This is a genomic window from Methylocystis sp. WRRC1 (genome assembly GCF_020733155.1).
GTDB lineage: Bacteria > Pseudomonadota > Alphaproteobacteria > Rhizobiales > Beijerinckiaceae > Methylocystis.
Genome location: NZ_JAJFZJ010000001.1, coordinates 392,001 through 445,806, shown reverse-complemented (window position 1 = coordinate 445,806; position 53,806 = coordinate 392,001). Strand labels below are relative to the sequence as shown.

The 53,806-nt window shown below is 63.0% G+C and carries 59 protein-coding genes (2 of these 59 only partly in view); 35 read left to right on the top strand and 24 right to left on the bottom strand.

All coding sequences use genetic code 11. From position 1 onward, the window contains the following. A protein-coding gene (locus LG047_RS02265) for a hypothetical protein (protein WP_227965080.1) crosses the window boundary here: on the top strand, positions 1 to 870 show its 3' portion. 204 nt of this gene lie to the left of the window's left edge; 870 of the gene's 1,074 nt are visible here — the last part of the coding sequence; its start codon lies off the left edge, out of view; the stop codon is at positions 868 to 870. Positions 871 to 905: 35 nt separating this feature from the next. Here the strand turns inward: LG047_RS02265 and LG047_RS02260 are convergent, their stop codons facing one another. Beyond that, positions 906 to 1,205 (bottom strand): hypothetical protein, encoded by a 300-nt coding sequence (locus LG047_RS02260; protein ID WP_227965077.1) that lies wholly within the window; start codon positions 1,203 to 1,205, stop codon positions 906 to 908. Between the two features lie 213 nt (positions 1,206 to 1,418). Between LG047_RS02260 and LG047_RS02255 the strand changes: the two genes are divergently transcribed. Together LG047_RS02255 and LG047_RS02250 are read left to right on the top strand one after the other, a co-directional pair. Continuing rightward, positions 1,419 to 2,138, top strand: coding sequence for a DUF1013 domain-containing protein (locus LG047_RS02255; protein WP_036281812.1), 720 nt, complete (start codon positions 1,419 to 1,421; stop codon positions 2,136 to 2,138). Positions 2,139 to 2,245: 107 nt separating this feature from the next. Then, positions 2,246 to 3,904 (top strand): acyl-CoA synthetase, encoded by a 1,659-nt coding sequence (locus LG047_RS02250; protein ID WP_227965075.1) that lies wholly within the window; start codon positions 2,246 to 2,248, stop codon positions 3,902 to 3,904. A 128-nt stretch (positions 3,905 to 4,032) separates the two neighbouring features. On the opposite strand, the gene LG047_RS02245 is transcribed toward LG047_RS02250, so the two are convergent. Together LG047_RS02245 and LG047_RS02240 are read right to left on the bottom strand one after the other, a co-directional pair. Next, on the bottom strand, positions 4,033 to 4,200 hold the full coding sequence (locus LG047_RS02245) for a hypothetical protein (protein WP_192815579.1): 168 nt from the start codon (positions 4,198 to 4,200) through the stop codon (positions 4,033 to 4,035). Positions 4,201 to 4,256: 56 nt separating this feature from the next. Further along, positions 4,257 to 4,424, bottom strand: a complete 168-nt coding sequence (locus LG047_RS02240; protein ID WP_192815578.1) for a hypothetical protein — start codon at positions 4,422 to 4,424, stop codon at positions 4,257 to 4,259. 334 nt (positions 4,425 to 4,758) lie between these two features. On the opposite strand from LG047_RS02240, the gene LG047_RS02235 reads away from it, so the two are divergent. Both LG047_RS02235 and LG047_RS02230 read left to right on the top strand, forming a co-directional pair. Then, positions 4,759 to 6,588: an ABC transporter transmembrane domain-containing protein gene (locus LG047_RS02235; protein WP_227965073.1), complete on the top strand. Its 1,830-nt coding sequence runs from the start codon at positions 4,759 to 4,761 to the stop codon at positions 6,586 to 6,588. Between the two features lie 70 nt (positions 6,589 to 6,658). Then, positions 6,659 to 7,099, top strand: coding sequence for a nuclear transport factor 2 family protein (locus LG047_RS02230; RefSeq protein WP_227965071.1), 441 nt, complete (start codon positions 6,659 to 6,661; stop codon positions 7,097 to 7,099). Here LG047_RS02230 and LG047_RS02225 read toward each other — a convergent pair. After that, on the bottom strand, positions 7,089 to 9,047 hold the full coding sequence (locus LG047_RS02225) for a pilus assembly protein TadG-related protein (RefSeq protein ID WP_227965069.1): 1,959 nt from the start codon (positions 9,045 to 9,047) through the stop codon (positions 7,089 to 7,091). The genes LG047_RS02230 and LG047_RS02225 overlap by 11 nt on opposite strands. A gap of 314 nt (positions 9,048 to 9,361) precedes the next feature. Between LG047_RS02225 and guaB the strand changes: the two genes are divergently transcribed. Beyond that, positions 9,362 to 10,849, top strand: coding sequence for an IMP dehydrogenase (gene guaB, locus LG047_RS02220; protein WP_036281801.1), 1,488 nt, complete (start codon positions 9,362 to 9,364; stop codon positions 10,847 to 10,849). A 233-nt stretch (positions 10,850 to 11,082) separates the two neighbouring features. On the opposite strand, the gene LG047_RS02215 is transcribed toward guaB, so the two are convergent. The 4 genes from LG047_RS02215 to LG047_RS02200 form a co-directional block, all read right to left on the bottom strand. Further along, the gene (locus tag LG047_RS02215; RefSeq protein ID WP_227965067.1) at positions 11,083 to 12,180 is read right to left on the bottom strand and encodes a helix-turn-helix transcriptional regulator; all 1,098 of its coding nucleotides are present in this window, start codon (positions 12,178 to 12,180) and stop codon (positions 11,083 to 11,085) included. A gap of 135 nt (positions 12,181 to 12,315) precedes the next feature. Beyond that, positions 12,316 to 12,714: a cytochrome C gene (locus LG047_RS02210; RefSeq protein WP_227965065.1), complete on the bottom strand. Its 399-nt coding sequence runs from the start codon at positions 12,712 to 12,714 to the stop codon at positions 12,316 to 12,318. Between the two features lie 14 nt (positions 12,715 to 12,728). After that, on the bottom strand, positions 12,729 to 13,808 hold the full coding sequence (locus LG047_RS02205; RefSeq protein WP_227965063.1) for a metallophosphoesterase: 1,080 nt from the start codon (positions 13,806 to 13,808) through the stop codon (positions 12,729 to 12,731). Positions 13,809 to 13,836: 28 nt separating this feature from the next. Then, the gene (locus tag LG047_RS02200) at positions 13,837 to 14,985 is read right to left on the bottom strand and encodes a cytochrome-c peroxidase (RefSeq protein WP_227965060.1); all 1,149 of its coding nucleotides are present in this window, start codon (positions 14,983 to 14,985) and stop codon (positions 13,837 to 13,839) included. Positions 14,986 to 15,386: 401 nt separating this feature from the next. On the opposite strand from LG047_RS02200, the gene LG047_RS02195 reads away from it, so the two are divergent. The 8 genes from LG047_RS02195 (at position 15,387) to LG047_RS02160 (ending at position 24,890) form a co-directional block, all read left to right on the top strand. Next, positions 15,387 to 16,424: a cytochrome-c peroxidase gene (locus LG047_RS02195; protein WP_227965058.1), complete on the top strand. Its 1,038-nt coding sequence runs from the start codon at positions 15,387 to 15,389 to the stop codon at positions 16,422 to 16,424. Between the two features lie 946 nt (positions 16,425 to 17,370). Beyond that, positions 17,371 to 18,141: a bacterial ammonia monooxygenase, subunit AmoC gene (amoC, locus tag LG047_RS02190; protein WP_084678888.1), complete on the top strand. Its 771-nt coding sequence runs from the start codon at positions 17,371 to 17,373 to the stop codon at positions 18,139 to 18,141. A gap of 291 nt (positions 18,142 to 18,432) precedes the next feature. Beyond that, a complete protein-coding gene (amoA, locus tag LG047_RS02185) occupies positions 18,433 to 19,191 on the top strand; it encodes a bacterial ammonia monooxygenase, subunit AmoA (protein ID WP_036281738.1) in 759 nt (252 codons plus the stop codon). Between the two features lie 165 nt (positions 19,192 to 19,356). After that, positions 19,357 to 20,619 (top strand): bacterial ammonia monooxygenase, subunit AmoB, encoded by a 1,263-nt coding sequence (gene amoB, locus LG047_RS02180; protein WP_036287217.1) that lies wholly within the window; start codon positions 19,357 to 19,359, stop codon positions 20,617 to 20,619. Between the two features lie 434 nt (positions 20,620 to 21,053). Then, on the top strand, positions 21,054 to 21,674 hold the full coding sequence (locus LG047_RS02175; protein WP_227965056.1) for a hypothetical protein: 621 nt from the start codon (positions 21,054 to 21,056) through the stop codon (positions 21,672 to 21,674). Between the two features lie 85 nt (positions 21,675 to 21,759). Beyond that, positions 21,760 to 22,155, top strand: a complete 396-nt coding sequence (locus LG047_RS02170) for a copper resistance CopC family protein (protein WP_227965055.1) — start codon at positions 21,760 to 21,762, stop codon at positions 22,153 to 22,155. 130 nt (positions 22,156 to 22,285) lie between these two features. After that, positions 22,286 to 24,211 (top strand): c-type cytochrome, encoded by a 1,926-nt coding sequence (locus LG047_RS02165; protein ID WP_227965053.1) that lies wholly within the window; start codon positions 22,286 to 22,288, stop codon positions 24,209 to 24,211. Positions 24,212 to 24,281: 70 nt separating this feature from the next. Next, entirely contained in the window at positions 24,282 to 24,890 is a 609-nt protein-coding gene (locus tag LG047_RS02160; RefSeq protein ID WP_227965051.1) for a copper chaperone PCu(A)C, read from the top strand. A 136-nt stretch (positions 24,891 to 25,026) separates the two neighbouring features. On the opposite strand, the gene LG047_RS02155 is transcribed toward LG047_RS02160, so the two are convergent. Both LG047_RS02155 and LG047_RS02150 read right to left on the bottom strand, forming a co-directional pair. Further along, complete coding sequence (locus LG047_RS02155) at positions 25,027 to 25,254, bottom strand: hypothetical protein (RefSeq protein ID WP_036281729.1); 228 nt, start codon at positions 25,252 to 25,254, stop codon at positions 25,027 to 25,029. Between the two features lie 261 nt (positions 25,255 to 25,515). Then, entirely contained in the window at positions 25,516 to 26,475 is a 960-nt protein-coding gene (locus tag LG047_RS02150) for a phosphatase PAP2 family protein (RefSeq protein ID WP_227965049.1), read from the bottom strand. A gap of 213 nt (positions 26,476 to 26,688) precedes the next feature. Here LG047_RS02150 and LG047_RS02145 point away from each other — a divergent pair, with 213 nt between their 5' ends. From LG047_RS02145 to LG047_RS02135, 3 genes are all read left to right on the top strand, one after another. Further along, positions 26,689 to 27,891 carry a pyridoxal phosphate-dependent aminotransferase gene (locus tag LG047_RS02145; RefSeq protein WP_036281722.1) on the top strand — a complete coding sequence of 401 codons (1,203 nt, stop codon included), beginning with the start codon at positions 26,689 to 26,691 and terminating at the stop codon, positions 27,889 to 27,891. Positions 27,892 to 28,086: 195 nt separating this feature from the next. Next, positions 28,087 to 28,635: an SRPBCC family protein gene (locus LG047_RS02140; RefSeq protein ID WP_227965048.1), complete on the top strand. Its 549-nt coding sequence runs from the start codon at positions 28,087 to 28,089 to the stop codon at positions 28,633 to 28,635. 33 nt (positions 28,636 to 28,668) lie between these two features. Then, entirely contained in the window at positions 28,669 to 28,875 is a 207-nt protein-coding gene (locus LG047_RS02135) for a hypothetical protein (RefSeq protein WP_227965046.1), read from the top strand. A 129-nt stretch (positions 28,876 to 29,004) separates the two neighbouring features. Here the strand turns inward: LG047_RS02135 and LG047_RS02130 are convergent, their stop codons facing one another. Both LG047_RS02130 and LG047_RS02125 read right to left on the bottom strand, forming a co-directional pair. Beyond that, positions 29,005 to 29,601, bottom strand: coding sequence for a superoxide dismutase (locus tag LG047_RS02130; protein ID WP_036281714.1), 597 nt, complete (start codon positions 29,599 to 29,601; stop codon positions 29,005 to 29,007). 170 nt (positions 29,602 to 29,771) lie between these two features. After that, positions 29,772 to 30,392 carry a hypothetical protein gene (locus LG047_RS02125; protein ID WP_227965044.1) on the bottom strand — a complete coding sequence of 207 codons (621 nt, stop codon included), beginning with the start codon at positions 30,390 to 30,392 and terminating at the stop codon, positions 29,772 to 29,774. Between the two features lie 413 nt (positions 30,393 to 30,805). Between LG047_RS02125 and LG047_RS02120 the strand changes: the two genes are divergently transcribed. Then, positions 30,806 to 31,291, top strand: coding sequence for a hypothetical protein (locus LG047_RS02120; protein WP_036281709.1), 486 nt, complete (start codon positions 30,806 to 30,808; stop codon positions 31,289 to 31,291). A 5-nt stretch (positions 31,292 to 31,296) separates the two neighbouring features. On the opposite strand, the gene LG047_RS02115 is transcribed toward LG047_RS02120, so the two are convergent. From LG047_RS02115 to LG047_RS02105, 3 genes are read right to left on the bottom strand one after another with little or no spacing between them, the layout of a single operon-like run. Next, the gene (locus LG047_RS02115; protein ID WP_227965042.1) at positions 31,297 to 32,238 is read right to left on the bottom strand and encodes a cyclic nucleotide-binding/CBS domain-containing protein; all 942 of its coding nucleotides are present in this window, start codon (positions 32,236 to 32,238) and stop codon (positions 31,297 to 31,299) included. Between the two features lie 22 nt (positions 32,239 to 32,260). Further along, entirely contained in the window at positions 32,261 to 33,106 is an 846-nt protein-coding gene (gene xth, locus LG047_RS02110) for an exodeoxyribonuclease III (RefSeq protein WP_036281704.1), read from the bottom strand. Beyond that, positions 33,066 to 34,115, bottom strand: coding sequence for a YcjF family protein (locus LG047_RS02105; protein WP_227965040.1), 1,050 nt, complete (start codon positions 34,113 to 34,115; stop codon positions 33,066 to 33,068). Before LG047_RS02105 ends, xth begins: the two co-directional genes overlap by 41 nt. A 262-nt stretch (positions 34,116 to 34,377) precedes the next feature. On the opposite strand from LG047_RS02105, the gene plsY reads away from it, so the two are divergent. Both plsY and dprA read left to right on the top strand, forming a co-directional pair. Next, entirely contained in the window at positions 34,378 to 34,971 is a 594-nt protein-coding gene (plsY, locus tag LG047_RS02100) for a glycerol-3-phosphate 1-O-acyltransferase PlsY (protein WP_227965038.1), read from the top strand. Next, entirely contained in the window at positions 34,968 to 36,242 is a 1,275-nt protein-coding gene (gene dprA, locus LG047_RS02095; protein WP_227965036.1) for a DNA-processing protein DprA, read from the top strand. The genes plsY and dprA overlap by 4 nt, the downstream gene beginning before the upstream one ends. A 3-nt stretch (positions 36,243 to 36,245) precedes the next feature. On the opposite strand, the gene LG047_RS02090 is transcribed toward dprA, so the two are convergent. Continuing rightward, complete coding sequence (locus tag LG047_RS02090; RefSeq protein WP_227965034.1) at positions 36,246 to 36,500, bottom strand: hypothetical protein; 255 nt, start codon at positions 36,498 to 36,500, stop codon at positions 36,246 to 36,248. A gap of 239 nt (positions 36,501 to 36,739) precedes the next feature. Here LG047_RS02090 and LG047_RS02085 point away from each other — a divergent pair, with 239 nt between their 5' ends. Continuing rightward, a complete protein-coding gene (locus LG047_RS02085; protein WP_144259497.1) occupies positions 36,740 to 36,979 on the top strand; it encodes a hypothetical protein in 240 nt (79 codons plus the stop codon). 56 nt (positions 36,980 to 37,035) lie between these two features. On the opposite strand, the gene ruvX is transcribed toward LG047_RS02085, so the two are convergent. Further along, complete coding sequence (ruvX, locus tag LG047_RS02080) at positions 37,036 to 37,509, bottom strand: Holliday junction resolvase RuvX (RefSeq protein ID WP_036281693.1); 474 nt, start codon at positions 37,507 to 37,509, stop codon at positions 37,036 to 37,038. 135 nt (positions 37,510 to 37,644) lie between these two features. Here ruvX and gatC point away from each other — a divergent pair, with 135 nt between their 5' ends. The 3 genes from gatC to LG047_RS02065 are packed head-to-tail and all read left to right on the top strand — an operon-like array spanning position 37,645 to position 39,847. Then, positions 37,645 to 37,932 carry an Asp-tRNA(Asn)/Glu-tRNA(Gln) amidotransferase subunit GatC gene (gene gatC / locus LG047_RS02075; protein ID WP_036281691.1) on the top strand — a complete coding sequence of 96 codons (288 nt, stop codon included), beginning with the start codon at positions 37,645 to 37,647 and terminating at the stop codon, positions 37,930 to 37,932. A 44-nt stretch (positions 37,933 to 37,976) separates the two neighbouring features. Next, a complete protein-coding gene (gene gatA, locus LG047_RS02070) occupies positions 37,977 to 39,467 on the top strand; it encodes an Asp-tRNA(Asn)/Glu-tRNA(Gln) amidotransferase subunit GatA (protein WP_227965032.1) in 1,491 nt (496 codons plus the stop codon). Further along, complete coding sequence (locus LG047_RS02065) at positions 39,467 to 39,847, top strand: chorismate mutase (RefSeq protein ID WP_227965025.1); 381 nt, start codon at positions 39,467 to 39,469, stop codon at positions 39,845 to 39,847. The genes gatA and LG047_RS02065 overlap by 1 nt, the downstream gene beginning before the upstream one ends. Here LG047_RS02065 and LG047_RS02060 read toward each other — a convergent pair. Further along, the gene (locus LG047_RS02060) at positions 39,817 to 40,119 is read right to left on the bottom strand and encodes a hypothetical protein (protein WP_227965023.1); all 303 of its coding nucleotides are present in this window, start codon (positions 40,117 to 40,119) and stop codon (positions 39,817 to 39,819) included. The two genes, LG047_RS02065 and LG047_RS02060, sit on opposite strands and share 31 nt — an antisense overlap. Positions 40,120 to 40,630: 511 nt before the next feature. Here LG047_RS02060 and gatB point away from each other — a divergent pair. Continuing rightward, positions 40,631 to 42,103: an Asp-tRNA(Asn)/Glu-tRNA(Gln) amidotransferase subunit GatB gene (gene gatB / locus LG047_RS02055; RefSeq protein WP_227965021.1), complete on the top strand. Its 1,473-nt coding sequence runs from the start codon at positions 40,631 to 40,633 to the stop codon at positions 42,101 to 42,103. A 658-nt stretch (positions 42,104 to 42,761) separates the two neighbouring features. Continuing rightward, positions 42,762 to 43,124: a hypothetical protein gene (locus LG047_RS02050; RefSeq protein WP_227965019.1), complete on the top strand. Its 363-nt coding sequence runs from the start codon at positions 42,762 to 42,764 to the stop codon at positions 43,122 to 43,124. Positions 43,125 to 43,258: 134 nt separating this feature from the next. Here LG047_RS02050 and LG047_RS02045 read toward each other — a convergent pair whose 3' ends face one another. Further along, entirely contained in the window at positions 43,259 to 43,654 is a 396-nt protein-coding gene (locus tag LG047_RS02045) for a hypothetical protein (RefSeq protein ID WP_227965017.1), read from the bottom strand. A 242-nt stretch (positions 43,655 to 43,896) separates the two neighbouring features. On the opposite strand from LG047_RS02045, the gene LG047_RS02040 reads away from it, so the two are divergent. The 4 genes from LG047_RS02040 (at position 43,897) to pyk (ending at position 47,329) form a co-directional block, all read left to right on the top strand. Then, complete coding sequence (locus tag LG047_RS02040; RefSeq protein ID WP_227965015.1) at positions 43,897 to 44,043, top strand: hypothetical protein; 147 nt, start codon at positions 43,897 to 43,899, stop codon at positions 44,041 to 44,043. A 196-nt stretch (positions 44,044 to 44,239) separates the two neighbouring features. Next, positions 44,240 to 45,262: a porphobilinogen synthase gene (hemB, locus tag LG047_RS02035; protein ID WP_036281677.1), complete on the top strand. Its 1,023-nt coding sequence runs from the start codon at positions 44,240 to 44,242 to the stop codon at positions 45,260 to 45,262. A 168-nt stretch (positions 45,263 to 45,430) separates the two neighbouring features. Then, positions 45,431 to 45,853, top strand: a complete 423-nt coding sequence (locus LG047_RS02030) for a DUF1036 domain-containing protein (RefSeq protein ID WP_036281675.1) — start codon at positions 45,431 to 45,433, stop codon at positions 45,851 to 45,853. A gap of 48 nt (positions 45,854 to 45,901) precedes the next feature. Further along, entirely contained in the window at positions 45,902 to 47,329 is a 1,428-nt protein-coding gene (gene pyk / locus LG047_RS02025) for a pyruvate kinase (RefSeq protein WP_227965003.1), read from the top strand. 53 nt (positions 47,330 to 47,382) lie between these two features. Here pyk and LG047_RS02020 read toward each other — a convergent pair whose 3' ends face one another. The 3 genes from LG047_RS02020 to LG047_RS02010 all read right to left on the bottom strand — a co-directional run bounded on the left by LG047_RS02020 (position 47,383) and on the right by LG047_RS02010 (position 49,058). Further along, positions 47,383 to 47,595, bottom strand: coding sequence for a cold-shock protein (locus LG047_RS02020; protein WP_227965001.1), 213 nt, complete (start codon positions 47,593 to 47,595; stop codon positions 47,383 to 47,385). 189 nt (positions 47,596 to 47,784) lie between these two features. Continuing rightward, positions 47,785 to 48,270 (bottom strand): GNAT family N-acetyltransferase, encoded by a 486-nt coding sequence (locus LG047_RS02015; protein ID WP_227964999.1) that lies wholly within the window; start codon positions 48,268 to 48,270, stop codon positions 47,785 to 47,787. Then, on the bottom strand, positions 48,267 to 49,058 hold the full coding sequence (locus tag LG047_RS02010; protein WP_036281669.1) for an inositol monophosphatase family protein: 792 nt from the start codon (positions 49,056 to 49,058) through the stop codon (positions 48,267 to 48,269). The genes LG047_RS02015 and LG047_RS02010 overlap by 4 nt, the downstream gene beginning before the upstream one ends. Positions 49,059 to 49,204: 146 nt before the next feature. Here LG047_RS02010 and LG047_RS02005 point away from each other — a divergent pair, with 146 nt between their 5' ends. Both LG047_RS02005 and LG047_RS02000 read left to right on the top strand, forming a co-directional pair. Then, positions 49,205 to 49,498: a hypothetical protein gene (locus LG047_RS02005; protein ID WP_227964997.1), complete on the top strand. Its 294-nt coding sequence runs from the start codon at positions 49,205 to 49,207 to the stop codon at positions 49,496 to 49,498. 400 nt (positions 49,499 to 49,898) lie between these two features. After that, positions 49,899 to 50,432, top strand: a complete 534-nt coding sequence (locus LG047_RS02000; protein WP_036281665.1) for a DUF1465 family protein — start codon at positions 49,899 to 49,901, stop codon at positions 50,430 to 50,432. 155 nt (positions 50,433 to 50,587) lie between these two features. Here LG047_RS02000 and rpmE read toward each other — a convergent pair whose 3' ends face one another. After that, positions 50,588 to 50,818 carry a 50S ribosomal protein L31 gene (gene rpmE, locus LG047_RS01995; protein ID WP_227964995.1) on the bottom strand — a complete coding sequence of 77 codons (231 nt, stop codon included), beginning with the start codon at positions 50,816 to 50,818 and terminating at the stop codon, positions 50,588 to 50,590. Between the two features lie 210 nt (positions 50,819 to 51,028). Here rpmE and LG047_RS01990 point away from each other — a divergent pair, with 210 nt between their 5' ends. Next, positions 51,029 to 52,075, top strand: coding sequence for a hypothetical protein (locus LG047_RS01990; RefSeq protein WP_227964988.1), 1,047 nt, complete (start codon positions 51,029 to 51,031; stop codon positions 52,073 to 52,075). Positions 52,076 to 52,165: 90 nt separating this feature from the next. Here the strand turns inward: LG047_RS01990 and cpdR are convergent, their stop codons facing one another. Continuing rightward, positions 52,166 to 52,540, bottom strand: a complete 375-nt coding sequence (cpdR, locus tag LG047_RS01985) for a cell cycle two-component system response regulator CpdR (protein ID WP_036281656.1) — start codon at positions 52,538 to 52,540, stop codon at positions 52,166 to 52,168. Positions 52,541 to 52,731: 191 nt separating this feature from the next. On the opposite strand from cpdR, the gene LG047_RS01980 reads away from it, so the two are divergent. Together LG047_RS01980 and hisN are read left to right on the top strand one after the other, a co-directional pair. Further along, positions 52,732 to 53,691 (top strand): N-formylglutamate amidohydrolase, encoded by a 960-nt coding sequence (locus LG047_RS01980; protein ID WP_370634970.1) that lies wholly within the window; start codon positions 52,732 to 52,734, stop codon positions 53,689 to 53,691. Positions 53,692 to 53,721: 30 nt separating this feature from the next. Next, positions 53,722 to 53,806, top strand: the 5' end (the start) of a protein-coding gene (hisN, locus tag LG047_RS01975) for a histidinol-phosphatase (RefSeq protein WP_227964986.1). It continues 719 nt past the right edge of the window; the window shows 85 of its 804 coding nt (coding positions 1-85); it begins with the start codon at positions 53,722 to 53,724; its stop codon lies beyond the right edge, outside the window.

Genomic DNA, 53,806 nt, shown 5'->3' with positions numbered 1-53,806 from the left:
TCGACCACGGCCTTCGGCCTGTGGGGTGACAAGGCGCTTCTGACGACGGCGGTGATCTACGCCGTTCTGTTCACGCTTGCGGGCGCCTATCTCTGGCGGCGCGATCTGCGCACCCCGGGCGGCTTGCTCGTCACCTGCGCGGTGGGCATGGCGCCGCTGGGGATCTTCGCGTTGCAGTCGTTATGGGGCCATAGCCCCGTGGACGACGGCCATTCCTACCGAGAGTTCTATGTCTGGATCAAATCCAGCTGGCTGCCGATGGAGCTGGGGACGATCGCGGCCGCGCTGCTTGCGCTGATCGCCTTTCCCTTCCCCTTCCTCGTGATGATCATCGCCTTCTGCCTGTGGTTCATGTCCATGGATCTCACGCCATGGTTGATGGGGATCACGGAGTTTTCCTGGGAGCAGCGCGCGACGGTCAGCATGTATTTCGGGCTGCTGGTTCTCGCCGTCGCCTGGCTCGTCGATCTGAAGCGGTGGAAGAACGGCGATTTCGCGTTCTGGCTGCATCTCTTCGGCTTGATGGCCTTCTGGGGCGGACTGACGGCGCAACACAGCGGCGACGAATTCGGAAAGGCGATGTATTGCGCAATCAATGTCGGGCTCGTCGTCCTGTCCCTGTTCCTGATGCGCCGCGTCTATGCGGTCTTCGGCGCGGTGGGCGTGACCATGTATCTCGGTCATCTGGCGTGGGACGTCTTCAAGGACTCGATCCTGTTTCCCTTTGCGCTCTCCGGCATCGGCGTATTGCTGATCGCCTTCGGCCTGCTGTTCCACAAATATGGCAAGGCGGTCAGCGACACGCTCGGCGAACTGATGCCGGCGCATCTTCGCTTCATGCGCCCCGTTCACGCGCGGGAGGAGAGGTGAGGGCGCGCGTGTGCGCCCTCACACGTCTTTCGCGGTTAACGCCGCTTAAAAGCAACATCGCAAGACGCTCTATTGGAGTTAGCGATGTCGTTTCGATTAGGACTTTCTGCGCTGATTGGAAAACAGAGGCCGGAATCCATTTCCGGGCCTTCCCGTTCCATTTCCGAAACAAGGGACAGCTTCGTCGCCGGCGCGGCGCGCGAAAAGACCCCGCCGACCGGCGTAGCCGCGATCTGGCGGCGGCGATCGAAGGAGAGGCCCGGCTCGGCTCTGTCGAAGCGGGGCTGAAGGTCGCGTCTGGCCAGCGCCCGGAACTTTTTGTCGGGGCGGCTCACGGGCCGCCTCTCCGGTTTTCCGGGCGGAACGGGCGTCAAGGCCCCGGCCGGGATGGCCCGGAATTTGAAGCAGTTTGATTGCGCTTTGGGCGGATGGAGCGTATATAGGCGAGTATCCCCATCATGGACGGTTCGCCCTCATGGGTCGCCGGCGCGAGAAAGCGCGGCGCCGGACGCTCCCTCCATGCCCGCGATCCAAGGAGATTTCGCAAGATGAGCAACGCCCCCTTGATGCCGAAGGCGACGGCTGTCTGGCTCGTCGAAAACACGTCGTTGACCTTCGACCAGATCGCCGACTTCTGCAAACTCCACCCGCTCGAGGTGAAGGGCATCGCCGACGGCGAGGTGGCGGCGGGCATTCGCGGCCACGATCCGATCACCTCGGGACAGTTGACCCGCGACGAGATCGCCAAGGGCGAGCGCGACCCGAACTATCATTTGCACCTCTCGGTTTCGAAGGTCGTCGTGCCGGAGGTCAAGAAAGCGCGCGGACCGCGCTACACGCCTCTCTCGCGTCGTCAGGACCGGCCGAACGCCATTCTCTGGCTGGTGCGCAACCATCCTGAGCTGAAGGACGCGCAGATCATGCGTCTCGTCGGCACAACAAAGGCGACGCTGAAAGCGATTCGCGAGCGCACGCACTGGAACTCCGCCGCGCTGACGCCGATGGATCCCGTGACGCTCGGCCTGTGCTCGCAAATCGACCTCGACTTCGAAGTCAATCGCGCAGCCAAGGACCGTCCGGCGGCGCTGGAGGAGCAGGGCCAGACGCTCATGCCCGCCAGCGTCACGACCAGCGGCGCCCGGGAGCCGGTCACGACCGAGGACGTCTTCGGCAAGCCGACGGCGCCGGCCCAGCCCGCGGAGGACGAGGACAATTTCGACGCCGACCGCGTGTTCGGTCGCCTGAAAGACATGGATTTCGGCGAGTAACACGAGAGGCGCGGGACGCCGGCGAACTTGCCCGGTTTGCAGGTTCGCCGGAATTTGCATGCGTCGCTCTTGCCGCTCGTCGCTCTGCGCATCCGGGAGCATTTTTCATGACCGCCTCCGCCTATGACCGCGATCTCGACCGCAACCCCGCCAATTTCCAGCCGCTCACGCCGCTGACTTTTCTGGCGCGCGCGGCGGCGGTGTTCCCCGAGCGGGTGGCGATCGTCCATGGCGATCTGCGGCGGACCTATCGCGACTTCTATGCGCGCAGCCGGCGCCTCGCCAGCGCGCTGGAGAAGGCCGGGATTGATCGGGGCGACACGGTGTCCGTGATGCTGGCCAATACGCCGGCGATGCTGGAATGCCACTATGGCGTGCCAATGACCGGGGCGGTGCTGAATACGCTCAACACCCGGCTCGACGCCGCGATACTCGCCTTCACGCTGGACCACGCCGAGGCCAGGGCGCTGATCGTCGACCGCGAATTCTCCGGCGTCATCCGCGAGGCGCTTGCGCTGGCAAAGACGAAACCCCTGATCATCGATTACCACGATCCGGTTTATACCGGGCCGGGCGAGAGGTTGGGCTCTATCGACTATGAGGATTTCATCCTCTCGGGCGATCCCAATTACGACTGGAAGCCGCCACGCGACGAGTGGGACGCCATTTCGCTCAATTACACCTCGGGCACGACCGGGGACCCCAAGGGCGTCGTCTATCATCATCGCGGCGCCTATCTGCTGGCGCTCGGCAATGTGCTCACCGGCAATATGGGCCAGCATCCGGTCTATCTGTGGACCCTGCCGATGTTCCACTGCAACGGCTGGTGCTTCCCCTGGTCGCTGTCTGTCGCCGCGGGCACGCATGTCTGTCTGCGGCAGGTCCGGGCGGGGCACATGTATGAGCTGATGGCGGAACATGGCGTCACGCATCTGTGTGGAGCGCCGATCGTGATGTCGACGCTCCTGGGCGCGAGCGAATCGGAAAAGAAGCCGCTGTCGGTGACCGCGCGATTCTTCACCGCCGCCGCGCCGCCGCCGCAGGCCGTGCTGGCCGCCATGAAGGCGGCGGGGTTCGAGGTCACGCATCTTTACGGCCTCACCGAAACCTACGGTCCCGCCGCGGTCAACGAGTGGCAGGAGGCTTGGGACGAACTCGATGACGCGGGGCAGGCGCAGATGAAGGCGCGCCAGGGCGTGCGCTATCAGGTTCTGGACGCGATCGACGTGATCGACCCCGAAACGATGCAACCGGTGCCGCGCGACGGCGCGACGATGGGCGAGGTGATGTTCCGCGGCAACATCGTCATGAAGGGCTATCTCAAGAACCCCTCCGCCTCCGAGAAGGCCTTCCACGGCGGCTGGTTCCATTCGGGCGATCTCGGCGTGATGCATCCGGACGGCTATATCCAGCTCAAGGACCGCTCCAAGGACATCATCATTTCCGGGGGCGAGAACATCTCTTCGATCGAGGTCGAGGACGTTCTCTTCAAGCACCCGAAGGTGAGCGCCGCCGCCGTCGTCGCCGCGCCGGATGACAAGTGGGGAGAGACGCCCTGCGCCTTCGTGGAGCTGAAGGCGGGCGCGGAGGCGACCGCCGACGAGCTGATCGCCTGGTCGCGCACCCATCTCGCGCATTTCAAATGCCCGCGTCACATCGTGTTCTGCGAGCTGCCGAAAACCTCGACCGGCAAGATCCGCAAATATGTGCTGCGCGAGCGCGCCCGCGAAATGTGGCCGGCGGGATCGTCCACGGCGTCGCTCTGAGGGCGAGCGCCCTGCGTCAAGACATTGTCTGAAAACAACACAGCCAGCAATCGCTTGCGCGAATGCTGGCTGCTGTCGACTGGCTTCGGGACCGGGCTTGACGCCCGGAAGCCGTCGGTTATCGTTTACTAGAAGAACAGGCCGAGGCAGCCGCCGGCGAGAGCGCCGACAACACCTGCCGCGATCGTGTTCTGCATGCCGCCGAGAGCGGCGGCAGCCAAGCCACCAAGGAGAACCGCGCCGACGCCAGCGAAGATGTAGGTATTTGTGGTGATTTCGAATTCTTTATCAGCCATAACCTTCACTCCTGTTTCGTTCGCAGAACCGCGCCAGATTGGCCGGGAAAGCTAGATTAGAAGAACAGGCCGAGGCAGCCGCCGGCGAGAGCGCCGACAACGCCAGCCGCGATGGTGTTCGGCAGGCCGCCGAGAGCGAAAGAGGCGAGACCGCCGAGAAGGACGGCGCCGACGCCAGCGAAGATGTAGGTGTTCGTCGTGATTTCGAATTCTTTATCAGCCATTTCTTTCACTCCTCTTTCGTTCCCGAAGCTGCGCCTTATCGTTTTTTCTGTGGCGCATTCTCCTTCGCCCCTCAGGGCCGCGTCATTTCGACGCAGGGGGACGTTACCACAAGTTTCGGCGCTGTCCAGCGCCGCGGTGAAATGGGTGCGACACCATGTCGCGCATCATAAGTTATTGTTAATAATTGTGCTTCTGTTGAGGAGCATCAATTTTCCGCCGGCCGTCATGAAAAATAATTTTTTCGGTCATCGATTTTTTTTGTCATAGGCGGGCGCAGGGCGGCGCCTGAAGCGGGGTCGTTTTCCCTCGCGGCGGGCGCTATACCGACGTCCCATGACCGAAATCAAAGAAGCCTCGCGCGCCGGCGTCGCATCCCCTTCCGCCGAATCGAAAAACCGGTTCCGCGCCACGCTTTCTCCCTTGCGGCCCCTGCTGCCTTACGCGCTGCGCTACAAGGCGACGATCGCTTTCGCTTTCGCGGCGCTGATCGTCGCGGCGGGGACGACGCTCACGCTGCCGCTGGCCGTGCGTGGCATGATCGACCACGGTTTTTCAGCGGACAGCGCGGGCGCGGTGAACGCCTATTTCGGCGCGATGATTGGCGTTGCGGCGGCGCTCGCCGCGGCTTCCGCCACCCGCTATTATTTCGTGATGACGCTCGGCGAGCGCGTCGTCGCGGACCTGCGCGCCGATCTCTTCAAGCATCTCACGTCGCTCGACGCAGCCTTCTACGACACCGCCAAGACCGGCGAGTTGCTGTCGCGACTGACGGCCGACACTACGTTGCTGAAATCGGCGTTCGGCTCTTCCGCATCCGTCGCGCTGCGCAATTTTTTCATGTTCATCGGCGCGGTTGTGATGATGGTCGCGACGAGCCCGAAGCTCGCGGGCCTCGCATTGGCGGCGATTCCCGTCATCGTCCTGCCGCTCATCGCCTCCGGCCGCGCCGTGCGCAGCCGCTCCCGCCATGCGCAGGACGCGCTGGCGCACGCCGCCGCCTACGCGGGCGAGAATCTTTCGGCCGTGCGCGCCATGCAGGCCAATGGCGCGCAGGCTTCCACCGTCGCGCGTTTCAGACACGCGGTCGAAACCGCCTATGACGCCGCGCAGGCGGCGACGCAGATGCGCGCCTTCGTCACGGCTGGCGCCATCCTCGTCGTCTTCGCCAGCATCGTCGCCGTGCTGTGGCTTGGCGCGCAGGATGTGCTGGCGGGCCGCATGAGTTCGGGCCTGCTGTCGCAATTCGTTCTCTATGCGGTGCTCGGCGCGAGTTCGCTCGGCGAACTGTCGCAGGTCTGGAGCGAGGTCACCGCCGCCGCCGGCGCCGCCGGCCGCATTGCGGAGATTCTCGCCGTGGCGCCGAAGATTGTCGCGCCGCCTGATCCTGCTCCTGCGCCGGCTCGCTGGCGGGGGCGCATCGTCTTCGACCATGTGCGCTTCGCCTATCCGACCGCGCCCGACAGAACGACGCTGAGCGATCTCTCGCTGACGGTCGCGCCGGGCGAACGCGTCGCCCTGGTGGGGCCTTCCGGCGCGGGTAAGTCCACGCTCTTTTTGCTGCTTCTGCGCTTCTACGACGTCGACGCCGGTTCGATCACGCTCGATGGCGTGGACCTTCGCGCGCTCGATCCGGCGGCTCTTCGCGCCGCCTTCGCGCTGGCGCCGCAGGACCCGGTGATTTTCGGGCTGACGGCCGCCGAAAACATCGCCTATGGCCGCGAGGGCGCCGCGCGCGAGGAGATTGTCGCGGCCGCGAAACGCGCGCAGGCGCACGACTTCATCGTGGCCTTGCCGCAAGGCTACGACACGATGCTTGGCGAGCGCGGGGTGACTCTCTCCGGCGGCCAGCGCCAGCGTCTTGCGATCGCGCGCGCCATTCTCGCCGACGCCCCCGTCCTGCTGCTCGACGAGGCAACATCCGCGCTAGACGCCGAGAACGAAGCCGCCGTGCAGGCTGCGCTGCACGACGTTATGTCGGGCCGCACGAGCATCGTGATCGCGCATCGTCTCGCGACTGTGCTGGAAGCCGATCGCATCGTCGTGCTCGACGATGGGCGCATCGTGGAGGAGGGCACGCATGCGAGCCTCAGCGCGGCCGGCGGACTCTATGCGCGTCTCGCGAAGCTGCAATTCGACACCGACCGCGCGAGCGCGCCCGTGTGAAGTCTTTTCCGCTTGCGTTGATTTCCAGACGCTTTAGCCTTCCGTTGTCATTTGCACGGGAGAGTTTTCAATGTCGCCCGAGGATCGCAACGTCGCAATTTTACGCAACGCATACCAGACATGGCATGACACGAAGGCCGGCAGCGTTGATTGCTGGCTCGGTTTCATCGCGGACGAACTGAATTTTGGCTCATTGGCGCAAGGCCGTCCCGACTCCCTCGCTTTCACCTGCACCCGCAACACCCGTGAGGGAGTCGCGAGCTACCTGTGTGAACTGACGCGCGACTGGGAAATGATCGACTATGTCGTCGACCATTATGTCGCGCAGGGCGACCGCGTCGTGGCGATCGGCCGGACGTCGTGGCGCAACAGGTCTACCGGCAAGGTCGCCGACTCGCCGAAATGCGACGTGTGGCGCTTCAACGCGGCGGGGCAGGCGATCGAGTTCTTCGAATATTACGACACGGCGGCGCTAATCGACGCGACGCGGCCGTCCCCCCTCAGCGCGTAAGGCGCAGGGGCGACGCCGCGGCGGACGACGCGATCTGCCCGAAAGCGCTGTTCAGCGCTGCCGAATCCGTTGCGAGGAAGGCGTATTCCGGCTTGCTCGCGCAATAGCTCAGCAGCGTGGCCGAGCGGGCCTGTTCGGTCGCGCTCAAAAAGCCATTGTGGTTGAACATTACCGTGTAGATCGAGATTCCCTTCGCCTTGGCGTTGTCGCAGGCTTTCTTGAGACGGTCGTCGAGAAAGGTCTGCAGGCCGGCGTAGGTCGTCACGCCATCGGCCACGGACAGTCGGCTCGCGCCCATATAACCGTAAGCGGAATAGTCGGAGATGTTGGCGCTGGCGGCGTTGCCGTTGTCGGCGAGGCCGTTGACGCCGTCCGTCATCAGCACGATCACTTTTTTCGTCTTCTTATCGGTATAGGCGGCGCCATCGGCATAGGGCTTTTGCGGCGAAAGGGTGCGCCATGCCCACATCAGTCCCTCGGAGATGACCGTGCCGCCGTTCAACCAGTAGTTCATTGAGTCGATCGCAGCGGTGACGGTCGACAGATTGTTGGTCAATCGCGTCAACGGCTCGGGACAGGAGGCGTTGGGGCCATATGTCTCGGGCGAGGTCTCGGAAATGATCGCCGCCCGCGTCGATCCGTCATACTTCAGGATGCTCTGGCCGTTGTTCCAGGGATTTGCGACCCAGTTCCACAAGATCGGGACCGTGAAGTCGGCGAGATAATTGTTGTGGAACCGTCCTGAGCCGGAAACATACGGCCCTGGAGCCGCATAGGCGCCCGTGCTCGGCAGGTAATCGGGTTCGTCGGGCCAGAAATAGGGAACGAACAGGGATGCTGGGTCCCCCGCGGCCGGCGGCGTCTCGGTGACGTCATAGTCGACGCCCGTGGTGTAGGAACGTCCGAAGGCCGCATTGGCGGCGGCGACCTCGACGGCGTTTGCGCGCGCCTCGACGCAGCCTTTCCAGCGCACGACATTGCCGCTGCTGTCGCGCAGGCGCTTGAAGAGCTCGTAATTGCTGACGACGCCGGGGTTCGTCACCCAGTCGCAGCCCGCCGTGCTCGACGATTTGGGCTGTATGCCGAATCCCATGGGGGCCGAGAACAGTCGCCACGTCACGTTGGACTTAAGCACTTGGAGCAGCAACGGCGGGACAGTGTTCGGCGTGACGTCGGCCGCGTAGGCGGAGCCGACGCCGAAGAGTTCCCTCGCGATGCGACGAAACGGATCGAGAAGCTGAATCAGGTCGCGGGCGTCGCCGGTCGTATCGCCGCTCGAGCCGCTGCCGGGCCCCGTGCCGCCGCCAGGTCCCCATGAGGGCGTGCAGTTCTTGTCATATCCTAGCCAGCCATACATGAACCAGTTGCCGGTCGCGGGAGCGACTGCGGCCGTGTCGACCTGGGTCAAATCCGTGAGACCCGGATTGACTGCGGCGACATATGGCACGACGCTGACTTTCACGTTCCCGCCGCTGCCGCTCATGACATTTTGCGCCAGAGTCTTTGCCGCCTGCTTGAGCGCCGGCATGTCGTCGCGCATGGAGCCAGTGTTGTCCAGCGCGAGGGCGATCTCGATCGGATTGGTCGAGCCGCCGACCACTCGGGCTTCGGAGGTGACGACGACGGGGATTGTGTCGAAACGCGCGACCTTCATGATGCTGGTCGCGATCGACGCCTGAATCTGAACCTGAAAGACGCCGGCCGAAGGCTCCGTTTCGATGATCGTCAGGCTGAGGTTCCGGGCCTTTGCGCCCAGGTTGGCGAGGACGGCGTTTTTGGCGATCTGTTCGCGTGCGAGTTGGGTCAGGGAGGTCCGTGCGCCAGCGGCGAGCGCGCCGGCGTCGGCGGCCTTCTGAAGGCTTGACCGCAGGAGGGTCGCGCGACCGTAATCTATCGCGGCTCCAGCCATGAAGGTGACGGGAATCATGGCGAGACCGAATGCGATCATCGCCGTTCCCGACCGGGATTTCCGAAAGATTTCTGCGCGCCTGACGAGGTCTCCAGCGAGCGAGCAGATCAATGAATTCATGACGAATGGCCCCGTTCGATTTGCGAAGGGTAATTTGCGCGCAACCCGTCAAGCTTGAGTAAAATCCCATGAGCTCAAAAAGCTAATGGGGATTAAGGCGGCCAGCTTCGCGCAGGCGAGGGGGTCCGGGGCGGGGCATTTGCCTTTACAAGGATTAATGCTATGAGCACCCGCCAACCCTACACGGCGACGCGCCGTCGCTTTTGCCGCTATTGCGAAAAGGAGTTGGCTCTATGGCCCGTACGCCCCTCACGTTGACCGAAGCGCTGACATTCGACGACGTGCTGCTGCGGCCGGGCCATTCGCGGGTGATGCCCTCGGGCGTCGACATCTCCACGCGACTGACCCGCGACATCACGCTCAATCTGCCGATCATCTCCGCCGCCATGGACACGGTGACGGAAGCGCGCCTCGCCATCGCCATGGCGCAGGCCGGCGGCATCGGCGTCATCCACCAGAATCTCTCGCCCGCGGCCCAGGCGGCGGAAGTGCGCAAGGTAAAGCGCTATGAGAGCGGCATGGTGGTGGATCCGATCACGATTTTCCCCGACGAGACGCTTGCCGACGCGCTGGCGCTGATGGCGGGACACGGCATTTCCGGAATCCCGGTCGTCGAGCGCGGGCCGAACAGCGCCAAGGGCAAGCTCGTCGGCATCCTCACCAACCGCGACGTGCGCTTCGCTCAGGACAAGAGCCAGCTGATCGCCGAGCTGATGACGAAGAAGCTCGTCACCGTGCGCGAGGGGGTGGGGCAGGCGGAGGCGCAGCGTCTGCTGCACGAGCACCGCATCGAAAAGCTGCTCGTCGTCGACGAGGACTTTCACTGCGTCGGCCTCGTCACCGTCAAGGACATCGAGAAGGCGACCCAGCACCCCAACGCGGCCAAGGACGCCGAGGGCCGCCTGCGCGTCGCCGCCGCCTCCACGGTTGGCGACCACGGCTTCGAGCGCGCGCTGCAACTCATCGACGCAGGTGTGGACTGCATCGTGGTCGACACCGCGCATGGCCATTCGCAGGCGGTGATCGATCAGGTCGCGCGCGTGAAGCGGGAAACCAACAAGGTCTCGATCATCGCCGGCAACATCGCGACCGCCGAGGCGGCCAAGGCGCTGATCGACGCCGGCGCGGACGCGATCAAGATCGGCATCGGCCCGGGTTCGATCTGCACCACGCGCATCGTGGCGGGCGTCGGCGTGCCGCAGCTGACAGCGATCATGGAGGCGTCGGAGGAAGCGCGCAAAGCGGGCGTGCCCGTTATCGGCGACGGCGGCGTGAAATATTCCGGCGACCTCGCCAAGGCGATTGCGGCGGGCGCGGATGTGGTGATGATCGGCTCGCTCTTCGCCGGAACGGAAGAATCGCCCGGCGACGTGTTCCTCTACCAGGGCCGCTCGTTCAAATCCTATCGCGGCATGGGCTCGGTCGGCGCGATGACGGCGGGTTCCGCGACGCGCTATTTCCAGGGCGATGTGAAGGATCAGCTGAAGCTCGTTCCCGAAGGCATCGAGGGGCAGGTGCCCTACCGCGGCCCGATTTCGCCGATCCTGTACCAGCTCGCCGGCGGTCTCCGCGCCGCCATGGGATATGTCGGCGCTCCGACGATCAAGGAGTTCCAGGAGCGCGCGCAATTCGTGCGCATCACAAATGCGGGCCTGCGCGAAAGCCACGTCCACGACGTCACCATCACCCGCGAGAGCCCGAACTATCCGACGGGCGTCTAACTAAAATGGGGGGCCTCGCGAAGGCCCCCCAAAATTTATGGAGAAAAGTGCTGGAAGCTAGAGAAGGATTAAAAGGTAGCCTGAAAAACGCGGTTTTGTATCGAACACCGGGGCTTTTGGCGTCCGCGGAAATTTCGTCCGCCGCCCGTTGTTCGATTGAAGAATTATGACGAAAGTAATTCTTAATCATCGTCCAAACGGATGACGCGGGCGGATTTCTCTGACGGGCCCCGTCAGGCGGGGAAACCTGCCCCCAGCGGCGAAAGCCCGCCGAGTAGCGAGACGACCTCCGCCTGACGGTTGCAGCCCGTCTTTTCCATTACGTTGCGCATGTGGGTGCGCACGGTGTTGCGCGAGACGGCGCCGTCCGCGGCGATCTCCTCCAGCGATTTTCCGACGACGAGGCTGCGCGCCACGCGCGCTTCCGCGGGCGTCAGGTCGAAGAGCGACTGCACCAGCTCGACCGGCGGCGCCTGCGGCGTTCCGACGGGCGTCATCACAACCACGGCGGCGCAGCCTACGAATATGTCGCGCGCCGCGCCGCGGATCGGCACGACATGGACGATCATGGGCGCGCGCTCTTCGGCGCCGCGTACCGGGAAGGAGCGCGTCGGGGCGCTCCGGTCGTCGTGGAGGGTCGTGATCGCGCCGGTCAGCAACTGGTCGGCTGCGTCGTCCCGCAGCGAGAAAGCGTCCTGCGCGCGCCAGCGCACATAGCCGCTCAGGCCTTCGATCAGCTGATTGGTGGCCAGAACCCGTCCGTTCTCTCCGATGACGAGCGCGGGCAGGCCGATGAGCGCGAGCGTCTCGCTGGCGACGCGGGCGCGCTCCAGTTGCATGCGCGCCGACATCAGCGCCCCGCGCGCGAGGTGGGGCCGCAATTCGTCGAGGCGTCTGACGAAGGCCGGCTCCACCGGGCCGCGGTCGAAATCGCGGTTCAGGCAGATGAAAAGGTCGTCGCCCGTCGGCAGTGACATCACCGTCGAAACGGTCCAGCCGAGGCCGCGCGGACGCAGGAATTGCTGGTAGGTCGGGTCCGTCTCCAGCTCTTGGGGGGTATAAATGTCGGATTCAACCATGAACCCGGCGTATCGAAGGCGCATCAGCCGGGCGCGCCGGTCCCGTCCGCGCTCGATCCACCCCTCCGTGGCGTAGGCCGCCATGTGCTCCCGAACGCAGTCCGAGGACGTCCAGTTGATCGCCTTCGGATTCGCGGCGAACAGCACGCCCCCTCGCGCGTCCGCCATTCGGGAGAGCTCGTCCATGACCCGCGGCCAGAGCTCTGGCGCAAAAGAACTTGCATAGATGCGGTCGACGAGATCCTGGTCCATCTATAACCCGGCAAAACTTGTAGGCTAGCAATTCAAGTCGACAAAGGTCGCTCAAAAAGACAGCCGGCGCAACAGTTTCGCTCGGGCTTGGCCGCAGCCGACGGGCGGTCCCAACTCCGAAGAGCGGGGGAAAGATCAGTGTTTGCCTGGCGTAAGCTTCACGCCACGCCGCTCGAAAGCGATGTAGGACAAGAGGGCGGTCATTTTCGGATCGTCGGCCGCAAGCGCCGCGCCCTGCAGCGGATTCTTGATGCACCAGTTCACCATTTCCCAAAGCTGCGCGACCTTCCCGAGCTGCTTCTGGAATTTCGGATAGGTCTCCGGATGCGTATTGGCGGCGTTGGGATGGCATTGGGCGCAGGCGACGCCATTCGTCCCCAGCGCGCCGCTCGTCCACAACTCGCGGCCTTTTTTGGCTACGGAGTCGAATTCGCCTTGCCAGCGCTCGACGTCGGCCTTGCTGAATTCATCCGCGAGAGCGGATTGCGCCATCAGGGAAAGGCCCAGGGCCAGGGCGATTGTGACACGAAGCATTTTGTTCTCCTCGGTCAGTAGTGGGTTTGCGCCGTCTTGCGGCGGCTCGGCTCCTGATAAGCCTTGTCCACCGGCTTTCCCTGCTTTCGGTCGAAGCCGACAACACGCTCCTGATTGTCCCAAAGCTGGTAACGCGCCGTGATCCGGCCGGAGTTGACGTCGATGAGCTGCCAGCCTGTCGCATCACGCTCGAAGAAGGGGTCGGCGCGGTTCATCGGAACGGTGAGCACGGGAACCTGCGCGCCGGCCTGCGCATAAGAATCGGGGTAGGGCCAGGGCCACGCCGTCGCCATCACCGAGTTGAAGGCGATATTGCCGATCTGGTTGTACTGAATCTGGTGCACATGTCCGTAGATCACGTTTACGCTCTTGAACGGTTGCAGCAGCGCCTGCACCTGCTCGGCGTCGTCTGTCCAGAAGTTCCAGCCTTTGTAGATTTTTTGTAGCGGCGAGTGCGAGAACACGATGAGAGGCGTGTCCTTCGAGACCTTGGCGAGATCATCCGCCAGCCATTTCCGCTGCTTCTCGCCGACCATGAAGGGCGAGCCGTTGGGATTGTCGAGGCCCGCCATCTCCTGCATGCGCCGCTCGGCGGTCGGCCAGCGATGAAATGTCCACTCGTCGGTGGTGAGGATCGAGTTCAGCACGACGAAATGCACGCCCTTGTGATCGAAGCTGTACCACTGCGGGCCGTAGAGTTTCGACCAGTATTCGCCGAGGTCGAGATAATAATCATGCTCACCCATCACCGCATGGAGCTTGCTCTTGAGATGTGAAAGCATCTCGGCGCCATGGTCGAGCTCCTCGCGCTTGCCGAGCTGCGCGAGATCGCCGCCGAACATCACGAAATCGGATTCGGGAATGATGAGATTGGCTTCGGCGACCGCACGCTTGAGGCCCATGTCCCAATTGCGCACGAAACTCGCGCCCTTGATCTGCTGGATGTGGGAATCGGAAATATAGGTGAAGGTGAAATCCTCGCGCGTTCCGCCGAAGGCAAGCCGAACCATGCTCAGCGGCAGCGTCGTTACGGTTCCCGCGAGCCCGGCAGCGCCCGCGGCCATGACGCTTCGCCTGGTGATGAGTTTCGACATTGTTTCCTCCGTCGCGGTTCGCGTCGCGTCATTTCGTCTGGGCGGCGACATAAGCGGGACTCGTCAACGTCTCCAGGAAGGCGACGAGATCGTCCATCTGCTCATTTGAGAGATTGAGCGGACGAATGCCGCCCGAGAGATAGGGGTTCACGGTCGGCGGATCGCCGGGGCTCATCCCTCCGTTGTTGTAATGGATGACGACGTCCTTGAGCGTCTTTAGGGAACCGTCGTGCATGTAAGGCGCAGTGACCGCGACATTGCGCAGGGTCGAGGTCTTGAAGCCGCCAATCTCGTCGAAGGAGTCGGTCACTGCGAAACGGCCGAGGTCCGACGTCTTCGGATCGCCGAGCACGGACCTGTCGACGTCGCCTCCCGCCGTCTTGGCCTTCAGAAATTCGGCGGCAAGTTTCGGGACATCCGCCTGTATGCGATTGATGCCGACCCCGATGTTGTGGAACCGGTTGTCGGTAAAGATCGCCTGCGTCTGTTCGATCACATGGCAGGAGACGCAGCGGCCCTGTCCGACGAAAACCTCGAATCCGCGTTTCGCCTGATCGCTGATCGCATTGGCGTCGCCGCCGAATCGCCATCTGTCGAAGGGCGAGTCGCCCGAAATGACCGTGCGCTCGAAACTGGCGATGGCCTTTTTCACGTGGTCCATCGTCACATCGTTTCCGGTCTTTCCGAACGCCTTACTGAAGGCTTCGACATAGGCCGGATCCTCGCGCACGATCTTGAGCACGGGCTCGTGGCTGGGCAGTCCCATCTCGACAGGATTGACCATCGGATGTTGTGACTGGTCTTCGAGGGACTGTGAGCGGCCATCCCAAAACTGCGTTGTGAAATAGGCGGCGTTGATCACCGTCGGCGCATTGCGCGTCCCGGTGAGTTTGTGATGACCCTCCGACACGCGCAGCGGACTGTCTGTGAAAGCTTTCTTGTCATTGTGACAGGTCGCGCAGCTCACAGTTCCGTCGATCGAAAAGCGCGCGTCGTGAAACAGCTTGTCACCCAATGCGATTTTTTCGGGCGTCTGGGGATTGTCAGCGGGAATCGGGACAGGGGGCAGACCCAGAGGTTCGGCGTCGGAACCAGAGACGCCGAGAAGGAATGTGAGCAAGAGAGCGGCGAGCGTCGCTTCGACGCGAATCCCCCTTGGATCCAGGCGCATGGTCATCGTTTCCTCCCGTCCCCGATGCGGCTCTTCACCACCCGTGGTTAACTTGGCGCTTGTTGACGTATGTAAAGGGGAGTCCATTCGCGCTTGTCGTATTTCCGTCGCGCGAATGCTGTCAGGCTCGAGACGAGCGAAGCGCCGGCCCGAGGTCAGGCGGCCCATGCTCCTCCCGGCGGGATAATTCAATTTCCGGTCGCAATCTCACCACGGCGCCTGATGGCGGGGACGAACTCATTCCGTAACAAGAGCGCCTCCATAAGGGGCTGGCGCGTTCCCGCGCTGCGCCGTGAGGGCTTTTTCGGCGCCCGGGGTTGTGGTAGCCGATGATCGAGCTTCAGGCGCCATGCGGCCGCCGGAGGCGATCGGGTTTGCGTGACGAAAAAACCAGGGAGTGAAATAAAATGTCTCGACTTCGGATCGCCTCAACGAGCGCGATGCTGCTTTTCCCGCTGATGGCTCAGGCCGGCGACCTTCGCGCCGACGCCAACGCGGTGTTCAAGACCGTCGATTCGGTCAATGTCTCTTCCATCGTGAAGAACAACGAGTTGACGCCTGCGAAGGCCGAACTCGGAAAGAAGCTCTTCTTCGAACCCCGCCTCTCGAAGAGCCAGGTCATCAGCTGCAACAGCTGTCACAACCTCGCCACGGGCGGCGTCGACGCGGGGCCGCTCTCGATCGGCCACGGTTGGGCGAAGGGCGGACGCCGCGCCCCGACCGTGCTCAACGCCGTGTTCAACATCGCGCAGTTCTGGGACGGCCGCGCCGTCGATCTCAAGGCGCAGGCGAAAGGCCCCGTGCAGGCGGACGTCGAGATGAACAACACCCCCGCCGCCGTCGAGGCGACGCTGCGCAGCATGCCCGCCTATGTCGCGGAGTTCCGCGCCGCCTTCCCGAATGACGCGAATCCGGTCAGCTTCGACAACATGGCCAACGCCATCGAGGCCTTCGAGGCCACGCTGACGACCCCCAACGCCAAATTCGACAAGTTCCTCAAGGGCGACGACAGCGCCATGAACGAGGTCGAGAAGAAGGGCCTGCGCCTGTTCATGGACAAGGGCTGCGCGGGTTGCCACAACGGCGTGAACGTCGGCGGCAACAGCTACCAGCCGTTCGGCGTCGCCCAGAAGCCGGGCCCGGAGGTTATCTCGCAGACCGACAAGGGCCGTTCGAAAATTACGGGCAACGCCGCCGACGACTTCGTCTTCCGCGTCGCGCCGCTGCGTAATGTTGCATTGCACGCGCCGTATTTCCACAGCGGCAGCGCCTGGACGCTGGAGGACGCCGTGGCGATCATGGCGAAGGACCAGCTCGGCCAGACGCTTTCGGCGGACGAAACCGGCGCCATCGTCGCTTTCCTCGGCACGCTGACCGGCGATCAGCCCAAGGTGCAGTATCCGATCCTGCCGGCGCGCACCAAGGACACGCCGCGTCCTCAATAACAGCCACGGGAGCGCGCACTTGCGGCGCGCTCTCTTCATTCCGTTCGCATTCAATCGACGCATCGCGGGCTCGTCGTGTCGGACGTCCCCCGCAAGGGTCCAGGGCAATAGCGAGCGTTGTTTTCTCCAATCTTGTCTACATAGGAATCAGTCGCCGACCGGGCGCGGCGCCGTGAAGGCAGATTTGGCCTGGGGAGCGTCTCAACGGTGTCCGCCGCCGCGCGTCGCATTGGGCAGCGCATCGCGGCGATTTCAGTAATCGAGCGTCATTTCAATTATTTGACCAGATCGGAATGGATCTGAAACCGGCTCGGATCTCTTTTTTCGATATCGAAAGCATCCATGCCGACCATCGATCGTCCAGATGATGAGGCATTTGTGGTCACATCTGTGACAATCCATCTGGCGGGGAGTGGCTGGGCGGGAACAAACTTTCGCCATAATATCGGCTCGGCCCTGCATATCGCCCGAAAGTCCTGATTTTGTCGCGGGCGGGCGTTACGCCCATTATACCAAAAAATCTTTCATACGACCCCAAAGGGTAGTTTTTCTCCTATCCACTGGGGTTGCACTGACTATTCGATAGACAGTTTTTAGCTATACCAAGGGATATTGTGATTAATTTGGGGAGGGGGAATTGTTGGGCCACGCTAAGCGGGGTCTTTGAACTGGTCCGAGAGGGTCTGTTTTGGGCTTTGTCTTAGGCGGCGACGTCGGTGTTCGTCCGATAACAACAAGCGGCTGTGCCAGGGTTTGGTTTGAGGGTTTCGATCTTCGGGCTGGATTTTTGGAAGGCTGCGGCAAGACAAGGGCGGTGAGGCGCGGATCTACTGAGATAGGTTGCGCCCAACGTTTACGAAAACGAGGACGAAGCAGCTCTGTTCTGGGAGGCGGAGCGATACCGGTCACGCGCATATCCCTGGGAGCACATAGGAGGAGTTAAAATATGAGCTCGACGACAAGCGCGGCTGCTGGCGCAGCTGCAGAAGTAGAATCCGTAGTCGATCTGCGTGGCATGTGGATTGGCCTCGTGCTGCTGAACGTGTTCTATCTGATCGTTCGCATTTACGAGCAGGTCTTTGGCTGGCGCGCGGGTCTGGACTCGTTCGCTCCGGAGTTCCAGACGTATTGGATGTCGATCCTGTGGACGGAGATTCCGCTTGAGCTGGTTTCGGGCCTCGGCCTTGCCGGCTATCTGTGGAAGACCCGCGACCGCAACGTCGACGCTGTTACGCCTCGTGAAGAGATGCGCCGTCTCGTTGTCCTGGTCCAGTGGCTTGTCGTTTACGGCATCGCCATTTACTGGGGCGCTTCGTTCTTCACGGAGCAGGACGGCACGTGGCACATGACGGTGATTCGCGACACGGACTTCACGCCGTCGCACATCATCGAGTTCTACATGAGCTACCCGATCTACTCGGTTATCGCGGTTGGCGCGTTCTTCTATGCGAAGACCCGCATTCCGTATTTTGCTCATGGCTACTCGCTGGCGTTCCTGATCGTCGCCATCGGCCCGTTCATGATCATCCCGAACGTTGGCCTGAATGAGTGGGGCCACACCTTCTGGTTCATGGAAGAGCTGTTCGTTGCTCCGCTTCACTGGGGCTTCGTGTTCTTCGGCTGGATGGCTCTGGGCGTGTTCGGCGTCGTCCTTCAGATCCTGATGCGCATCCATGCCCTCGTCGGCAAGGAAGGCGTCAAGCTCCTGACCGAGTAATGACGATGGCCGCCCGCGCCGAGCGCGCGGGCGGTTTTCTCGGCGGACCTGAAGTTTCGGACAATTTGCGGGGTTTGGCTGCTCGCCTGGCGGCGACGGTTTCCTGGAGTTTGGCCTGAATTCGGGTTCACGAAAGAGAGACGCCGCGGGAACGCGGGGTGGAAGGGGATCTGGACGACGTCATTGGAGCGCCGTCCGGGAGCCGGTCCGGGGAGCGAAGAGCCTTCGGTCTGGTCGCAAAAAGAAACTCGCGCGTTTTGAAGCGCTCGAGAAACACCAAGGAGAAGAGTGATGTCACAATCGAAAAGCGGGGGAGCGGTCGGACCGTTCAACTCCGTCGCCGAGGCGGCGGGTTGCGTTCAGACGGTCGACTGGATGCTTCTTGTTCTGCTGTTTTTCGCCGTTCTCGGCGGTTATCACGTCCACTTCATGCTGACGGCGGGCGACTGGGACTTCTGGGTTGACTGGAAGGATCGTCGTATGTGGCCGACGGTCGTGCCGATTCTGGGCGTGACCTTCTGCGCGGCGTCGCAGGCTTTCTGGTGGGTCAACTTCCGTCTTCCGTTCGGCGCCGTTTTCGCGGCTCTGGGCCTTCTGATCGGCGAGTGGATCAACCGCTACGTCAACTTCTGGGGCTGGACGTATTTCCCGATCAGCCTGGTGTTCCCGTCTGCTCTGATCGTTCCGGCGATCTGGCTCGACGTGATCCTTCTGCTGTCGGGCTCCTACGTGATCACGGCGGTTGTCGGCTCGCTGGGCTGGGGTCTGCTGTTCTATCCGAACAACTGGCCGGCGATTGCGGCGTTCCATCAGGCGACCGAGCAGCATGGTCAGCTGATGACGCTTGCTGACCTGATCGGCTTCCACTTCGTCCGCACGTCGATGCCGGAATACATCCGCATGGTCGAGCGCGGCACGCTGCGCACGTTCGGTAAGGACGTTGTGCCGGTTGCGGCGTTCTTCTCGGGCTTCGTCTCGATGATGGTGTATTTCCTGTGGTGGTTCATGGGTCGCTGGTATTCCACGACCAAGGTCATCGACACCATCTGATGCGGGCTGTGGTCCGCGGTTCGGAAGGGTCGCGGTCCCCGCCTGGAAAAGGAAGAACGCAAACTGGATCAGGTTTGTCCATCGGGTTGGCCTGACGGTTTGCGGATGAAAAAATCGGCTGGCGCGCGAGGCGCCGGCCGGAAGAGGAACCTGGGAGGTTTGTTCATGAAAAAGCTAGTCAAGCTCGCCGCCTTTGGCGCGGCGGCTGCTGTGGCGGCGACGCTTGGAGCGGTTGCTCCGGCCTCGGCGCACGGCGAGAAGTCGCAGCAGGCGTTCCTTCGCATGCGCACGCTGAACTGGTATGACGTTCAGTGGTCGAAGACGACGGTCAACGTCAACGAGGAAATGGTTCTTTCGGGCAAGGTTCACGTCTTCTCGGCGTGGCCGCAGGCCGTTGCGAACCCGCGCGTTTCGTTCCTGAACGCCGGCGAGCCCGGCCCGGTTCTGGTCCGCACGGCGCAGTTCATCGGCGAGCAGTTTGCTCCGCGTTCGGTGTCGCTGGAGATCGGCAAGGACTACGCCTTCTCGATCAACCTGCGCGGCCGTCGCGCCGGCCGTTGGCACGTTCACGCCCAGATCAACGTCGAAGGCGGCGGCCCGATCATCGGACCCGGCCAGTGGATCGAGATCAAGGGCGACATGAAGGACTTCACCGACCCGGTGACGCTCCTCGACGGTTCGACCGTTGACCTCGAGCACTACGGCATCAGCCGCGTTTACGCGTGGCATCTGCCGTGGATGGCGGTTGGCGCCGCGTGGATCTTCTTCTGGTTCGTCCGGAAGGGCATCATCACGTCCTACATCCGCGTTGCGGAAGGCAAGGCTGATGACGTCATTGGCGATGACGACCGCCGCATCGGCGCGATCGTCCTTGCTCTGACGATCCTCGCGACGATCGTTGGTTACGCTGTGACGAACTCGACCTTCCCGCGCACGATCCCGCTTCAGGCCGGCTTGCAGAAGCCTCTGACGCCGATCGAGACGGAAGGCACCGTGGGCGTCGGCAAGGAGAATGTGACGACCGAGCTGAACGGCGGCGTCTACAAGGTTCCGGGCCGCGAGCTGACGATCAACGTCAAGGTGAAGAACAACACGTCGCAGCCGCTGCGTCTCGGCGAATACACCGCCGCTGGCCTGCGCTTCCTGAACCCCGACGTGTTCACGACGAAGCCGGACTTCCCGGACTACCTGCTGGCCGACCGCGGCCTGTCGGTTGACGCGACCCCGATCGCGCCGGGCGAGGCGAAGGAGATCGTCGTGAAGATCCAGGACGCCCGTTGGGACATCGAGCGTCTGTCTGACCTGGCTTACGACACCGACAGCCAGATCGGCGGCCTCCTGTTCTTCTTCTCGCCGGACGGCAAGCGCTACGCCTCCGAAATCGGCGGCCCGGTCATTCCGAAGTTCGTCGCCGGCGATATGCCCTAAGCGTCCTTCAAACGACTGATACAATCGACCGGCCGGATGAAAATCCGGCCGGTTCCTTTTTGGGGTGATGCTCAGTTTGGCTTGTCGATCAGCATTTCCTGTGGCGGAGTAATGACCTGTCACGTTGAAAGCGGGTGTGGCCGGCGGGATGTATTTTGAAACAGGGCCAATGCTTTTGCTGAAAATCAATTGGTGCGTCCATTCGACGCAAACTCAACACGGGCTTTTCGCTCGCCTCCGCTGCAGTTTTCGGGAAATATATCAGCGGAGTGCAAGCTGGCGGGCACTGGCGCAAACGCTTCCCCATCTTCGGGTCATGCATGAAGACGAGGGGGGAAGGAATGCAACGTCGGCCCCCGGGTGCCGAGCAAGGACGCTCTTCGATCTGGAATTGCGGCAGGCGTCCATAAGAAACGAACAATCGAGGGATGGAAATGATGAATTGGCGTAGCGCTGTAGCCGCTATCTTCGGGGTGGTTCTTTCGATGGCGTTTGCGCCACAGTCCCGCGCCGAGGGCGGCGCCGGCCCGGAAGCGATGTCGATGGGGAACATGTGCATGGTCATGTTCGGCTATGACATGATCCACATCACGGTCTTTCAGCCGGACAAATCGCGCAGCGAATATTGCGATGAAATTCCGGCGACGGGTCGAACGATAATGGCCTTCGACATCGAGAACCCGGCTTTTCGGGATCTGCCGCTCGAACTGCGCATCATCCGTGATCCGCTGACGCCGGTTCTGCCGACCGGCGAGAAGGAGCTCGACGCCCTTACCGAACTGCATCTCCCGGCCAAGAAATATTCGAAGGGCACATTCAGCGTCGAGCACAATTTCGCGAACAATGGGCATTACATCGGCCTGGTAACGCTGACGCGAGAGAGTGGCCAGCAGGAAACGGCTCAATTCAAATTCATGGTCGGGGAGACGCTCTGGGCCTGGGTGCCGCAGATTGCAGGAACGATCCTGATCGCCGGCATCGTGTTTGTGTATTGGAAACACACCCATCCGTCCGGGGGAAAGAAGAAAGAGGCGGCCGACGTGGCCGCGTCTTGAATGCGTCCTTCGGCGTGTTCATTTCAAAAAGCGGGATAAGCGCTCGTCCAAAGTGAAGAGGCAAAAGCGCCTCAGGGGAAACGCCATGATGAAGTTTGTTCCAACGTTGCGCGGGATCATTGCCTCGAAGCTGTTGGTGGCCGGGGCCGTCGCCATGTCGATGGCCGGCTCGCCGGCGTTCGCGCACTCCTTTCTCGTCGAGGCGACGCCGTCCTCCAAGGACCATGTCGCAACATCGCCGAAGACCGTGAAGCTGCGTTTCGGCGGGGGCGTCGAGCCGGCCTATTCGAAGCTCACGATCGAAGGCGCCGACGGAAAGGTGCTGGCGACGGGCGCCATTGGCGTTCCTGACAAGCCGCGAGAGCTCTCGGTCGAGTCGCCGGAATTGGCGCCGGGCAAATATGTCGTGCGCTATCGGGTGCTCTCGACCGACGGGCACATCGTCGAGGGCAATTACGAGTTCACGGTCGATCCCAAGTAATCGAATCATCGACAATCGGCGCGCGCACGGCAAGGTTTGCTCCTTGCTGTGCGGCTCCCTCTAATCTCCTGACGACGCAGAGCAGCGGCGGCGCTGCGCCGGTTTGAGAGCATTATCGGGCGAAAAGAGAATGTATCTGTCTCTCGCGTTCATACGCTTCCTCGAAAGCCTGCCTTCAGCTCTTGCCGTCGGGCTTTTGCTGTTGCCCCGCCTCATCGGCGAGGATGGCGGGCGCTTCAAGATTCCTGTCGCGGCGGCTGCTGTCTTTCGCGCCTTGATTGGTTTCGCGCTGCTCTTCGTCACCGCGCGGGCGATTATTCCCGCCGAGCGGCCGTTGAATTTCGAGGTGCTCCGCGAATTCACGCTCGGCACAAGCGTCGGTATGGCCTGGATTGCGACGCAACTCATCGCCTTCTTCTTCGCAGGGCTGACGGTCGCGCGCCTGTTTGTGTCGTCCGACCTGCTCGATCGCATCACGCTCTGGACGGGCGTCGTGGTGCTCGCCGTCGTCTCCGTTACAGGCCATGCGATCGACGACGGCCTGCCGAGGTGGACGCAGATAAGCTTCCTTTTGCACACCGCGGCCGGACTCACCTGGCTCGGCGGTCTTCTCGGTCTCATCTGGTGGATGTTCACCGCCAAGAGCAAGCCGCCGGAAGTCGCGGCGCAGCTTGCCGAGCGCTGGTCGATGGTCGCGAAGGTCGCCGTCGGCCTCGTGGCGGTCAGCGGTGTGGCCATCGCCTGGGAGAATGTCGGCAGCATACCCAATATGCTGGCGACTCCTTACGGTCGGCTGCTGACGCTGAAGCTCACGTTCCTTTGCGCGGTCCTTCTGTGCGCCCTGGCGATCGTCCGCTACATGGCGAAGCGTCCCGCGGGCGAATTCGACGTCGAATGGGTCGGCAAGATCGGCGGCGTCGAGGCCGCGTTTGGCTTGGGGCTGCTGGCGATCGCGGGGTATATCGCGGTCATTACGCCGGCGTCGCATGAGACGGATATTTATTGGCCTCTGCCGTTCCGGCTTTCCTACATTGCGACCTGGGGCCAGAAGCCGGCATTCCCGTCGCCGATCTGGTGGTGGGCGATCGCATCGGGCGTGTTTGCGATCGCGGCGGCAATGATCTGGTGGACGCCTGCGACACGCGAGCGCCGGCTCTATGCCGCGCCTGCGGCGACGATCGCGGCGCTGCTTTGCCTTGCGGTCTCGTTCTCGACGGAAGCCTATACCGACACCTACAACGATCCGACACAGGACTTCACCGCCGAGTCGGTCACGCGTGGGATGCAGGCGTTTCAGGAAAATTGTGTCGCGTGCCACGGCCCGATGGGCGAGGGCAATGGGCCGATGGCGAAGGACCTCAAGAATGCGCAGGGCCTTGCGATCCAGCCCGCCGATCTGACCGCGCCGCATGTCGGAACGCATACGATCGGCGACATATTCCACTGGCTGACCTTCGGCGGGCAAAGCGGCGTCATGCCGAGCTTCGCGCATGTGCTCGACGTCGACGATCGCTGGGACATGATCAACTATCTGCTGATGTTGTCGAACACCAATCGTTCGCGTTTTATCGGCCCCGTCGCGATGATCCAGTGGCTGATCGCTCCGGATTTCGCCCTCGTGGATCCGAAGGAGGAGGTGACAACCTTCTTCAAACTGCGCGGCAAGCCGACGCTCATCTCCTTTGCGCGCTGCACGGCGACGGGCGAGGAAGCCAAGGAGCTCGAGGCAAGCCTGTTGAAGGCGGCTGAATCCGCCAAGGCCTCCGGCGCGAATCATGTGACGGTCTACACCGGCGATTGCCCGGCGGCCGCGAAGGGGCTCGAAGCGACGCACCCGAAGGCGGTAGAGATGGCGTATTCGATCATCAACCGCTATCCGAACGTTCCTTACACGACTGAAATCAACGAGGCGCATTTCCTTGTCGATCGTTCGGGCTATGTGCGCGCTCGCTTCCGACACTTCGCGCCTGACGACGGCAACGCCACACAGCTCGCCGCGCAGGTCGCAATGATGGCGCAGGAGCCGCTGGTCGAAATCAATCTGCACTCGCACTGAGCTTTTGGCGCGAGTGAGAGAAAAGCGCTTTCAAGCCGGCGCCAAAGCTGGCCTATCAAGGGAGAGAAAGATGATGATCAAGCGGCGTGATCTTTTGGCGTCGGGGGGCTCTTTGCTCGCGGGCGCGGCTCTCGGAGTCGTTGCGCTGCGGGGTTCAGCGCAGGCGCATGAATATGACGTGGGCAAGCTGAAGGTGGAGCATCCCTGGCTCCGCGCCCCCGCGGACGGCGAGAAGAACGCGTCTTTCTACGCCTTCATTCACAACAACGGCGACACCCCGGACAAGCTCGTCGCAGTCAAGGTCGAGAAATTCGGCAGCGCCGTCATTCATGGCGACGCCAAGAATCTCGCGCTGGAAGCGCCGGTGTTGCTGCCGCCCAAGCAGAAGATCACGCTTGCGCCCGGCGGCGCCTATGTCGCGCTGCTCGACGCCAAGAAGCATCTCGAAGTCGGCTGGGGCCTCGAGATGACGCTCGTCTTCGAGAAGGCGGGCGAAGTTGTGATCGACGCCGCGATCGACGCGCCCGACGCCAAGCACGCGCATGACGCCGAAGCGATGGAGCGTTGGGAAAAAGCCCACGACAAGGACACCTCCGGGCCGAAGCCGGAAGCCGGGCACGAAGGCCATCACGGCCACCAGCACCATCATGAGGAGAAGAAGACCGAAGGCGCGCAATAACCGGCGCGCGGCGAGGGATGCGGCTTTGACGCCGCATCCTGCGTATCGAGGCTACGGCGAAGCAACTATTCGCAAAAATTCAAACGCGCGCCTCGCGGCGCGCGCTTATATAAATGACTTTATTCAAAAACGCCGTTCAGCGTTCCATCGAGACCAGACGTCCCGAAAAGGCGCCGTTGTCGGCGAGCGGCGATGATTTTTGAACGGAATTTACCGGCAGAGCGAAGCCCAACACGAACGCCGCTGTCGCCATCGCGGCTACCAGCAGGATCGACACACGAAACTGCCTACGAGCCGACTCGCGATCGAAGCTGCGCGTGAAAGCGGGTTCAATCTGATCGTCGAACTTATCAACGAGCGACATTTTACTTATTCCTCTCGCATTTCGCCCTTGTAGCTGCCCAACACCCCGGCGACCGCTCCCTCCAGACGCCGCGGAAGAGCTACGGACCGTGTTACGTCCGCGTCCTTGCAGTAGAAACGACGATCGGCGGAAAAAGTTGCATGCCTTTTCGGAATTTTTATAAATTTTTAATAATTGAACCACTCGCCGGATCAAATAGTTGATTCGTCTTGCAGAGTCGCTTTTCTTTCGCACTTGCAGCACCCCCGCAGGCTGCGTGAACTATGCTGTAACACGGCCAGTCAGCTCGGAAGCCGAAGTAGAAGCCGGGATTTCGACGATGGTTTTTCTCCGCAGTGCAAAATCGGCGAGGCGCAGGGCAAGGACGGTAATGGCGGCGCCGACCGCGACATCGGCGAAATGATGCCCGCCATCGGCCGGAATCGACATCAAAACAAGGATGTTCAGCACGATCGCGAGCTTTCCGAAAAAGGGCGTTCCCCATAGCGCGTAAACCGACAATATGGCTAACGCCGTGTGAAAGGACGGGCAGCCGATCAGGCCGGTGAAGTCCTCCATGCGCAGGGTCGGCGTCGGCCCGACGTGCAACGCCAGCAGTTTCAGCGCTTCCTCTTTCGACATGGCCAGTTCGAACGTCGGATCGGCAAGACCCTGCGCGTAATGCAAGGGCAAGGCGCCGAAGCTCGGGAAGGCCGTCCAGAGGGCGATCGTTAGCGCCGAGGAAAACATGAAGGCGAGGGTAAACCGGTCGAGGCGCTCGAATCGTTTCGTGAAGCCGAGAACAATGATCGCTACCGCCACCTGCGGCAGCGACGTCAGATAGGCGAAGGTCAGCATCCGGCCGAAGAGGGGACTGGATTTCGCCCATACGACATAGCCCCACCAGTCGATTCCCATCGCCTGGTCGACCCGGGCGAGGAAGGCGTCGTTCAGCGGGCGACGAAGTTCGAGGCCGAGGTAGTTGTCCAGAACGGCGACATTCGAATAGACGACGATCTGCGCGACGACGAAGACAGTCGCCGCTATGCCCTCGTCGCGCCCCAGCAGGCGATAGACGACACCGACGCCGGTGAGGGCGCCGGCCATCAGATAGACGGGGATGAGCGTGCTCCAGTCCACCCGCAGCGCCGTGAAGGGCGAGAAAAGTTCGAAAAGCGCCACGCAGCCGAAAATGACGCCGAGACGCCAGTAATCCGCGTAGGTCAGCAGTCGAGTAGACATCGGCAAGCCCCCGTATGGCTCGCCGCATTAAGCCTGTCCGGTCCCAAATATCCGATTAATGGCGACGTCCAAGCTGTGTGCCGCGCCGCACCAGCAATATTCGTCGCTCGCAAACATTGGCTTTTCCATTGATCGGCGCAAAAGGCGCGACTATCTTCGGCGGCGTTATGTGCGGCGCACCAAGCCGCGCTCCCTCGCAAAAGGCGCTTATCAATGTCCTTCCTCGCCCATGCTCTCTCGCGCGTAAAACCCTCCGCCACGATCGCCGTGACGCAGAAGGCGCGGGATCTGAAAGCGCAGGGCAGGGAGGTCATCAGCCTCTCGGTTGGCGAGCCCGACTTCGACACGCCCGAGCACATTCGCAACGCCGCCAAGGCCGCCATCGACCGCGGCGAGACCCGCTACACGCCCGTGCTCGGCATCCCGCAGCTGCGGGAGGCGGTCGCGCGGAAGTTCAAGCGCGAGAACGGGCTGGACTACAAGGCCGCCGACACGATCGTCGCGACGGGCGGCAAGCACATCCTGTTCAACGCCTTCCTCGCGACGCTCAACCATGGCGACGAGGTGATCGTTACGGCGCCCTATTGGGTGAGCTATCCGGAGATGGTCGCCATCTGCGGCGGCAAGACGGTCTTTGTCGATACGAAGATGGAGGACGGCTTCAAGCTGCAGCCGGAGGCGCTAGAGGCCGCCATCACGCCGAAGACCAAGTGGCTCGTGCTCAATTCGCCGTCGAATCCCTCGGGCGCCGCCTATAGCTTCGACGAGATGAAGAAGGTGACAGACGTGCTGCTGCGCCATCCGCAAGTGCATGTCCTCACTGACGACATCTACGAGCATCTCGTCTATGGCGATTTCAAATTCGTCACCCCTGCGCAGGTCGAGCCGGCGCTGATGGACCGCACGCTGACCATGAACGGCGTCTCCAAGGCCTACGCCATGACCGGCTGGCGCATCGGCTACGCCGCCGGCCCGAGCGCGCTGATCAAGGCCATGGACCTTCTGCAGGGCCAGCAGACCTCCGGCGCCTGCTCGATCGCGCAATGGGCGGCGGTCGAGGCGCTGGAAGGGCCGCAGGAGCATCTCTCGATTTTCCGCAAGGCGTTCCAGGAGCGGCGTGACCTCGTCGTGTCCATGCTCAACCAGGCGAAATATCTGAAATGCCCGACGCCCGAGGGCGCCTTTTATGTCTTCCCGTCCTGCGCCGAGGCGATCGGTCGCAAGACGCCCGCGGGGAAGGTGATCGAGACCGACGAGGATTTCGTCACGGCGCTGCTCGAGGCGGAGGGCGTCGCCGTCGTGCAGGGCTCGGCCTTCGGCACGGGACCGAACTTCCGCGTCTCCTATGCGGCGTCGGCGCTCGTGCTCGAAAAGGCCTGCCACAAGATACAAACCTTCTGCGCGAGCCTCCGTTAAAGCGCTGAGAAAAGTGCCGGCGGTTTTCCGTTCGAACGCGCAAAAGGATATGAAGCGGGAGCAAATTCGGCGAATTCGAATTCACCGAATTTGCTCTGGTCGCGTCGCCGCCTTTACGCGGCGCGCCCATGCGCCCTAGATTGTCGAAAAAGCGCGAGTCTTCCCCAGGCTCGCGCATCGACCGGAGTGGCGCGAATGACCCTGTTTCTGTTGCTTTTGCTCGGCGCGGTAAGCGCCCTGATCGCTTATATTTCCTTGCAGGCGGACACTTTCCGCATCGCGCGTTCGGCTGTCGTCAATGCGCAGCCCGAGGCCATCTACCCCGAGATAAACGATCTTCACAATTGGGAGCTCTGGTCGCCATGGGCGAAGCTCGATCCCAATCAGACGATCGCGTTTGAAGGCTCGCCGCTCGGCGCCGGGGCTATAATGTCGTGGTCCGGCAACAAAAAGGTGGGCGCCGGCAGGATGAAGATCATCGAGAGCACCCAGAACGAGCGGGTTCGGATCAAGATCGCGTTCCAGAAGCCGATGCAGGCCGTCAACGACGTCCAGTTCGATCTGAAGCCCGTGGGCGAAAACCAGACCGAAATCACCTGGGTCATGTCTGGCAAACACGAATTCATGGGCAAGGCCATGAGCGTTTTCATGAATATGGATAAGATCGTCGGGGGGCAGTTCGAACAGGGCCTCGCCAATCTCAAGGCGGTCGTCGAGGCGAAGCCGAAAGTTCTCGCGCCGTAACAGTGGCGCGATCGTAAAGAAAGGACATTCGTGATGAAATATCTTGCTCTTGCCGGCCTCGGCCTGCTGACATTCGCTGCAACGATGACGGCGCAGCCTGATGAAGCCAACGCCGTCGTCTGCGCACGCGGCGTCTATCGCGCCGGTTGCGCCGGCCCGCGCGGGGCAGCCGTCGTGCGCAGGGCGCCGGTATGCCGCTTCGTCTTCATCAACGGCGTGCGCGTGAGGCGCTGCTTTTAACCCGCCTGACCGTGGAACATTTTTTTAAAGGATCGGACGAAAGTCCGATCCTTTTTTTGTCGGCGCAAACATGGTCGAGAGCCGAGCCGCGCGGCGCGATTGGACGACCTTCGCGCCGCGCGCCGAAGTTTACACGGCTGCGTCGTACATTTCCTCGACGTGTTCCCAGTTCACGAGATGGTCGAGGAAGGCCTTGAGATAGTCGGCGCGGCGATTGCGGTAGTCGATGTAATAAGAGTGCTCCCATACGTCCGCGACGAGGAGCGGCGCGGCGCCGTGCACCAACGGATTTTCCGCGTTCGGCGTCTTGCGGATGGCGAGCTTGCCGTCTTTCATTTCGAGCCACACCCAGCCCGAGCCGAACTGCGCGAGGCCTTCCTTCTGAAAGTCTTCCTTGAACTTGTCGACCGAGCCGAACGACTCGACGATCAGCTTCTCGATCTTGCCGGGGATTGCGCCGCCGCCATTCGGCTTCATCCACTTCCAGTAGTGGTGATGATTGTAGTGCTGCGCGACATTGTTGAAGATCGGCGTGTTCCGATTGAAGGCCGTCACGATCACTTCCTCGATCGGCTTGCCCTCATATTCCGTGCCTTTGACGAGGTTGTTGGCGTTCGTCACATAGGTCGCGTGGTGCTTGTCGTGGTGGTACTCGAAGGATTCGCGCGACAAATACGGCTGAAGAGCGTCGTAGGCGTAAGGGAGGTCTTCAAGGGTGAAGGACATAATTCTCTCCTGACAAGGAATAGAGCTTCAAGGGCCCTGCGGTTAACTAGCTCCACCGCTTCGGTGCGGCAATATCGAAGAATAGCCGCGGCGCCCGATTTCGCGCCGTCGTCGCAAAAACAGAAAGGCCCGGCTCACGCCGGGCCCATCATTCCTTGTCTATCAGAGGCTCAGGCCGTCACGTCGGCCGGTTGTGCGGCCTTGTTCGCCTTCGCGCGAATGGCGAGCCACATCCCCACCACCAGCGCCACGAAGCCAACTCCGTAGAGGATGTATTCGATCATTCCCCAGAAGGTGTAGAGGCCAACCGTGAAGGGGAAGCGTGAGGTCCACTCGTTGCCGAGATCGTCACGCACCGTCACGATGCCGACGTAATGGCCGGCGTCCTTGAAGTCGTGCTCGAAAGTCATGATGCCGTTGCGGTAGACCTTCGGCTCCATGAAGAAGACGGTAGCGGCCTTCAGGTCGCCCTTCTCATTCGCCTCGCCGCCGACATCCTTGATCACGCGCACGCCGATAGCCATGTCGCGCAGCTCCTCGGAGACGGCTTCGAGCGCGATGACAGTCGGACCGGTCTGGGCGATGTCCTCGCAAAATTCCTGTTCTTCGCCCGAACGCTGATAGCCGATGAAGTGCATGGTATTGGGGCCGATGCGCAGGACGCATTCGTCCTGTTCGAGCTTCACGCCGCCATGCGCCAATGCGGCGGATGGCGCGAGATTGACGCCGACCGCGGCGATCAGGGTAAGAGCGGCGGCCGCAAGACCGCTTTTGAGCGACAAGCCCTTCATTAATGCGTCTCCATTGAGTTTCGGTAACCCCCGGACCGAGTGCCCCGGGGGGCGTGATGCATTGGCCCGCCGCTTTATCGGCCGATCAGCAGGAGGTTTGTATTAGGTGTGGATTATACTATGCGGCATCAAGACGCATCTTGAATAATTTTATAACATACTGATTTTTATATATAAAAAATAGAGCATCGACATTTCGGCCGCTGGCAGAAAATCAACATATTGAAAATTTGATATCAAGGTATCATATATATTGAGCCTATGCCTAAGGTCGCGCTTCTGCCGCGTCTACGGTCTTTATGTATATACAATGTAAAATAAAGTATTTGATTCCGACTGAAGCCTTGCCTTTCCCGGCATGCCTAGCCGCGCGTGTTGTGATACAACCGCACGGCTCGAATTGCGGGAACGACATGAAACGCAACTTGTCAGGATTGGGCGTCACGACGTCGGGGCTGCTGCTGGCGGCCGCGGGCGGATACGGCATGTGGTCCGGTTGGGATCTCATCCAGCTCGAGCGCGGTTGGAGCCTTTTCATCTCCGGCGCGGTCGCGCTGTCAGGCGGCGTGGTGACGATCGCGCTCGGCCGCGTCGTGGCGCATCTGGCGCGTCTTGCGCCGCAGGTCGCGAGCGACACGCCGGCGGTAATAGCTGCTCCTCCGGTTTCGACAGCCGCGCCGCCTGCGCCGCCGCCGAAACCGGCAGTTGCGGCAAAGCCGGTCGAAGCGCCGGCGGAAAAGCCCTTGGAAGAGCCGACGGAAGTCGATCGCTACACGGCGGGCGAAGCCACTTATGTGATGTATTCCGACGGCTCGGTGGAGATGCGCACCGCGACGGGGTCGGAGCGATTCTCCTCGCTGGCGGAGCTGCGCGCCGTCGCGGACGCGCGGAAGCAGTAAACCCGTCAGGAAGCGCCTGCGCCCCAGATCAGAAAGAGCGCGGCGTCGCCCGGAATCCCCTCGGGAAAGTCGATGATCTGCGCCGCGATCTTGAAACCCCGCGGCTGCAGCTCATTGCGCCAGCGCCGGAAAATGTCGGCAGGCTCGCCGCGCAGCGTCTCCGGCCAGTGATGATCGGGCGCGTTGATGGCGCGGCCGCCATCGGAACAAAGCTGCGAAGGAAAGCGGACCAGCATGTATTCGGTCAGACCGGCCGCGGCGTTGCGCCGGGCCTGATGCAACATCTCTCGCCATTGCCCGTCGGTCAGGCGCCGTTTTGCGAGTTCCCTGATGCGTTCGTCGCGTGATTCGCGGACGATCCGCTGACGTTCGGCGCGCTCTGCGTCCAGATTGCGCTCATGCGCCGCCACGAGCTCGCGAAACTCCTCCGCCGTGGCCACCGCGCAGCGATCGGTCGGTTCGGCATGCTGGGGCAGGGTGATGACGGGACGTGTGCGGCCGGCTTCCTGCGTCGCAGCGGCGGCGCTCATTGCATTCATCACCTCCTTGCGCAGCAGGAGGCCGATGATCCTGTCGCCATCGACAACGGGGATGCGTTTGAGCTTGCAGGACTCCATCATTCGCGCGATGTCGGCGAGCGCCGCCGTTTCGGGCACGGAAATCGCGGGCGTGGTCATCACATCGCGCAGCGCGCGGCCATTGGCGCGCAGTGGCGGCCGGCGGCGATTGCGCAACAGGAATTCGGGTATTTCGCCGAGGTCAGCGCCCGGCGCCTGGATCTTCTCTTCGAGATTGCTGCGTGTGACGATGCCGATGGGCGCGCGACGTTCGTCGACGACGGGAACCGCGCCGAGACCACATTCAGCGAGCAGCTTTGCGACATAGTCGAGATCAGCGTCGACGGTCACAAAGGGGAAGTCACTGTTCATCAGGTCGCGGGCGATCATTTGGCCTCCTGTCGCTCGATGCCTACTCCGACAGTTCGATCGTTACCGGCACATGGTCCGACGGCCGTTCCCAGCCGCGCGCTTCCTGCAGGACGTCCAGCCGCGAAAGCGCGCCGCCGAGCGCTTCGCTCACCAGAATATGATCGAGCCGTCGGCCGCGGTTGGACGCCGCCCAATCCGCTGCACGATAACTCCACCAAGTATAGAGCTTTTCGTCCGCCGGCACGAAATGACGCATCGCGTCTATCCATCTGCCGGCGCGAAAGACGTCCGTCAGCTTCTCGACCTCGACGGGCGTATGGCTCACGACTTTCAGCAGCGCCTTGTGGCTCCAGACGTCATGTTCGAGCGGCGCAATGTTCAGGTCGCCGACCAGCGCGACCCGGCCTTTCGTGACGCCTTCCGTTTCGATCCAGCTCTTCATTTCGTCGAGAAAATCGAGCTTGTGCGCGAACTTCGGATTGATCTCGACATCGGGCTCGTCTCCGCCCGCCGGCACATAGAAATTGTGCAGCATGATGGGCCCGCTCTTGGCCTCGATCTCGACGGCGATGTGGCGGGCGTCGCCTTTCTCGCAGAAATCGCGTTTCTCGACGAAACGCAGTGGCTTTTTCGAAACGACCGCGACGCCGTGGTAGCCCTTCTGCCCGTTGATCGCCACATGTCGATAGCCGAGCGCATGGAAATCCTTCATCGGAAATTCCGCGTCGCGGCATTTGGTTTCCTGCAGGCAGAGCACATCGGGCGCGCGCGTCTTCAGAAAATGCGCGACGAGCGGCATTCGCAGCCGCACGGAATTGATGTTCCAGGTCGTGATCTTCAAATCTTCAGCTCTTGGATTTGTCGCCGAACAGGAAGGGCGCGACATCGCCGACGGAAGGGGGCTTCTCGGCGACGAAGGGAGTAGGGCGGCACACCGCCATGGCGGAAAGTCCAACGCGCGCAGTGAGCAGGCCGTTCAGCACGCCCTCGCCGAGTTTCGCCGACAGGCGCGAGGCCACGCCATGGCCGATGACCTGCTGCAAGAGCGTGTCGCCCACGGCGACGACGCCGGTAATCGCGAGATGCGCGCCGACCGAGCGCGCGAGGCGGAAGAAGCCGAACAGGCCCGGCCGCCCTCCGTAGATTTCCGCCACACGGCGCATCAGGAAGATGACTTGTCCCGCAACGAAGATCACATCGAGCAAGGCGCGCGGGCTGACGGCCGTAACGACGGACACGCGCTTCGCCGCCGCGGCGATTTCGCGGCGCGCCTGATCGTCGAGCGGCCTGATGAGATTTCGCTCGGCGAGATCGATGAGATCGCGTCCGTCGATGATCTGCTTGACGTAATCGCCGACCTGCGCGCGCGCGCGCGCCATGTCGGGACGATGCTCGTAAATCTTGCAGAGTTCCGCCACATGTTCGCGAGCGGCCTTGCCGTCGTCGGCCGAATGGGCGTCGGCGAGCAACTTGTGCAATTTGGCGATGCGGTTCTGGCGCGCGATCGCCAAGAGTTCGCGCGTAAGGAAGACGAGCGCCGCCACGGCTGTCAGGGCCGCGAGCGCGAATCCGATCGTGCCCAGAACGAGAGAGCGGCTGAAGAGGTCTTCGACCAGGTTCCACGCCCAGACGGTCAGCCCGAGCGAAATGAGCCCGCTGAGCGCCGAGAAGAAAATCCCGCCCCATGAAAAGACGTAACGTCGCAGTAGCCCATTTGCCTGCGCCGCCGCGACGGCCGACTCGTCCCCGGTCATGCCGTCGACGAGCTCCGCCGCCTCACGGGCGAAAACATCGACGTCGGGCTCGATGACCTGCGGCTTGGCCTTGGTCGTCACCGTCTCGTCGCCCTGAAGTCGGAAGGCGCGTGGGCGCGGTTTGCGCTCTGAGTTGCTCATATCCTGTCCTGGCTTGTCGCTCCCCCCTTTACCGCTTTCGTCTCCAAAACGGGAGCGGCATCGGTCGGTCGGCGGCGGAACGACGGCTTTTTTTCTCCGTGCTTGCGCTTGCGCTCCATGTGGGGATAAGTGCGTCGTCGCGAAAGCGTCGCAGGGTTGCGCGAACATTGTAAACGCCGGGTTGCGGCGCAGCCGACGCTCCTTTAGCATCGCGCCGCCCCAGCAGGCGCTTCCACTCGCTCAGGATTTCGCGTTTCCGTCCATGGGTTCCTTCCTTCCCGACGCGCTCGCCCTCGTCATCGGCTATCTTCTTGGCTCCATCCCCTTCGGCCTACTGCTGACGCGCGGCGCCGGGACGAGCGACCTCCGCTCAATCGGCTCCGGCAATATCGGCGCGACCAATGTGCTGCGCACGGGACGAAAGGATCTCGCGGCGGCGACCCTCATTCTCGATGCGCTGAAGGGAACCGCCGCCGTGCTTGTCGGCGGGATGCTTTCGCCCGAGGGCGCGATGATCGCGGGTTTTGCCGCCTTCGTTGGCCACATCGCTCCGGTCTGGCTTAAATTCAAGGGCGGCAAGGGCGTCGCAACCTTCCTCGGCTGCCTGTTCGGTCTGCATTGGCCGACCGGTCTCGCCTTCTGCGCGGTGTGGCTGAGCGTGGCGGCGATCTCGCGCTACTCCTCACTCTCGGCCCTTGTCGCCAGCGCGGCGTCGCCCGTCCTGCTGTTCGCGCTGGGGCATGGCGGCGAGGCCCTCGTCGTTGCGGCGATGGCGGCGATGCTATGGCGCAAGCACAGTGAAAATATCGCCCGGCTGCGCGCGGGGACCGAAAGCCGCATCGGGCAGAAGGCATGAGCGGCGCGGCCCCGGGCGCGCGGCTCAGCGACGAGCAACTCGTCGACTGGCTCCGCCTGATCCGAAGCGAGAACATCGGGCCGCGCACTTTTCGACAACTCGTCAACCGCTTCGGCGGCGCTCGGGCGGCGCTGGAGGCGTTGCCGGACATTGCCGCGCGCTCGCTCCGCGGCCGCAGTATCCGCATCGCCCCCCGCGACGAGATAGTGCAAGAGATCGACCGCGCCCGAGCAATGGGCGTCCGCTTCGCCACGACGGGCGATCCCGATTACCCGCCGTTGCTGCGCGAAATCCCGGATGCGCCTCCTGTTCTGGCGTTGCGGGGGAGCAGCGAGGTCACACGCCGCGACGGCGTCGCCATCGTCGGCTCGCGCAACGCTTCCGCCGCAGGGCTCGCATTCGCCGAGCGTCTGGCGCGCGGCTTTGCAAGGGAGGACCTCGTCGTCGTCTCCGGTCTGGCTCGCGGCATTGACGCGGTGGCGCACCGGGCGACGCTGGACACCGGCACTATCGCCGTCCTCGCCGGCGGACAGGCGCGGCCCTATCCGGCCGAGCACGGCAGACTCATCGAGGAAATCGCCGAAAGGGGCCTGATCGTCTCGGAGATGCCGCTGGAGTGGGAGCCGCGCGGTCGCGATTTCCCCAGGCGAAACCGAATCATATCGGGGATCAGCCGGGCGACGGTCGTCGTCGAGGCGGCGCGGCGGTCCGGCTCGCTCATCACCGCGCGTTTCGCCAATGAGCAGGGGCGCGAGGTCTTCGCCGTGCCGGGCTCCCCGCTCGATCCGCGCGCGGAAGGAACGAATGACCTGATCCGCCAGGGAGCGACGCTCTGCGCGCGGCCGGAGGACGTGATCGCGGCGCTGGCGGAGGGCGCGGCAAAACCGCCCCGAGGCGAGCTTTTCGACGAGGATGAAGGGGCGGGCGCGGACGAGCCGCTTTTCGACGAGCTCGACCTCTTTCTTGCACAGGGCGCTTTCGCCTTCGAAGAAGGACCGCCGAGTCCCCTCTTCGCGGCGCCGGAGCCGGAGCTCGGGCCCGAAACAGCCTCGCCAGAGCCCTCAGCGCCAGTTCACGGGCGCGTGGTCGACCCGCATGAGGTCGTCCTGTCGCTGCTGGGGCCGTCGCCCGTCGCGGTGGACGAACTTATCCGCATCGCCGGGTTGTCCGCGCGCGAGGTTCACGGCGTGCTCGTGGAGCTTGACCTCGCGGGACGGCTGGAGCGTCACGGGACAAACGCCGTCTCGCTTGTTTACAATCAAAAGTTGTGATAATTAGCCGCGTTTGATCGGGGCGCCGCCGAGTTCCCGCGCGCGGATTTCAGCTTCGACACGTGCAAGATTGAGGAAATAGGCGAGCATGGGCATCTGGGAGCCGCCCGCAAGCTTCGCTAATTCTGCTGTCATATCAGCAATATAGCCAGCGAGCGCGGCTGTATCTTCATTGGACTGCGGCGCGACTGACGGCGGCGCGGCGTCGTGTTTGGCTCCCGCGCGCGCAGCGGAAATAGATGCGGTAGAACGCCCCATATTATAGCCTCCGGAGACCTGAAGCTCCTTGACGGACAGGCTTAAGCTTCAGAGTTTTCTAAGCTTTCTTTTCCTTTTTTCGTTTTGCAATGTCAACCAGCTAATGCACGCAAGACGCGAATTCTGGAAGTTCGGCGTTAACCGCCTATTTCTCAATAGGCGGCCAGGCTAAGAATGGATTGAGCTGAGCCGTTGAAAGACATGACCTTACGTTGCCCGTCCCAAGGAGGGACTCCAAAATGAGCACGAAGTCGATTTTGCTGAGCACACTTGGCGCTGTTGCGATGTTCACATTTGCCGGTTCAGCCGTCGCCGGCCCGGCGACCGCGACGCGCCCCGAATCGATCGGGCTGTCATCGCAAACAACGGCCGTTCACTACACCGGCCGGCATCATCACCACAGTGTTCGTCACCACCACCGCCACTGCCATGGCCATCACTGCCATAGCCACTCCCACCACCATCATCATCATCGCTGATGACGGCGGCGAGCCGGTAACCTCCGCCCCGCCGGCCACGGCGGGGTTTTCGTTTGTCAGGCCAGGCGGGAGAGCCGATCGAGCGCGCCTTGCAGGATGTAGGCCGCCGCCATGCGGTCCACGACCTCGGCGCGTTTGGCGCGGGAGGCGTCCTGAGCGATCAGCTCCCGCGTCACCGCCGCGGTGGACAACCGTTCGTCCCAAAAGACAAAAGGGATGGGCGTGAGCTTGCGCAGATTTCGCATGAAGGCTCGCGTCGCCTGCGCGCGCGGTCCCGCGGTCCCGTCCATGTTGAGCGGCAGGCCGAAAACCAGCGCCTGGACGTCGAAGTCCTGCGCGCGCTGGAGCAGCGCCCCGGCGTCCTGAGAGAATTTGACCCGCTTTATCGTGTCGAGCGGGGAGGCGAGCCGCCGCTCGACGTCCGAAAGCGCGAGGCCGATCGTCTTTGTCCCGAGGTCGAGCCCCATGAGACGGCCTTTCGCGGGGAGAACCCGGGCGACTTCCTCGATTGGCGTGGCTTCATCAGTCATGGCTCCCGCGCTAGCACGTCGGCCCCGGCGGATAAACCTCGGAGGCCGATTCTGCGGCTTTCCGCCGCCGCCGCATTGCGCCCCGAAAGCCCAAGCGCTATAGCGCCCTGAACCGATCATCGGGCGGAGCTAAACATGTCTGTCGATTCCGCGGTCGTTCGCCGCATCGCCCACCTCGCGCGCATCGCCGTCGAGGAGAATGAAGTCGAACGTCTCGGCGGCGAGATCAACGCCATACTCTCCTTCGTCGAGACTCTCAGCGCCGTCGACGTCGAAGGCGTCGAGCCGCTCACCTCCGTTCTGCCGATGCAGATGAAAAAGCGGGCCGACGTGGTGACCGACGGCGGCATTGTCGACGACATTCTCGCCAATGCGCCTGTGCGCGAGGACAATTATTTCGTCGTGCCGAAGGTCGTCGAATGAATTGGTCAACCGCTTCGACCGCCCTCGATATATAAAGAGACTCAATGTCCGATCTCACGCATCTCTCCCTCGCTGACGCGCGCGACGCGCTGAAGACGAAAAAGCTTTCGGCGGTTGAGTTGACGAAAGCGCATGTCGCCGCGATCGAAAAGGCGCGCGCGCTCAACTGCTACATCACCGAAACGCCGGAGCTCGCGCTCAGGCAGGCGGAGACGAGCGACGCGAAGCTGGCGCGCGGCGAGGGCGGGCCGCTCGAAGGCGTGCCGCTCGGCATCAAGGATCTGTATTGCTCGAAGGGCGTGCGCACGACGGCCGCGAGCCGCATCCTCGGCAACTTCACGCCCACTTATGAGTCGACCGTCTCGGCCAATCTTCTGCGCGACGGCGCGGTGACGCTCGGCAAATTGAACCTCGACGAATTCGCGATGGGTTCGTCGAACGAGACCAGCGCTTTCGGTCCCGTCATTTCGCCGTGGCGGCGCGGAGGCGATCCGTCGGCGAAGATCGTTCCGGGCGGTTCGTCGGGCGGCTCTTCGGCCGCCGTGGCGGCGCGTCTCTGCATGGGCGCCACCGCGACCGACACCGGCGGCTCCATTCGTCAGCCCGCCGCCTTCACGGGCACGGTCGGCATCAAGCCGACATATGGCCGCTGTTCGCGCTGGGGCATCGTCGCCTTCGCGTCCTCTCTCGATCAGGCGGGGCCGATCACGCGCACCGTGCGCGACGCGGCCATCATGCTGCGGTCGATGGCGGGACATGATCCGAAGGACACGACGAGCGTCGACGCGCCCGTGCCGGATTACGAAGCCGCGATCGGCGCCTCGGTGAAGGGCCGCCGGATCGGCGTGCCGAAGGAATATCGCCTCGATGGCATGTCGGCGGAAATCGCCGCCTTTTGGGATCGTGGCGTCGCCTGGCTGAAGGACGCGGGCGCGGAGATCGTCGAGATTTCGCTGCCGCACACCAAATATGCGCTGCCGACCTACTACATCATCGCCCCGGCCGAAGCGTCGTCCAACCTCGCCCGCTACGACGGCGTGCGCTATGGTCTGCGCGAGCAGGGCCGCGATATTATCGACATGTATGAGAAGACGCGCGCCAAGGGCTTCGGCGCAGAAGTGCGTCGCCGCATCATGATCGGAACCTATGTGCTCTCGGCCGGTTATTACGACGCCTATTACGTGCGCGCGCAGAAGGTGCGCAGCCTCATCAAGCGCGATTTCGACCAGGCGTTCGCTGCAGGCGTCGACGCGGTGCTGACGCCGGCGACGCCCTCCACCGCCTTTGCGCAGGGCGAGCAGGGTTCGAGCGATCCGGTCGAGATGTATCTCAACGACGTCTTCACCGTCACGGTGAACATGGCTGGCCTGCCGGGCATCGCCGTGCCGGGCGGACTCGCTGCGAACGGCCTGCCGCTCGGTCTTCAGCTCATCGGCCGACCCTTCGACGAAGAGACGCTCTTCTCGCTCGCCAGCGCCATCGAACAGGCGGCGCCGAAGATCGAGTTCCCGCAACCCTGGTGGCGCGAGGCCTGATGATGACCACGCCCGGCGCCGAAAAGGCCGCTGCCGATTCAACATTGCAGGCGCTTCAGGACGAGATGTCCGACGTGCGCCGCGTGATAGACGAGCTCGACGACGAGCTCGTCACGCTTCTCGCCAGACGTCAACGCCAGATCGAACGCGCCGCCAGAGTGAAGCCGGGTCTGGGCATACCCGCGCGCGCGCCGGAGCGCGTCGACGAAGTGCTGGCGCGCGTTCTGGGCGCGTCGCGTCGCGAAAGCCTGTCTGTCGAACTCGCGATGAATTTGTGGACGACCATCATCGAATGGTCGATCGAGTATGAAGAGCGGCTGATGGGCGACAAGGCGCCGAAGGGCGACGCTCAATCGTCAGACGGCGGCGAGCGCTCCTGATCCTCGGGGCGCTCAACGCGCTTCACCCGCACGAAGCCGTTGCGGATCGACCATTTGAGCATGCGTCGCGCCATACGGTCGGCGAGTGGAACATTGGGCGCGAGGATCCACAATCCAAGCGGCAGCATCCATAGCCCGAAGACGGGCAGGAAACTCAGAAAGCTGCCAAAGACAAAAAACACCCCCAGCGGAACGCTGACATAGGGCGGCGCGGCGCGCATGCGCGCAATCCAGCCCTTGCGCCTGTTTTTTCCGTTCGTCCTGTCGTCCATGCAACCAACCTGTCAGCGGCGGCGCCACGATTTCAATCCGGCGCCGATTTATCAAGCGATCCGATCGCTGCGGGTTCGCGGCGCTTGCGAGAGATCCGTCTCGCGTCGGCAAGCTTCGGGCTCGGCGCGATGAAACGAGGCCTCGCGCCGCTCCGTCTCTGCGGCCCGACTGTTGCGACGGCTTTGGCGGCCCTGCATAGAGCTCACGGTCTTCGCCGTACGGGCTTTATATAGGGGGTGGATCGGGAATCGGTCCAGAAAAAGCCCGCTGGCGGCGTTTACAGGGCGTCCGGGGCGAGCAGACGATCGGTTTGCCGCTCGCGGCGACCGCCTCGACGAAGCGTGACGACGGGTCTTTGCGGCGAGGGCGAGGCTGACGAATGGCGAACCCGCCAAATCAGACATCCGGGGGCGCCTGCTCTTGCCGCTTTCCGCGGACGCCGCCTCTGGTTTATATCCGGCGCAGCAGGAAAACAGACGGCGTCCGCCGTCACGAAAGATGGGCCTTCACATGACCACAGCGCAGCCGGCTCCCTCGAAACTCATAAAAGGCGCAACCGGCGACTGGGAAGTCGTCATCGGCATGGAAATTCATGCGCAGGTGACGAGCAAGGCCAAGCTCTTCTCCGGCGCCTCCGCCGAATATGGCGGCGCGCCGAACGATCATGTCTCGCTCGTCGACGCGGCGATGCCCGGTATGCTGCCGGTGATCAATGAGGAATGCGTCAAGCAGGCGATCCGCACGGGGCTCGGCCTCGAGGCGCAGATCAACCTGCGCTCCATCTTCGATCGAAAGAACTACTTCTATCCCGATCTGCCGCAGGGCTATCAGATCTCGCAGTACAAATATCCGATCGTGGGCGAGGGCGCGGTCATTGTCGACGTGTCGCCGACCGAGCGCATCACTGTCGGCGTCGAGCGCCTGCATCTCGAACAGGACGCCGGCAAGTCGCTGCACGATCTCTCCGCGACGGAAAGCCACGTAGACCTCAACCGTAGCGGCGTCGCGCTGATGGAGATCGTCTCCAAGCCCGACATGCGTTCGGCGGAAGAGGCGCGCGCATATGTCACCAAGCTGCGCGCGCTGCTGCGCTACATCGGCTCCTGCGACGGCAATATGGAGCAGGGCTCGCTGCGCGCCGATGTGAACGTCTCCGTGCGCCGTCCGGGCGAACCTCTCGGCACGCGTTGCGAGATCAAGAACGTCAATTCGATCCGCTTCATCGGTCAGGCGATCGAGGTCGAAGCGCGTCGCCAGATCGGCATTCTCGAGGACGGCGGCAAGATCGATCAGGAGACGCGTCTCTTCGACCCCGGCAAGGGCGAGACGCGCTCCATGCGCTCGAAGGAAGAAGCGCATGACTATCGTTATTTCCCTGACCCCGACCTGCTGCCGCTCGAGTTCGATCAGGCCTATGTCGATGCGCTGAAAGCCGGTTTGCCGGAGTTGCCCGACGCGAAGCGCGCGCGTTTCATCGAGCAGTATGGCCTGCCGCCGTATGACGCCGGCGTGCTGGTGATGGAGCGGGCGAGCGCCGACTTCTTCGAGGAGACGGCGAAGGGACGCGACGCCAAGCTCGCAGCGAACTGGGTCATCAACGAACTCTTCGGCCGCCTCAACAAGGAAGGTCTGGATGTGACGCGTTCGCCCGTGTCCGCGCAGGCGCTCGGCGCGATCGTGGAACTCATTTCCAGCAACGTCATCTCCGGAAAGATCGCCAAGGATCTCTTCGAGATTGTCTGGAGCGAAGGCGGCGATCCGAAGGAGATCGTCGAAGTGCGCGGTATGAGGCAGGTGACCGACACGGGCGCGATCGAGGCCGCCGTCGACGCCGTCATCGCCGCCAATCCCGACAAGGTCGAGCAGGCGAAGGCGAAGCCGACGATGCTCGGATGGTTTGTCGGACAGGTGATGAAGCAGACTGGCGGCAAGGCGAATCCGCAAGCCGTGAACGATCTGCTGAAGAGCAAACTCGGCATCTGACCAGCGCGGATTTTTCCGTGAAACGAATCACTGACGACGACGTGTTGCGCGATTTTTCATCTCGCGCACGCGTCGCGGCGAAGATTTTTGCGTCTCTTCGCGCCCTGCGCACAATTTTTTTTTGCTGCGATGGAGTCGCAACATTGCGTTCGTCGACGTGCTGGCGGCTCTCTCGTCGAACTGCGCGTCATGACTTTTCTCATGCCCGCAAGTACACGGGTCTCACGCGTCGTCCGCACGCCCTGGATCTCTGAACGACAAGTGCGCGCGTGATCTTCGCAAGCGCCGGCGACTTTCGCGCGGCGAGTAATGATCGCAAAGAAAATCAAAGAATTGATGCGCCGCGTCGTATGTGTCGCAACAGCGCCCCTGGCGCTTTGCAATGCGTCGCCGGGCGCGTCCGCGTTGCGCTGCGAGGGGTTGCTCTCGCGAAGAAATGGCGTGCGCAATTCATTCACGACAGCATCCGCGAAGCCTGTCGACACGAGTTTCAGAACGCAATTGTTCATCGTCGAAGATCGCACAAATGGTCGCGACGCGCGTTGTTGCGGTTACTTCATGCGACGCGCCACTTGAACGACTGATTAACCACGTTACGCTATTTGCGCGTATTGTCGGTCGACCAGGTTTCCGGCAATTCGGATCAAGGGGACTTATTATGGCGAAAGCTACAACGAAGCGTAAGCCGGCCAAGAAAGCGGCGGCCAAGAAAGGCGCGCGCAAAGGCGCGACGAAGAAGGCTGCTACGAAGAAGGCCGCGACCAAGAAGCGCGGCGCGACCAAGAAGGCCGCCGCCAAGAAGAGCGTGCGCAAGGCCGCTACCAAGAAGACCGCTCGCAAGGTTGTCCGCAAGGCGGCGACCAAGAAGCGCGCCGTGACCAAGAAGACGACCGCGAAGAAGGCGACCGCCAGGAAGAGCGCCGCCAAGAAGACGACGCGCAAGGCTCCCGCGAAGAAGCGCGCTCCCCGCAAGGCGAAAGTGATGGTTCCGCCGGCCGCGCCGACCGAGGGCGACGCCTGAGTCGAGGCGACTTCGCCATGCGTGATCGCAAGGTCACGCGCCGTGATCGCGCCATCGCGCAAATCATCGCCCGGGGAAAGCGTCGTGCCGACGCCTCCTCGGGCGATACTTTTTTCAGGGTCGCGTAACCCGCCTCAGCGCGTCAGACATTCGGTCGCGAAGTCGCGCCACATCGGCAGGCCGGTCTTCGTCTTGCGCTTCAGAGCGTCCCATTCCTCCGCGCAGGCGCGCATCTGTTCTCGTGACGCGCGTGGCAGCAATGGCGGCGGCTTCGATGTGTCGATTGGCGGTTCGGGCGCAAGTTTCTTCGCGCCCGCCGAAGGCGACGTGGCGGTTGGGGGAGCAGTCTCGTCAGTTGGCTTAGGACGAGGGGCAGGGCGGTTCGCCTCCGCCGGCGCCGCTGGCCGCTGCTGCTGTTTCGGCGAGGGGCTCTTCGTCGTCGCCGCATGCCCCGGCCCGCTCGGGCACATCGCTGCGCCGATGCAGAGCGTGATCATGATCATCTGCTGACGCCGCGCGGCGAAACCCATCTCTCATCCTCGCGCAATCCATGGCGGCGCTTCTCCGTTATAGGCCGAGCAGGGAGAGATACGGAAGATCGAAGACGCGAAATCTGTTTGCCGAACCTTTGCGCCGACGCGCACAAGGCGCCTTCGCTGACGGCGTCAAAAGGCGATTGATTAAATATAGCGGCGCTAAAATTCACGTTCGTTGTCAATTTGCTTGGCGCGCGCCGCTCGCGCGGGTCGAGCGATCGCCGGGAAACACGATCGTGGCCGACTCCGCCTTTTTCGTTGCAAGCGCTCCGCGCGATCTCGGCGTCGTTCGGGCGCAGAACGCCTGGGTCGGCGTATCGGCCGGCTCCGACAATGCCCCGCGTCTCGTCAACGCAAACCCGTTGTTCAAGGGCGCGCCTTAGGTCACGGCGCCCTGGCGGCGTTCCGGGCGCATCGCGCCGGCTTGAACGGAGCGCCCCGGCGCGCGCCACAGATCGCGGGCGCTTCGCGCATCTTGCGGCGCGCACTATCTATTTTAATGCAGAACCTTGCGCTCGCGGGCCGATTATTGACCGCGCCGATGTGCGTGTTAGAGCGTCTGCGTCAACGGAGGCGAGAATGACGGACAGCGACAAGACCAGCGCGTCGACGCGATTGAAGCTCACGCGGCGGCCGCGTCGCAATCGCAAGAGCGATTGGTCGAGACGACTGGTGCGCGAGCACATGATCGACGTTTCCAACCTCATTTGGCCGATCTTCCTGATCGACGGCGAGGGACGGCGCGAAGAGGTCGCCTCCATGCCCGGCGTGCATCGCTATTCGGTTGATCTTGCGACGCAGGCCGTTGCGCATGCGGCATCCCTCGGCGTGCCGGCGGTGGCGATCTTCCCCAACACAGATCCGAAGCTGCGCGACGAAGACGCGAGCGCCGCCCTCGATCCCGAAAATCTTGTCTGTCGCGCATGCCGCGCAATAAAGGCGACGACGCCCGACATCGGCATCATTACCGATGTGGCGCTCGATCCTTATACGAGTCACGGTCATGACGGACTGCTGGTCGGCGACGAGATCGTCAATGACGCCACCGTGGCCGTCCTCGCCAGGCAGGCCGTGACGCAGGCTCGCGCCGGCGCCGACGTCATCGCGCCTTCGGACATGATGGACGGACGCATCGGCGTCATTCGCGCCGCGCTCGACGCCGAGGGCTTCGAGAATGTTCAGATCATGAGCTACGCGGCGAAATACGCCTCCGCCTTCTACGGCCCGTTCCGCGACGCGATCGGCACGAACAAGACGCTGCGCGGCGACAAACGGACCTACCAGATGGACCCCGCGAATTCCGACGAAGCGCTGCGCGAGGTCGAACTCGATCTGGAGCAGGGAGCCGACATGGTGATGGTGAAACCCGGCATGCCCTATCTCGACATCGTTCAGCGCGTCGCGCAAACCTTCCACGCGCCGACCTTCGCCTATCAGGTGTCGGGCGAATACGCGATGATCATGGCCGCCGCCAGAAACGGCTGGCTCGACGAGGAGCGCGCGATGATGGAGAGCCTGCTGGCGTTCAAGCGCGCGGGCGCCTCCGGTGTCCTGACCTATTTTGCGGTGCGCGCGGCGGAGCTACTGCGGGGCGAGCGATAGGCCGTCGTACCTCGGCCCCGTTCCCTCAAGTGAGGGGCGAAGGGCGCGCGCGGCGCATTGAAGGCTAGACAAATCCTCCCTCGCGTGGTTTGCCTCTGGGTCGGTCTGGCCGCCCGTCGCGCGGGCGAGTCGGGCTGTCACACGTCTTTCCCACGCATAGTAAGAGACATGTCCCGACGCGCTATTTTCCTTGCCGCCCTGCTGGTTGCCGCCGGCCTGGCCCCGGCGCGCGCGGATTTTCGCCTGTGCAACAACACGACGACGCGCGTCAGCGTCGCCATCGCCTATACGGACGGCAAGAACTGGCTATCCGAAGGGTGGTGGAACCTGCGCCCGACCGCCTGCGAGACACTGCTGCGCGGGCCGCTCGCCGCCCAGTATTACTATGTCTATGCGATGGACGAGCGCGGCGGCGAGTGGAAGGGCAAGGCCTTCATGTGCACGCGGGACCGCGAGTTCCGCATCGACGGCAGGGAAGACTGCTTCGCGCGCGGCTATGAGCGCACGGGCTTCTTCGAGATCGACACCGGGCGCGACGCCAAAAGCTGGACGGTGCAGCTCACCGACCCCAACGCCGCCCCGGCGCAGTAAGCAGAGCCGCCGAAAGAGCGGCTCACACGAACAGGATTTGGAACGGTCATGAGAAGGTTGCGTCGGGTCAAGATCATCGCCACGCTCGGTCCGGCGACTGTCGACAAGGCGGTCGTCGCGGGGCTGGTGCGCGCCGGCGCCGATGTGTTCCGCATCAATATGAGCCACACCGACCATTCGGGGCTCGCGAGCTATGTTCGCATGATCCGCGAGATCGAGGCCGAGATGTCGCGGGCGATCGGCATTCTCGTCGACCTGCAGGGCCCGAAATTGCGCATCGGCGCTTTCGACGAGGGCTCCGTCCATCTGCGCAAGGGCGACGTTTTCGTCTTCGATTCCGACCCGACGCCCGGCAACGCCACCCGCGTGCGGCTGCCGCATCCGGAAATTCTGGCGGCGCTCAAGGTCAACGACACGATTCTCATCGACGACGGCCGCGTGCGGCTGCATGTCGTCGAGACGACGCCCGAGCGCGCCCATGCCGTGGTCGACGTCGCCGGCCGCCTGTCGAACCGCAAGGGCGTGAGCCTGCCGGACACCGAAATTCCGATCACCTCCATGACCACCAAGGACCGCGCCGATCTCGACGCGGCGTTGAAGGAGGGCGTCGATTGGGTGGCGATTTCCTTCGTTCAGCGTCCCGAGGACGTGATCGAGGTGAAGCAGATCACTCAAGGCCGCGCCCTGGTGATGGCGAAGATCGAGAAGCCGCAGGCGATCCATCGCCTTGAAGAAGTGATCGAAGTCTCCGACGCGCTCATGGTGGCGCGCGGCGACCTCGGCGTCGAGGTGCCGCTCGAGCGCGTGCCGGGCCTGCAGAAGCGCATCAACCGCTCGGCGCGCCGCCTCGGCAAACCGGTCGTGATCGCGACGCAGATGCTCGAATCGATGATTCTTTCGCCGCTGCCGACGCGCGCCGAAGTCTCCGACGTGGCGACCGCGGTGTTCGAGGGCGCGGACGCGGTGATGCTCTCGGCCGAGAGCGCCGCCGGCCAATATCCGCAAGACGCGGTGGCGACCATGAGCCGCATCGCGGAGGAGGTCGAGACGGACGCCTTCTACCGCTCGATCATCAACGCCCAGCGCGGCGAACTGCCGAACCCCACTTCCGCCGACGCCATCGCCGTGGCGGCGCGCGACGTCGCTCAGACGCTGCACTCCAAGGCGATCTGCGCATGGACGTCATCCGGCTCGACGGCCCTTCGCATCGCCCGCGAGCGTCCGATGTCGCCGATTCTGGCGCTCACGCCCAAGCGCGACACGGCGCGACGGCTCGCGCTCGTCTGGGGCGTTCACGCGCTGGAGACGCGCGACGCGGCGGACATCGAGGACATGGTGAATCGCGCCTGCGAATATTCGAGGAGCGAAGGCTTTGGCAAGGAGGGCGATCGCGTGATCATTGTCGCCGGCATGCCGTTCGGCTCGCCCGGCGCGACGAACATGATCCGCATCGCGCATGTCGGCGACAAGCCGTAGAAAAGCGAAAGTCCGGGGCCGTCGCCGGCGCCCGGACTTGCATTATTCCCGGATCAGCTCTGGATCTGAAGGTTGTCGGCCGAGGACTTTCCGCGGCGGGTGTCGACGACGACTTCGTAGCTAACCTTTTGACCTTCGAGGAGATCGCGCAGGCCTGCACGCTCCACGGCGCTGATGTGGACGAACACGTCGGCTCCGCCCGCGTCAGGCTGGATAAAGCCGAAACCCTTCTGCGAATTGAACCATTTTACGGTGCCAGTGGCCATAGCCTGTCCTTTCAAGACGTAAAGGGGCCGCCCCGAGTGTGAGGCGCCCGCCCAATCGAAGTTTTGGTGGAATGTCAGTCGCCGCGCGTCTTGAGACGGGAAAGCAAGATCGTTCGGCCGAAACCCGATGGAGCAAATATAGCGCTCGCGCGTCCGAAGGAGAAGCCCGCAGACGGCGATTTGGCAATTTCAGCGCGAACCGCGCCACTCCATCATTATTGTCGCGCGTCCCGAGAGCGTATTGGCGCCGCGCCCGACCTGAACGAAGCCGCGACGTTCATAGAATCGGATCGCGCGCGCGTTGTCGGCGTTCACGTCGAGGCGGACGACGCCGGGGGAGGCTGCGCGCGCGGCCTCCATCAACATTTCGCCGAAACCTTCGCCGAAATGCGCCGGGCCGACGCAAATCTGGTCCAGCCAGCCCGTATTCGGATTGATGATGACGAATCCGGCCAGAGCTGGCGGGTCGTCCGCGAAAAGGCAGAGCGTGACGGCGCCGTCGGTTTCGAGCGACGCAATCTGACGCGTCAGCCAGTCGCGACGCGCGTCGAAGTCGATCTCGGGAAAAGTGGCGCGCCAGGACGCGACCCAGAGATCGAGCATCGCCGGCAAATCGCCGTCGCTCCGCGGGCGCAGACTCGCTGAAAGCGTTCGCTCGGGCAGGGCGGCGGTCACGCTTTCCTCAATACGTCCAGGAGCTGCCGATGGATCGTCTCATTGCCGGCGCAGACCTCGCCCTTCGTCAGCATGTCGCCGCCGCCGGAAAAATCGGAGACGAAACCGCCCGACTCGCGCACGAGCATGATTCCCGCTGCGACGTCCCACGACCGGATGCCGCGCTCCCAATAGCCGTCGAATCGCCCGCAGGCGACCATGGCGAGATCCATCGACGCGGCGCCGAGACGGCGGATATTGCCGATCTTGGCCATGCCGGCGGCGAGCTCGCGTTTGAAGGATTCGTGATCGCGTGCGCGGGCCAGCGGTGGAATCCCGCAGGCCACCATCGACTCCGACAGCGAGCGCCGGGCCGCAACCCGCATGCGGCGGTTGTTGAAATAGGCGCCCTGGCCCTTTTCGGCCACGAACATTTCGTCGGTCGCCGGATTGTAAACGAGTCCGGCGACAAGCTGCCCCTCGCGCTCCAGCGCTACCGAGACGGCGAAAATCGGCACCCCATGCAGAAAGTTGGACGTGCCGTCGAGCGGGTCGATATGCCAGGTGTGGCTCTTGTCGGCTCCTTCGATCGAGCCGCCTTCCTCCATGATGAAACCATAGCCGGGGCGGGCCTTCGACAACTCCTCGAAAAGCGTCTTCTCGGCGCGTTTGTCGGCGGCGGTGACGAAATCGCCCGGGCCCTTGACCGAGACCTGGAGATTTTCGACCTCGCCGAAATCACGTTTGAGACCACGACCGGCCTTGATGGCGGCGGCGGTCATCACATTCATCAGCGCGGAACGAATCATTCTTCATGCCTCGGGGGGACATCGTCGGGGGAGGAGGGTTCCAATGCCCCCCAGGCGTCGGCGCGTCAAGCGTGGGGCGGCCACAATCGTCAAATCGTCAAGCTTTACGGATTTTAAATGGAATAACGCGCATTTTATGGGCCTCGATGCAGAAGGAGTTCGCAGCATTGTCGATTGATGTCGGTTACGACCCGTCGACGTCTCCCTCACGTCCCCGGGCCCTGGTCGAACACTACCGCGCCTCCCTCTACGAAGAGCAGGCGCACAGGTCGGCGCCGGCTCCGCAGCGGCGGCCGCGGCCTTTTCCCCGCCTGAGCATGGGCCAGGTGGTGCGCGCCGCGCTCCTGATGATCGCCTGCCTCGGGTTGGCGCAGCTTGTTCAGGTCGGACAAGCCAGCGCCGAGAAGTCGCCTGCGCCCGGACAAATGCAGGTCAAATAAATCCCCGACAGATCGGCGGTGCGACGCATAGCTCGCACCGTCCTTTATCACGTCGCGGCCGGATTCAGCCGGTCAGGGCGCGACGCGAGGATTTTTTACTAAAATCGCGCGCGTTAACCTTAAATTAACAAGTTGCGCGCAGCTTTGGAGTCGTCCCTCGCGGACTCGAGTGGCATCTTCTCCACTCGTCCTTGATGCCTCCCTGTCAAGAAGCCTTGAGAGCCGCAGTCGCGGCTCTCTTTTTGCGCGCCCGGCGCCCGGCGGATTTCTCCGCGCAAGGGCGCCAGCCCGTTAAGGTTAAAGAAGAGCTAAGCAAGCGCGCCCGCTTCAATTGGGTTACAGTCCTCATGCATCGAGTTCAACCGGGAGGCGATCCCGGCATCATCTGCGTGAGCGTCTCATGGGTCGTGTCAATGACAGTCTGAACGACAGGGCGGAACCCGTCTCCTTCGTTGAAAAGCTTGCGGGCTCCGAGGCTTTCGGCGCCATGTTCCGGGAGGGGATGGGCCTTGTCGAGGAGGCTGCGGCCTATCTCGACGGCCCCGGCCGCGAAGAGGCCAAGTCGCTTCCCCGCGCCGAGGCGCTCGCCTACGCCGCCGAAAGCATGCGGCTCACGACGCGACTGATGCAGATCGCGTCATGGCTTCTTCTGCAGCGCGCGGTCAATCAGGGAGAGTTGACCCGCACGCAGGCGGCCAGCGACCGGCACAGGGTCAAGCTGCATCAGCAGGAATTGGCCTCCGCGCCTGACCTCTTCAACCGCCTGCCGCAGCGGCTGCGCGATTTGTCCCTGCACTCGCTGCGCCTGCAGGCGCGCATCATCCATCTCGATCAACTGTTTTACGCGCCCGCCGAGCTCACGGTGGAGAAAATGCCGCCGGCGAGCCCGGTGGAGGCGCAACTGGCCAAGCTGCGCGAGGCGTTCGCGCAATAACAGCCGGCGTTCATGTCGGTCGGCTCAAATGGCGGCGGGAAGAAATTTCCGCCGCCTTTTTTGCTGCATCCCCGCCGACGATGGCCGGCCACGAAAAAAAAACGCCGGAGCGGCGGACGCTCCGGCGTTTTTTCGATCTGCAGGATCGGAGTCGGTTACTTCTTGCCGAAGCTCATGTTGCCGAAGCGCGAATTGAAGCGCGACAGGCGGCCGCCACGGTCGAGCAGCTGGGTGGTGCCGCCGGTCCAGGCCGGATGGGTCTTGGGGTCGATGTCGAGGTTCATCGTGTCCCCTTCCTTGCCCCAGGTCGAGCGGGTGACATACTCGGAGCCGTCGGTCATCACGATCTTGATCGTGTGATAGTCGGGGTGGATTTCCTTTTTCATCGTGATGCGTCCTTCCTGCGACTAAAACGGCGACGCCCCGCAACGCGGGGCGGCCGGTTGAACCTGACGGATTTGGCTGCGCTCTTAGCGCAAAGCGGCGGATTCGGCAAGATCGCGCATTGCCGGAGCGCTTCAGGCGCCGTCGCGCCCGACTTGAGCGTTTGACGTCGATGGCGCAAAAGGACCCGAAAGGGGCCGGGAGCGGGCAATTTGCGGATAACGATAATCGGGGGGTCGAATTCGGGCCCGCAAATCGGCTGGACCGCCGCCTTGAGGAAAATGGCGCCGGAGCATCAGTTCGACAACCGGTTTCTTGGAGCGGTTGGATCGCTTTTCGGACTGGTGCGCCTTCTCGGGATGAGCCGGGAAGCCGGCCCCAAGCCGGACGCAATAATCTTCGAATACACGCTCAACGACTCGTTGTGGCAGGCCGGGGGCAACGTCTCGCTTCAGGTGATCGAGGAGACGCTGCACGACGTCGCGACCCTTTGCGCGCGCGAGGGCATAGGCTTGCTGTTCCTGTGCCTGTGCGTGCGCCCCGCGGAGGGGGAGGGCGAGTCGGTCGGCTCGCTCTTCATGGACGGGCTGTATCGCGGCGTTGCGCGGGCGCGCGGCGCCGATTGCCTCTTTCTCGGCGACATTTTGGGCGTGATCGAAGGCGGCCAGTATTCCGACGCCCTGCACCTGGGCCCCAAGGCCTCCCATCGCGTGGCCGAGGCCTTGGCGGCGCGTCTTCGCGCGCCGATCCCGGTCCCGCGGGGCGCAAGGCGCAGCCTTTGCTTTTCCTATATCGATGCGACGCAGGCGGGCCAGGAAGGTCCGGCGAGACTCACGCGGATCAAGACGCCGGTGTTCGAAGGCCCCTTCATCGAACTCGCGCCCGGCGGCGCGAGCCGTTGGCGGGCGCACGGCCGCCTTGTCGCGCTGATGGTGCGCTCGACGGAATTCAGCGGATATTACCGGATAAAGTCGGGGGATTTTGTCATTCGCAAGAACGCGCAATCCGCCGCGCGCGATGACCGTCCCCAGCTGATGATCCTGCACTATGTTGCGCAGGAAATCGTCGGCAATTCCGAAATAATCGTCGATCTGCCCGCCTCGGAGGCCGAACTCATGAAGCTGCCGAGCGATCTGACACTGATGGACAAGGAGCCGTCCAGGCCATTTGCCGAGCAGAGGTTCGAGATCGGCGGCATTGTGATCTATCGGCCGCGCTCACGCCTGCGGCGCTGGATCGACGCGCTGATCGCCCGATAGGGAAAGATTCGCGACGCCCACCGGGCGCAACTTTCCACGCCGAACGCTACGGGCAATCCGGCGCGGGGAATCGAAAATCGAAAGAAATGCTTACGCGGCCAGCATGCGCTGCACCTCGGTGACGAGATCGCGCAGATGGAAGGGCTTGGACAGGATTTTCGCCTGACGCGGCGCCTGATTGTCGGGGTTGAGCGCCACAGCGGCGAAACCCGTAATGAACATCACCTTTATATCGGGGTCGAGCTCCGTAGCCCGGCGCGCGAGCTCGATTCCGTCCATTTCCGGCATCACAATGTCGGTAAGGAGCAGTTCGAAGGGCTCGACGCGCAACTGGTCATAGGCGGAAAGCCCGTTGTCGAAAGAGCTCACGGAGAATCCTGCCTGCTGCAACGCCTTGACGAGGAAGCGCCGCATGTCGTTGTCATCCTCCGCAAGCAGGATTTTCGCCGTCGACCGATCGTTCATCGCAGTCCTCTCGAATTTTTCCCCATAGAGCCGCAGCTTCGTAAATATTAGGTGAAAGTCGCGCCACTCCACGTTAACCTACAAAGTCATATATTCCGATTTCGCGAACCTTTCGAGCATCCGCGTTGCGAACCTCGCGGGTTGATGGGGTAGGGTTGCGAAGCCAGCGAGGGCGTGAGCGAGGCGTTCGGATGGACGACGACCGGGGACATGAAGGCTTTTTGCGAAGGGACGCCGCCGCGCCCTGCGAGCCAGAATTCATGCCGCCTTTGGAGGTGATAGAGCCGGCCGTGCTTCTTTCGCCGCTGGTTTTCTCCTCCCCGCATTCGGGTAGCGTCTATCCTGCGCGCTTCCTCGCCGCCTCGAGGCTCGACATCTCCATGCTCCGCCGATCCGAAGACGCATATGTCGACCAGCTTTTCGCTTCTGCGCAGGCTGTCGGGGCGCCGCTGCTGCGCGCCCATTTTCCTCGCGCCTATCTCGACGTGAATCGCGAGCCTTACGAACTCGATCCCAAACTGTTCGACAGCGCCTTGCCGAATTTCGCAAACACACGTTCGCTTCGGGTGGCCGCAGGGCTCGGCACCATCCCGCGCGTCGTCGCGGATGCGCGGGACATATATTCGTCGCGCTTGCCCATAGACGAGGCGCTGCGACGCATCGAGGGGCTCTACAAGCCCTACCACGCGGCGCTGCGTTCGCTGATGGAGCGTGCGGCGAGGCGTTTCGGCTTCGCGGTGCTCGTCGACTGCCATTCCATGCCTTCGACCAGCGCCCGCGATCCCGCGCTCGCGGCGCGGGGCGACAAGCGCCGTATCGATTTCGTCATCGGCGACAGGTATGGCGCAAGCGCCGCGCCGGCCGTCGTTGACGGGGTAGAGGAGCGGCTGCGGCGTTGGGGCTACAATGTGCAGCGCAACCGGCCCTATGCCGGCGGCTATATCACCGAGCATTTCGGCCGGCCTGCCGCCGGTTGGCATGCGGTGCAGATCGAAGTCTCGCGCGGGCTCTACATGGACGAGACGACGCTCGAAAAAAACGCGCGTTTCCCGGTGATCGCCGGACACCTCGCCGAAGTCGTCGATGGCCTCGCCCATGACGTCGAGACCGACGAAGCCTTCGGCGGCCCGCGCCGCGCGGCGGCCGAATAAAAAGCGCGCCCTCGCTCGCCCGGAGTTTGAATGACAGCCGTCGATTTCGAGAAATTCGTCGAACATCTCGCCGATGTGTCCGGCGAGGCCATCGTCCCCTTCTTCCGCACTTCGA

What these genes read in the sequence shown, in the direction of transcription:
- LG047_RS02255 (WP_036281812.1), top strand. Translation starts at nt 1,419, where the DNA reads ATGAGCAACGCCCCCTTGATGCCGAAGGCGACGGCTGTCTGGCTCGTC.
- LG047_RS02250 (WP_227965075.1), top strand. Translation starts at nt 2,246, where the DNA reads ATGACCGCCTCCGCCTATGACCGCGATCTCGACCGCAACCCCGCCAAT.
- LG047_RS02245 (WP_192815579.1), bottom strand. Translation starts at nt 4,200, where the DNA reads ATGGCTGATAAAGAATTCGAAATCACCACAAATACCTACATCTTCGCT.
- LG047_RS02240 (WP_192815578.1), bottom strand. Translation starts at nt 4,424, where the DNA reads ATGGCTGATAAAGAATTCGAAATCACGACGAACACCTACATCTTCGCT.
- LG047_RS02235 (WP_227965073.1), top strand. Translation starts at nt 4,759, where the DNA reads ATGACCGAAATCAAAGAAGCCTCGCGCGCCGGCGTCGCATCCCCTTCC.
- LG047_RS02230 (WP_227965071.1), top strand. Translation starts at nt 6,659, where the DNA reads ATGTCGCCCGAGGATCGCAACGTCGCAATTTTACGCAACGCATACCAG.
- LG047_RS02225 (WP_227965069.1), bottom strand. Translation starts at nt 9,047, where the DNA reads ATGATCGCATTCGGTCTCGCCATGATTCCCGTCACCTTCATGGCTGGA.
- guaB (WP_036281801.1), top strand. Translation starts at nt 9,362, where the DNA reads ATGGCCCGTACGCCCCTCACGTTGACCGAAGCGCTGACATTCGACGAC.
- LG047_RS02215 (WP_227965067.1), bottom strand. Translation starts at nt 12,180, where the DNA reads ATGGACCAGGATCTCGTCGACCGCATCTATGCAAGTTCTTTTGCGCCA.
- LG047_RS02210 (WP_227965065.1), bottom strand. Translation starts at nt 12,714, where the DNA reads ATGCTTCGTGTCACAATCGCCCTGGCCCTGGGCCTTTCCCTGATGGCG.
- LG047_RS02205 (WP_227965063.1), bottom strand. Translation starts at nt 13,808, where the DNA reads ATGTCGAAACTCATCACCAGGCGAAGCGTCATGGCCGCGGGCGCTGCC.
- LG047_RS02200 (WP_227965060.1), bottom strand. Translation starts at nt 14,985, where the DNA reads ATGACCATGCGCCTGGATCCAAGGGGGATTCGCGTCGAAGCGACGCTC.
- LG047_RS02195 (WP_227965058.1), top strand. Translation starts at nt 15,387, where the DNA reads ATGTCTCGACTTCGGATCGCCTCAACGAGCGCGATGCTGCTTTTCCCG.
- amoC (WP_084678888.1), top strand. Translation starts at nt 17,371, where the DNA reads ATGAGCTCGACGACAAGCGCGGCTGCTGGCGCAGCTGCAGAAGTAGAA.
- amoA (WP_036281738.1), top strand. Translation starts at nt 18,433, where the DNA reads ATGTCACAATCGAAAAGCGGGGGAGCGGTCGGACCGTTCAACTCCGTC.
- amoB (WP_036287217.1), top strand. Translation starts at nt 19,357, where the DNA reads ATGAAAAAGCTAGTCAAGCTCGCCGCCTTTGGCGCGGCGGCTGCTGTG.
- LG047_RS02175 (WP_227965056.1), top strand. Translation starts at nt 21,054, where the DNA reads ATGATGAATTGGCGTAGCGCTGTAGCCGCTATCTTCGGGGTGGTTCTT.
- LG047_RS02170 (WP_227965055.1), top strand. Translation starts at nt 21,760, where the DNA reads ATGATGAAGTTTGTTCCAACGTTGCGCGGGATCATTGCCTCGAAGCTG.
- LG047_RS02165 (WP_227965053.1), top strand. Translation starts at nt 22,286, where the DNA reads ATGTATCTGTCTCTCGCGTTCATACGCTTCCTCGAAAGCCTGCCTTCA.
- LG047_RS02160 (WP_227965051.1), top strand. Translation starts at nt 24,282, where the DNA reads ATGATGATCAAGCGGCGTGATCTTTTGGCGTCGGGGGGCTCTTTGCTC.
- LG047_RS02155 (WP_036281729.1), bottom strand. Translation starts at nt 25,254, where the DNA reads ATGTCGCTCGTTGATAAGTTCGACGATCAGATTGAACCCGCTTTCACG.
- LG047_RS02150 (WP_227965049.1), bottom strand. Translation starts at nt 26,475, where the DNA reads ATGTCTACTCGACTGCTGACCTACGCGGATTACTGGCGTCTCGGCGTC.
- LG047_RS02145 (WP_036281722.1), top strand. Translation starts at nt 26,689, where the DNA reads ATGTCCTTCCTCGCCCATGCTCTCTCGCGCGTAAAACCCTCCGCCACG.
- LG047_RS02140 (WP_227965048.1), top strand. Translation starts at nt 28,087, where the DNA reads ATGACCCTGTTTCTGTTGCTTTTGCTCGGCGCGGTAAGCGCCCTGATC.
- LG047_RS02135 (WP_227965046.1), top strand. Translation starts at nt 28,669, where the DNA reads ATGAAATATCTTGCTCTTGCCGGCCTCGGCCTGCTGACATTCGCTGCA.
- LG047_RS02130 (WP_036281714.1), bottom strand. Translation starts at nt 29,601, where the DNA reads ATGTCCTTCACCCTTGAAGACCTCCCTTACGCCTACGACGCTCTTCAG.
- LG047_RS02125 (WP_227965044.1), bottom strand. Translation starts at nt 30,392, where the DNA reads ATGAAGGGCTTGTCGCTCAAAAGCGGTCTTGCGGCCGCCGCTCTTACC.
- LG047_RS02120 (WP_036281709.1), top strand. Translation starts at nt 30,806, where the DNA reads ATGAAACGCAACTTGTCAGGATTGGGCGTCACGACGTCGGGGCTGCTG.
- LG047_RS02115 (WP_227965042.1), bottom strand. Translation starts at nt 32,238, where the DNA reads ATGATCGCCCGCGACCTGATGAACAGTGACTTCCCCTTTGTGACCGTC.
- xth (WP_036281704.1), bottom strand. Translation starts at nt 33,106, where the DNA reads ATGTCGCGCCCTTCCTGTTCGGCGACAAATCCAAGAGCTGAAGATTTG.
- LG047_RS02105 (WP_227965040.1), bottom strand. Translation starts at nt 34,115, where the DNA reads ATGAGCAACTCAGAGCGCAAACCGCGCCCACGCGCCTTCCGACTTCAG.
- plsY (WP_227965038.1), top strand. Translation starts at nt 34,378, where the DNA reads ATGGGTTCCTTCCTTCCCGACGCGCTCGCCCTCGTCATCGGCTATCTT.
- dprA (WP_227965036.1), top strand. Translation starts at nt 34,968, where the DNA reads ATGAGCGGCGCGGCCCCGGGCGCGCGGCTCAGCGACGAGCAACTCGTC.
- LG047_RS02090 (WP_227965034.1), bottom strand. Translation starts at nt 36,500, where the DNA reads ATGGGGCGTTCTACCGCATCTATTTCCGCTGCGCGCGCGGGAGCCAAA.
- LG047_RS02085 (WP_144259497.1), top strand. Translation starts at nt 36,740, where the DNA reads ATGAGCACGAAGTCGATTTTGCTGAGCACACTTGGCGCTGTTGCGATG.
- ruvX (WP_036281693.1), bottom strand. Translation starts at nt 37,509, where the DNA reads ATGACTGATGAAGCCACGCCAATCGAGGAAGTCGCCCGGGTTCTCCCC.
- gatC (WP_036281691.1), top strand. Translation starts at nt 37,645, where the DNA reads ATGTCTGTCGATTCCGCGGTCGTTCGCCGCATCGCCCACCTCGCGCGC.
- gatA (WP_227965032.1), top strand. Translation starts at nt 37,977, where the DNA reads ATGTCCGATCTCACGCATCTCTCCCTCGCTGACGCGCGCGACGCGCTG.
- LG047_RS02065 (WP_227965025.1), top strand. Translation starts at nt 39,467, where the DNA reads ATGATGACCACGCCCGGCGCCGAAAAGGCCGCTGCCGATTCAACATTG.
- LG047_RS02060 (WP_227965023.1), bottom strand. Translation starts at nt 40,119, where the DNA reads ATGGACGACAGGACGAACGGAAAAAACAGGCGCAAGGGCTGGATTGCG.
- gatB (WP_227965021.1), top strand. Translation starts at nt 40,631, where the DNA reads ATGACCACAGCGCAGCCGGCTCCCTCGAAACTCATAAAAGGCGCAACC.
- LG047_RS02050 (WP_227965019.1), top strand. Translation starts at nt 42,762, where the DNA reads ATGGCGAAAGCTACAACGAAGCGTAAGCCGGCCAAGAAAGCGGCGGCC.
- LG047_RS02045 (WP_227965017.1), bottom strand. Translation starts at nt 43,654, where the DNA reads ATGGGTTTCGCCGCGCGGCGTCAGCAGATGATCATGATCACGCTCTGC.
- hemB (WP_036281677.1), top strand. Translation starts at nt 44,240, where the DNA reads ATGACGGACAGCGACAAGACCAGCGCGTCGACGCGATTGAAGCTCACG.
- LG047_RS02030 (WP_036281675.1), top strand. Translation starts at nt 45,431, where the DNA reads ATGTCCCGACGCGCTATTTTCCTTGCCGCCCTGCTGGTTGCCGCCGGC.
- pyk (WP_227965003.1), top strand. Translation starts at nt 45,902, where the DNA reads ATGAGAAGGTTGCGTCGGGTCAAGATCATCGCCACGCTCGGTCCGGCG.
- LG047_RS02020 (WP_227965001.1), bottom strand. Translation starts at nt 47,595, where the DNA reads ATGGCCACTGGCACCGTAAAATGGTTCAATTCGCAGAAGGGTTTCGGC.
- LG047_RS02010 (WP_036281669.1), bottom strand. Translation starts at nt 49,058, where the DNA reads ATGATTCGTTCCGCGCTGATGAATGTGATGACCGCCGCCGCCATCAAG.
- LG047_RS02005 (WP_227964997.1), top strand. Translation starts at nt 49,205, where the DNA reads ATGCAGAAGGAGTTCGCAGCATTGTCGATTGATGTCGGTTACGACCCG.
- LG047_RS02000 (WP_036281665.1), top strand. Translation starts at nt 49,899, where the DNA reads ATGGGTCGTGTCAATGACAGTCTGAACGACAGGGCGGAACCCGTCTCC.
- rpmE (WP_227964995.1), bottom strand. Translation starts at nt 50,818, where the DNA reads ATGAAAAAGGAAATCCACCCCGACTATCACACGATCAAGATCGTGATG.
- cpdR (WP_036281656.1), bottom strand. Translation starts at nt 52,540, where the DNA reads ATGAACGATCGGTCGACGGCGAAAATCCTGCTTGCGGAGGATGACAAC.
- LG047_RS01980 (WP_370634970.1), top strand. Translation starts at nt 52,732, where the DNA reads ATGGACGACGACCGGGGACATGAAGGCTTTTTGCGAAGGGACGCCGCC.